The 57,671-nt window shown below is 34.1% G+C and carries 51 protein-coding genes and 4 tRNA genes (1 of these 55 only partly in view); 9 read left to right on the top strand and 46 right to left on the bottom strand.

Annotated features, from left to right (window positions below):
* Positions 1–87 precede the first annotated feature (87 nt).
* Positions 88–1,854 carry a sigma-54-dependent Fis family transcriptional regulator gene (locus CAB05_RS16010; RefSeq protein ID WP_088001585.1) on the bottom strand — a complete coding sequence of 589 codons (1,767 nt, stop codon included), beginning with the start codon at positions 1,852–1,854 and terminating at the stop codon, positions 88–90.
* A 233-nt stretch (positions 1,855–2,087) separates the two neighbouring features.
* Between CAB05_RS16010 and CAB05_RS16015 the strand changes: the two genes are divergently transcribed.
* The gene (locus tag CAB05_RS16015) at positions 2,088–2,756 is read left to right on the top strand and encodes a YdeI/OmpD-associated family protein (RefSeq protein WP_088001587.1); all 669 of its coding nucleotides are present in this window, start codon (positions 2,088–2,090) and stop codon (positions 2,754–2,756) included.
* 181 nt (positions 2,757–2,937) lie between these two features.
* On the opposite strand, the gene CAB05_RS16020 is transcribed toward CAB05_RS16015, so the two are convergent.
* Positions 2,938–3,834, bottom strand: a complete 897-nt coding sequence (locus CAB05_RS16020; RefSeq protein ID WP_088001589.1) for a TetR/AcrR family transcriptional regulator — start codon at positions 3,832–3,834, stop codon at positions 2,938–2,940.
* Positions 3,835–4,017: 183 nt separating this feature from the next.
* On the opposite strand from CAB05_RS16020, the gene CAB05_RS16025 reads away from it, so the two are divergent.
* A complete protein-coding gene (locus CAB05_RS16025; RefSeq protein WP_088001591.1) occupies positions 4,018–5,535 on the top strand; it encodes a DHA2 family efflux MFS transporter permease subunit in 1,518 nt (505 codons plus the stop codon).
* 76 nt (positions 5,536–5,611) lie between these two features.
* Here CAB05_RS16025 and hisD read toward each other — a convergent pair whose 3' ends face one another.
* Together hisD and CAB05_RS16035 are read right to left on the bottom strand one after the other, a co-directional pair.
* Complete coding sequence (gene hisD, locus CAB05_RS16030) at positions 5,612–6,898, bottom strand: histidinol dehydrogenase (protein WP_088001593.1); 1,287 nt, start codon at positions 6,896–6,898, stop codon at positions 5,612–5,614.
* Between the two features lie 130 nt (positions 6,899–7,028).
* Positions 7,029–8,015 carry a LacI family DNA-binding transcriptional regulator gene (locus tag CAB05_RS16035; protein WP_088001595.1) on the bottom strand — a complete coding sequence of 329 codons (987 nt, stop codon included), beginning with the start codon at positions 8,013–8,015 and terminating at the stop codon, positions 7,029–7,031.
* A gap of 166 nt (positions 8,016–8,181) precedes the next feature.
* Between CAB05_RS16035 and CAB05_RS16040 the strand changes: the two genes are divergently transcribed.
* Positions 8,182–9,090 carry a Gfo/Idh/MocA family protein gene (locus tag CAB05_RS16040; RefSeq protein ID WP_088001597.1) on the top strand — a complete coding sequence of 303 codons (909 nt, stop codon included), beginning with the start codon at positions 8,182–8,184 and terminating at the stop codon, positions 9,088–9,090.
* A gap of 151 nt (positions 9,091–9,241) precedes the next feature.
* Here the strand turns inward: CAB05_RS16040 and CAB05_RS22330 are convergent, their stop codons facing one another.
* Together CAB05_RS22330 and CAB05_RS16045 are read right to left on the bottom strand one after the other, a co-directional pair.
* Entirely contained in the window at positions 9,242–9,931 is a 690-nt protein-coding gene (locus CAB05_RS22330; protein ID WP_174567294.1) for a response regulator transcription factor, read from the bottom strand.
* A complete protein-coding gene (locus CAB05_RS16045; RefSeq protein WP_174567295.1) occupies positions 9,932–11,404 on the bottom strand; it encodes a sensor histidine kinase in 1,473 nt (490 codons plus the stop codon).
* A 344-nt stretch (positions 11,405–11,748) separates the two neighbouring features.
* On the opposite strand from CAB05_RS16045, the gene CAB05_RS16050 reads away from it, so the two are divergent.
* Positions 11,749–13,029 carry an MFS transporter gene (locus CAB05_RS16050; RefSeq protein WP_088001599.1) on the top strand — a complete coding sequence of 427 codons (1,281 nt, stop codon included), beginning with the start codon at positions 11,749–11,751 and terminating at the stop codon, positions 13,027–13,029.
* Positions 13,030–13,213: 184 nt separating this feature from the next.
* Here the strand turns inward: CAB05_RS16050 and CAB05_RS16055 are convergent, their stop codons facing one another.
* From CAB05_RS16055 to CAB05_RS16075, 5 genes are all read right to left on the bottom strand, one after another.
* Positions 13,214–14,659: a DEAD/DEAH box helicase gene (locus CAB05_RS16055; protein WP_088001601.1), complete on the bottom strand. Its 1,446-nt coding sequence runs from the start codon at positions 14,657–14,659 to the stop codon at positions 13,214–13,216.
* 401 nt (positions 14,660–15,060) lie between these two features.
* Positions 15,061–15,876, bottom strand: a complete 816-nt coding sequence (locus CAB05_RS16060; protein ID WP_088001603.1) for an ABC transporter permease — start codon at positions 15,874–15,876, stop codon at positions 15,061–15,063.
* Positions 15,873–16,904, bottom strand: a complete 1,032-nt coding sequence (locus CAB05_RS16065; protein ID WP_088001605.1) for an ATP-binding cassette domain-containing protein — start codon at positions 16,902–16,904, stop codon at positions 15,873–15,875. Before CAB05_RS16065 ends, CAB05_RS16060 begins: the two co-directional genes overlap by 4 nt.
* A 169-nt stretch (positions 16,905–17,073) precedes the next feature.
* Positions 17,074–19,410, bottom strand: coding sequence for an RNA polymerase recycling motor HelD (gene helD / locus CAB05_RS16070; protein WP_088001607.1), 2,337 nt, complete (start codon positions 19,408–19,410; stop codon positions 17,074–17,076).
* A gap of 344 nt (positions 19,411–19,754) precedes the next feature.
* Entirely contained in the window at positions 19,755–21,302 is a 1,548-nt protein-coding gene (locus CAB05_RS16075) for a bifunctional GNAT family N-acetyltransferase/carbon-nitrogen hydrolase family protein (protein ID WP_088001609.1), read from the bottom strand.
* Positions 21,303–21,652: 350 nt separating this feature from the next.
* Here CAB05_RS16075 and CAB05_RS16080 point away from each other — a divergent pair, with 350 nt between their 5' ends.
* Positions 21,653–22,999, top strand: a complete 1,347-nt coding sequence (locus CAB05_RS16080; protein WP_088001611.1) for a S8 family peptidase — start codon at positions 21,653–21,655, stop codon at positions 22,997–22,999.
* A gap of 99 nt (positions 23,000–23,098) precedes the next feature.
* Here CAB05_RS16080 and CAB05_RS16085 read toward each other — a convergent pair whose 3' ends face one another.
* The 25 genes from CAB05_RS16085 to CAB05_RS16205 form a co-directional block, all read right to left on the bottom strand.
* Positions 23,099–24,601 (bottom strand): malate:quinone oxidoreductase, encoded by a 1,503-nt coding sequence (locus tag CAB05_RS16085; RefSeq protein WP_088001747.1) that lies wholly within the window; start codon positions 24,599–24,601, stop codon positions 23,099–23,101.
* 514 nt (positions 24,602–25,115) lie between these two features.
* Positions 25,116–25,334: an ATP-binding protein gene (locus CAB05_RS16090; RefSeq protein WP_235821533.1), complete on the bottom strand. Its 219-nt coding sequence runs from the start codon at positions 25,332–25,334 to the stop codon at positions 25,116–25,118.
* Between the two features lie 238 nt (positions 25,335–25,572).
* Entirely contained in the window at positions 25,573–26,442 is an 870-nt protein-coding gene (locus CAB05_RS16095; protein ID WP_088001613.1) for an AraC family transcriptional regulator, read from the bottom strand.
* 205 nt (positions 26,443–26,647) lie between these two features.
* Positions 26,648–27,127, bottom strand: coding sequence for a 23S rRNA (pseudouridine(1915)-N(3))-methyltransferase RlmH (gene rlmH, locus CAB05_RS16100; RefSeq protein ID WP_088001614.1), 480 nt, complete (start codon positions 27,125–27,127; stop codon positions 26,648–26,650).
* A gap of 59 nt (positions 27,128–27,186) precedes the next feature.
* Complete coding sequence (locus tag CAB05_RS16105; protein ID WP_088001616.1) at positions 27,187–27,378, bottom strand: CxxH/CxxC protein; 192 nt, start codon at positions 27,376–27,378, stop codon at positions 27,187–27,189.
* A 74-nt stretch (positions 27,379–27,452) separates the two neighbouring features.
* A complete protein-coding gene (gene yycJ, locus CAB05_RS16110; protein WP_088001618.1) occupies positions 27,453–28,247 on the bottom strand; it encodes an exodeoxyribonuclease YycJ in 795 nt (264 codons plus the stop codon).
* A 23-nt stretch (positions 28,248–28,270) separates the two neighbouring features.
* Positions 28,271–29,050 carry a two-component system regulatory protein YycI gene (locus CAB05_RS16115; RefSeq protein WP_158093298.1) on the bottom strand — a complete coding sequence of 260 codons (780 nt, stop codon included), beginning with the start codon at positions 29,048–29,050 and terminating at the stop codon, positions 28,271–28,273.
* Entirely contained in the window at positions 29,037–30,395 is a 1,359-nt protein-coding gene (locus CAB05_RS16120; protein ID WP_088001622.1) for a YycH family regulatory protein, read from the bottom strand. Before CAB05_RS16120 ends, CAB05_RS16115 begins: the two co-directional genes overlap by 14 nt.
* Positions 30,392–32,227, bottom strand: coding sequence for a cell wall metabolism sensor histidine kinase WalK (gene walK / locus CAB05_RS16125; RefSeq protein ID WP_088001624.1), 1,836 nt, complete (start codon positions 32,225–32,227; stop codon positions 30,392–30,394). The genes CAB05_RS16120 and walK overlap by 4 nt, the downstream gene beginning before the upstream one ends.
* Positions 32,227–32,931, bottom strand: a complete 705-nt coding sequence (gene yycF / locus CAB05_RS16130; RefSeq protein WP_088001626.1) for a response regulator YycF — start codon at positions 32,929–32,931, stop codon at positions 32,227–32,229. The genes walK and yycF overlap by 1 nt, the downstream gene beginning before the upstream one ends.
* A gap of 373 nt (positions 32,932–33,304) precedes the next feature.
* Positions 33,305–33,377: transfer RNA gene (locus tag CAB05_RS16135), tRNA-Phe, on the bottom strand.
* Between the two features lie 7 nt (positions 33,378–33,384).
* Positions 33,385–33,460: transfer RNA gene (locus CAB05_RS16140), tRNA-Asp, on the bottom strand.
* Between the two features lie 23 nt (positions 33,461–33,483).
* A tRNA-Glu gene (locus tag CAB05_RS16145) sits at positions 33,484–33,555 on the bottom strand.
* Between the two features lie 19 nt (positions 33,556–33,574).
* Positions 33,575–33,647 (bottom strand) — tRNA-Lys (locus CAB05_RS16150).
* 171 nt (positions 33,648–33,818) lie between these two features.
* Complete coding sequence (locus CAB05_RS16155; protein WP_088001628.1) at positions 33,819–35,108, bottom strand: adenylosuccinate synthase; 1,290 nt, start codon at positions 35,106–35,108, stop codon at positions 33,819–33,821.
* A 202-nt stretch (positions 35,109–35,310) separates the two neighbouring features.
* Positions 35,311–36,672 carry a replicative DNA helicase gene (gene dnaB, locus CAB05_RS16160; RefSeq protein WP_088001630.1) on the bottom strand — a complete coding sequence of 454 codons (1,362 nt, stop codon included), beginning with the start codon at positions 36,670–36,672 and terminating at the stop codon, positions 35,311–35,313.
* A 27-nt stretch (positions 36,673–36,699) separates the two neighbouring features.
* Positions 36,700–37,146, bottom strand: a complete 447-nt coding sequence (rplI, locus tag CAB05_RS16165) for a 50S ribosomal protein L9 (protein ID WP_088001632.1) — start codon at positions 37,144–37,146, stop codon at positions 36,700–36,702.
* Positions 37,143–39,119 carry a DHH family phosphoesterase gene (locus CAB05_RS16170; RefSeq protein WP_088001634.1) on the bottom strand — a complete coding sequence of 659 codons (1,977 nt, stop codon included), beginning with the start codon at positions 39,117–39,119 and terminating at the stop codon, positions 37,143–37,145. Before CAB05_RS16170 ends, rplI begins: the two co-directional genes overlap by 4 nt.
* A gap of 90 nt (positions 39,120–39,209) precedes the next feature.
* Positions 39,210–40,136: a YybS family protein gene (locus CAB05_RS16175; RefSeq protein WP_088001636.1), complete on the bottom strand. Its 927-nt coding sequence runs from the start codon at positions 40,134–40,136 to the stop codon at positions 39,210–39,212.
* Positions 40,137–40,289: 153 nt separating this feature from the next.
* The gene (rpsR, locus tag CAB05_RS16180; RefSeq protein WP_088001749.1) at positions 40,290–40,523 is read right to left on the bottom strand and encodes a 30S ribosomal protein S18; all 234 of its coding nucleotides are present in this window, start codon (positions 40,521–40,523) and stop codon (positions 40,290–40,292) included.
* A gap of 76 nt (positions 40,524–40,599) precedes the next feature.
* On the bottom strand, positions 40,600–41,085 hold the full coding sequence (gene ssb, locus CAB05_RS16185; RefSeq protein WP_142283113.1) for a single-stranded DNA-binding protein: 486 nt from the start codon (positions 41,083–41,085) through the stop codon (positions 40,600–40,602).
* Positions 41,086–41,120: 35 nt separating this feature from the next.
* On the bottom strand, positions 41,121–41,411 hold the full coding sequence (gene rpsF / locus CAB05_RS16190; RefSeq protein WP_088001753.1) for a 30S ribosomal protein S6: 291 nt from the start codon (positions 41,409–41,411) through the stop codon (positions 41,121–41,123).
* A 128-nt stretch (positions 41,412–41,539) separates the two neighbouring features.
* On the bottom strand, positions 41,540–42,640 hold the full coding sequence (gene ychF / locus CAB05_RS16195; RefSeq protein WP_088001638.1) for a redox-regulated ATPase YchF: 1,101 nt from the start codon (positions 42,638–42,640) through the stop codon (positions 41,540–41,542).
* A 162-nt stretch (positions 42,641–42,802) separates the two neighbouring features.
* Complete coding sequence (locus tag CAB05_RS16200; RefSeq protein ID WP_088001640.1) at positions 42,803–43,000, bottom strand: DUF951 domain-containing protein; 198 nt, start codon at positions 42,998–43,000, stop codon at positions 42,803–42,805.
* 30 nt (positions 43,001–43,030) lie between these two features.
* On the bottom strand, positions 43,031–43,918 hold the full coding sequence (locus CAB05_RS16205; RefSeq protein ID WP_088001642.1) for a mechanosensitive ion channel family protein: 888 nt from the start codon (positions 43,916–43,918) through the stop codon (positions 43,031–43,033).
* A gap of 188 nt (positions 43,919–44,106) precedes the next feature.
* Here CAB05_RS16205 and yyaC point away from each other — a divergent pair, with 188 nt between their 5' ends.
* Entirely contained in the window at positions 44,107–44,694 is a 588-nt protein-coding gene (yyaC, locus tag CAB05_RS16210) for a spore protease YyaC (RefSeq protein WP_088001644.1), read from the top strand.
* 301 nt (positions 44,695–44,995) lie between these two features.
* On the opposite strand, the gene CAB05_RS16215 is transcribed toward yyaC, so the two are convergent.
* The 10 genes from CAB05_RS16215 to rpmH all read right to left on the bottom strand — a co-directional run bounded on the left by CAB05_RS16215 (position 44,996) and on the right by rpmH (position 53,966).
* Positions 44,996–45,835, bottom strand: coding sequence for a ParB/RepB/Spo0J family partition protein (locus CAB05_RS16215; RefSeq protein WP_088001646.1), 840 nt, complete (start codon positions 45,833–45,835; stop codon positions 44,996–44,998).
* Positions 45,828–46,589 carry a ParA family protein gene (locus CAB05_RS16220; RefSeq protein ID WP_088001648.1) on the bottom strand — a complete coding sequence of 254 codons (762 nt, stop codon included), beginning with the start codon at positions 46,587–46,589 and terminating at the stop codon, positions 45,828–45,830. Before CAB05_RS16220 ends, CAB05_RS16215 begins: the two co-directional genes overlap by 8 nt.
* Before the next feature lie 129 nt (positions 46,590–46,718).
* Positions 46,719–47,570, bottom strand: a complete 852-nt coding sequence (noc, locus tag CAB05_RS16225) for a nucleoid occlusion protein (protein ID WP_088001650.1) — start codon at positions 47,568–47,570, stop codon at positions 46,719–46,721.
* Between the two features lie 85 nt (positions 47,571–47,655).
* On the bottom strand, positions 47,656–48,375 hold the full coding sequence (rsmG, locus tag CAB05_RS16230) for a 16S rRNA (guanine(527)-N(7))-methyltransferase RsmG (protein WP_088001652.1): 720 nt from the start codon (positions 48,373–48,375) through the stop codon (positions 47,656–47,658).
* A gap of 20 nt (positions 48,376–48,395) precedes the next feature.
* Positions 48,396–50,282 carry a tRNA uridine-5-carboxymethylaminomethyl(34) synthesis enzyme MnmG gene (gene mnmG / locus CAB05_RS16235; protein WP_088001654.1) on the bottom strand — a complete coding sequence of 629 codons (1,887 nt, stop codon included), beginning with the start codon at positions 50,280–50,282 and terminating at the stop codon, positions 48,396–48,398.
* 19 nt (positions 50,283–50,301) lie between these two features.
* Positions 50,302–51,678: a tRNA uridine-5-carboxymethylaminomethyl(34) synthesis GTPase MnmE gene (gene mnmE, locus CAB05_RS16240; protein WP_088001656.1), complete on the bottom strand. Its 1,377-nt coding sequence runs from the start codon at positions 51,676–51,678 to the stop codon at positions 50,302–50,304.
* A 166-nt stretch (positions 51,679–51,844) separates the two neighbouring features.
* A complete protein-coding gene (gene jag, locus CAB05_RS16245) occupies positions 51,845–52,483 on the bottom strand; it encodes an RNA-binding cell elongation regulator Jag/EloR (protein ID WP_088001658.1) in 639 nt (212 codons plus the stop codon).
* Complete coding sequence (spoIIIJ, locus tag CAB05_RS16250) at positions 52,480–53,247, bottom strand: YidC family membrane integrase SpoIIIJ (protein ID WP_088001755.1); 768 nt, start codon at positions 53,245–53,247, stop codon at positions 52,480–52,482. The genes jag and spoIIIJ overlap by 4 nt, the downstream gene beginning before the upstream one ends.
* Before the next feature lie 60 nt (positions 53,248–53,307).
* Complete coding sequence (gene rnpA, locus CAB05_RS16255; RefSeq protein WP_088001660.1) at positions 53,308–53,688, bottom strand: ribonuclease P protein component; 381 nt, start codon at positions 53,686–53,688, stop codon at positions 53,308–53,310.
* Between the two features lie 143 nt (positions 53,689–53,831).
* On the bottom strand, positions 53,832–53,966 hold the full coding sequence (rpmH, locus tag CAB05_RS16260) for a 50S ribosomal protein L34 (protein ID WP_056467137.1): 135 nt from the start codon (positions 53,964–53,966) through the stop codon (positions 53,832–53,834).
* Between the two features lie 831 nt (positions 53,967–54,797).
* Here rpmH and dnaA point away from each other — a divergent pair.
* The 3 genes from dnaA to yaaA form a co-directional block, all read left to right on the top strand.
* Positions 54,798–56,144: a chromosomal replication initiator protein DnaA gene (gene dnaA, locus CAB05_RS16265; RefSeq protein ID WP_088001662.1), complete on the top strand. Its 1,347-nt coding sequence runs from the start codon at positions 54,798–54,800 to the stop codon at positions 56,142–56,144.
* 156 nt (positions 56,145–56,300) lie between these two features.
* Positions 56,301–57,446, top strand: coding sequence for a DNA polymerase III subunit beta (dnaN, locus tag CAB05_RS16270; protein ID WP_088001664.1), 1,146 nt, complete (start codon positions 56,301–56,303; stop codon positions 57,444–57,446).
* Between the two features lie 223 nt (positions 57,447–57,669).
* Positions 57,670–57,671, top strand: a 2-nt sliver of a protein-coding gene (gene yaaA / locus CAB05_RS16275; protein WP_088001666.1) for a S4 domain-containing protein YaaA. The gene runs 217 nt beyond the window's last position; just 2 of its 219 coding nucleotides fall inside the window; its start codon straddles the right edge of the window (only 2 of its three bases are visible, at positions 57,670–57,671); its stop codon lies off the right edge, out of view.

Genomic DNA, 57,671 nt, shown 5'->3' on the forward strand with positions numbered 1-57,671 from the left:
CATTAATTTTTGAAAAGCGTTTACAATTTTGATTATACTTCTAGAAAATTCTAAAAACAACACTGTTATTGTTTAAATATGAAACAATTATTGCATCTTTCTCCAAAGAGTTGCTCTGCTAATACCTAATCTTTTTGCAGCTTTTGATTGATTCATTCCCTCATCTTTTAATACTTCCTCTAATATTTGCCTTTCGATTTCTACCCACGTTTTATTTAAATCAATTCTTTGAGCCGAAGAATTAACTCCCGTAAAGCTATATCTTTCCCAAACAAGATCCCATTCTTCTATCCCAATATAATGTCCTTTTGCTAGTGCTAGTAATTCACTAATGATATTTTCTAATTCCTTTAAGTTACCTGGCCAATTGTACTCCATTAATCGATTTAGAACTTCTTCTCTTATTCCTACAAACTGTTTACCGTATATTGAATTATGATTTGCAATTAATACTCGAGCGATCTCCTCTATATCCTCAGTTCGATCACGAAGAGGTGGAATAACTAGTTGATACTCACCGAGTAAGTGGATTAGTTCTTGATGTATATTTGGATCTTTCAATAGTTGTTTAAATGTACTCTTAGAAGAACTAATCACTCTCAAGTTAGTTCCTTTTCTAAGTTCATTTGCCAATCGTTCCTGCATTTGAATTGAAAGATTTTCGATATACTCTAGATATAAAGTGTCATTAGATGGTATCTGAAGTAGACCTACCTTTGAATCAGTTCCAAATAGTTCTGTTGCTAATTTTGATTCATTAATCGAGTGACAAGCTACATGATAAAATCTCCCTCTATTACGTGAGCTAGCTGAATGAATGGCTTCTGCAAATACCGCTTTACCTGTCCCAACTTCTCCCGATAGCCATACATGATTATCTGTTTTTGCGTAGGCAATAGCCCGTTTAATTGTTTTCGTAATTACATAACTTGACCCAATAATTTGGGCGAACGAAGCAATTTGGGCAGGCATCTGAACCATATCTAACTCCGACATATAGGGTGTTTTATTAGGTTCGATATAAATGAAAACATCCTCACCATAAGGCACTGTTTTAAGATTGTATGATTTTTTCTGAATCAGTACATGTTCAAAATGAATTTTATCTGAATGAATCCCGGTAACTTTCAGTAAAAATGATAAATCCTGTGGCAACATCGTTACTTCGCCGAATAACTGCTGACATATGTCATTTAAATAAAGAACTTTCCCCTTTGGATCGCATACTAATGTTCCAGTTGGGAAGTTCTGAAGTATATGCTGGAAAAACAAAGCTTTTTCATGGCTCTTTAGATAAATATCATGTACAGATTTCACTTCTGATAACATATCCTGTATCGATTCAACACCTGATGTAATAAGGATTCCATGAAGTCCCATTTCTTGGGCCGTTTTAACTGTTACTACATCACCAAGAACGATTTGGGCTCCCTCTTTGACTGCCTTTTCAAGCTTTACTCTAACTTCCGCTTCATGGTTAATCGAGTAAATTGGAATTTCAAAATCTAATAAACTAGAAACCGTTAGAGCTCCCTGACAAATATTAGGGAAACCGATAATTGCCAACTTACTATTTGAATCCTTTATTAATGTTAAAACTCTTAGTATGTCATATCCCGAAACAGGTATATCTACAACAGGAATTGAAACATGTTTTCTAATAAAAGAGGCCGTACCACCTCGACTTATAATGACATCATAATTCTGTTCTTGAGCACTTAATACAATTGGGAGGGCAACTTCTAAATCTGCAACTTCCACATCTATTTCAAATCTATTATCTTCACCAACAACTTGTAATAAAAGATCACGAAGTCCAGGATAAGGCGCAATCCCTTTTACTTTAATTTTCATTCATTCTTCCTCCAAAAGTGTTTCTATTTGAAACAGTATGTGGAAATTATACAATAATCGTTATAAATTAACAAAATAACAGAGAATATTTGGCTAAAATTGAACCATTTCTAATTTTAAAATGATTTTTCTCTACAAAAAATTTAATTTACCGATACATTAATTCTAAGTGCAGCTTTATAATAGTTTTATGAAGAATGAAATTGATGCGGTCCAATACGAGGTGGATACTGATGAGTAAAACAATAGTAGAAAAACTAAACTTGCAAAAATATAATAAGATAGCTGTTTTACATTTACCAAGTGGTGCAAATTATTTCGAGCAATTAGCAAATTATGACACAAGCTTAGTAGAAGAATCTTATGACTTAATTTTTGCATTTGTATTTGATATGGAGTCTTTGAAGGCACTCGTAACAGAAGTCATTGAGCATAATTACTTACATAAAAATAGTTATTTATATTGTGCCTATCCTAAAAAAGATAACAAAGTATATTCAACTTATATACATCGAGACGATTTATTTGAAGGTTTGGGTGCAGATGAAGTTGGGTTTATTGGGGCAAGTAATATTAAGTTTGCTCGTATGGTAGGATTGGATGAGACCTTTACTGTTGTAGGTTTTAAAGAAGATTATCGTAGCAAAGTCCAGTCTTCTACTAAAGCAAGTCAATGTGTTGATGATTATATTGAAATGATCCCTTTCATTGAAAAGGATCTAGAAGCAAGACCAGATTTATTAACATTTTTCCAATCTCTTACTCCTGGTTATCAAAAAGATTGGGCTAGATATGTTTATAGTGCGAAACAAGAAAGCACTAAAACCAAAAGACGTGAAGAAATGAGAATGATTTTAGGTTTTGGTTTTAAAAGTGTGGATTTGTATAAACGAAATAAATAAAATAAAATCAACAAGAGTATTAGTTTTTTAAAAAATATAAAGGGTGTCTCTTGGTCAGCTTCATCGACCAAAGAGACACCCTCTATTTATGTTTCTTACCCATTATATTAAGCATATCCCTCTAAAGAGACAATATAGAAAGACAGTCTATTTTGTACCACATGTTCATTTCACAATAAGTCTACTCTATTGGATTTTTACTTTTTATATTTAATGCTACTAATTGATGCAATTTTTGTAATTCCTTTTCTTCAAAGAAAGGTTGCGCTTTATTTAAAGCAACTAGTGTACTTTCAATTAAAAATTTACGTGGAATTTTTGTATGGTTGCATTCATTATGAATAAATTCCAGTAACTCTTGGTATTTCGCCTGCTCCTCACATTGAGTGAGCTTCTTTTTCATTTTGCAAATACATTCGTTTAACTCCTGTTGAATTGTAACACTTGTCTTACAAGCAGGAATCCAATTTTTTAGTAATTCAGGCTTAATTAATTGCTCCCCAGCCAATGAAACCTCTTCAACGATTTTCACTAGTCGTTCTACACTATATTTTACTACTTGATGAACACTTAAATCTAATTCATCTGCTAGATCAGTGTACTTTATATTGTGATGTAAAATACCAATAAACATAATGGCACAATCTAATAAATAAGGCTCTTTACTTTCACCAAAAATATCTAAAAATCGAGCGTATAACCAGTTAAGCATTTTAAAATTACCTTGTTTGATAAAATGCTTTACATCTATATCGTTAATAAAGATTACTTCTTCGAAAAGAGTAAATAATTTATTATTTCTATTTGTCTGCAAGATCAATTCCATTTGTTTAATGAAAATATTTATATTTGAAGGCTCTTGACCAATAAGCAACTGATTTCGTTCTTGTTCAAGTTTTGAGTAAATCATCTGAAAAAGTGCGACTAACAAATCACTTTTGGATGAAAAATAGTTATAAAAAGTTCCTTTTGAGATACCACTGTATTCTAAAATGTCTTGTATTGATGTTGCTTGATATCCTTTTTCAATAAATAATTCATGGGCTATTTTTATGACACGCTGCTTTCTATCGTTCATTTAATCACCTTTAATTCCCAATAAATTTCTGTTTAAAACACATAGTACATTATTTTATCAAATTAAACTAGTAGAAACATTAGAGATTTTTAATTGAAACATTTGTAACAATGGTATATCATATAAACTTATATGGAAATACAGTTCAAAAAAATATACTACAGGTACAAAGGAGGGGGATTCATGGTACAGTCCATGGAAAAACGTCCACCATACGGGATTATTACAATCTTGATGATCGGGGCTTTTATTGCATTCTTAAATAATACTTTACTTAATATCGCATTACCTTCAATTATGAAGGATTTAGATGTAGAGCCTTCTACAGTTCAATGGTTATCTACTGGCTACATGTTAGTTAATGGTATCTTAATACCAACTACAGCGTTTTTAATCCAAAAATACTCAGTTAGACATTTATTCATTACGGCAATGCTTTTATTTAATATAGGTACACTTGCGGCAGGATTTGCTCATATTTTCCCTCTATTATTAACAGGACGTATGATTCAAGCTTCAGGATCAGCTATTTTAATGCCTTTGTTAATGAACGTTATGTTAACAAGTTTCCCTATCGAAAAAAGAGGAACGGCAATGGGATTCTTTGGACTTGTTATGATGGGTGCACCAGCAATTGGCCCAACATTATCGGGTTGGTTAATTGAGCATTACGATTGGAGAATGTTATTCCATTTCGTTACACCTATTGCTCTAGTCATTCTAATTATTGGCTTTTTCTTACTAAAAGATAAAAAAGAAAAAGTAGTTAGTAGCTTAGATCTTCTATCTGTATTGCTATCAAGTTTAGGGTTTGGTGGATTATTGTATGGATTTAGCTCAGCTGGAAGTAAAGGCTGGGATAGCCCGTATGTATATGTAACACTGATCGTCGGAGCAATTTCATTAGTTTTATTTATCCTTCGACAATTAAAACTTGATAAACCAATGTTAAACTTTAAAATTTATCGATATCCAATGTTTGCCTTATCTTCAGCGATTTCAATCGTTGTTACTATGGCAATGTTCTCTGCAATGATGCTTTTACCAATTTACACTCAAACACTTCGTGGAATTAAGCCATTTGATGCCGGTTTAATGCTTCTACCAGGTGCACTTTTAATGGCGATTATGTCACCAATTACAGGTAAATTATTTGATAAAATTGGTGGGAGAATACTTGCGGTCATTGGTCTAGCTATTATGACAGTAACAACTTACTTCTTAAGCAAATTAACTTTGGATACAACTTATACACACTTAATCATCTTATACTCATTACGTATGTTTGGTATGTCTATGGTAATGATGCCTGTTTCAACAAATGGATTAAATCAATTACCAAAACAATTCTATCCGCATGGTACTGCAATGAATAATACACTTCAGCAAGTATCTGGTGCGATTGGTACTGCGTTATTAGTTACAATCATGTCTAACCGTACGGAATCATATGCTAAGGATTTAGCAGCGGATGCAATGAAAAATGTAACAACTAAACCTTCACCTGAAATGTTAGCTCAAATTAAACAAGAAATTACAGCGAAAGCTATGTTAGAAGGAATTAACTTCTCGTTCTATGTAACAGTCTTCGTTGCGCTTGTGGCATTGGTCCTTGCGTTCTTTATTAAGCGAGCAACACCAGCTGAAGAAATAGTAGAACAACCAAATACAACATTAAATAAAAAACTAGCTGAAAATTAAAAAGAAAAAGTTCAACCTTTATATGGTTGAACTTTTTTGTTCTTTTACATAAGGAATCTGTCATTACTTTAAAGAATTACTTCTCCCCACCGTTTCCATATCTTCGTACGCGTAATAATGCTTGCTCTGCGTGACCTGCAAAGTTTTCAATCATGCATAGTCGTGCAGCATATTCTCCAATATAAGCTGTTGCTTCAGGGCTCACTTTTTGATAAGTTACTGTTTTAATAAATTTCCCTACCCAAAGTCCACCTGTATAACGAGCAGCGCCTTTTGTTGGAAGTGTATGGTTTGTTCCAATTACTTTATCTCCATATGCAACATTTGTTTCTGGACCTAAAAATAAGCAACCATAATTCGTCATATTTTCTAAGAAATAATTTGGATCTTCTGTTAATACCTCTACATGTTCAAATGCAAGTTTATCCGCTTCAATTACCGCCTCTTCAATGCTATCAACTAATAAGATTTGCCCATAATCTCTCCATGATACACTCGCTACATCGGCAGTTGGCAGTATTTTAAGCTGTCTTTCAATTTCTTCAAGTGTTTCATGTGCAATTCTTTCAGAAGTCGTAATTAATGCGCAAGGTGAAGTTGGACCATGCTCACCCTGACCAAGAAGATCAGTTGCAATCATCTCGCCATCTGAAGTTTCATCGGCAATCACTAATGTTTCAGTTGGACCCGTAAATAAATCAATTCCTACACGACCGTATAATTGTCGTTTAGCTTCTGCAACAAATACATTACCTGGCCCTACGATCATATCAACTGCATCTATTGTTTCAGTACCAATTGCCATAGCTGCCATAGCCTGAATTCCACCTAGTAAATAGATTTTATCTGCACCTGCCAAATACATTGCTGCAATTGTCGCATTTGGAATTTCCCCATTTATTGGTGGTGTACATGCAATCACTCGCTTCACACCGGCAACCTTTGCCGTTAGTACACTCATATGTGCAGATGCCACCATTGGGTAACGTCCACCTGGAATATAGCAACCAACACTATTCACAGGAATATTTTTATGTCCTAAAATAACCCCAGGAATATTCTCTACCTCAACGTCATGAAGCGATGCCAATTGTGCCTCAGCAAATTCACGAATATTTTTTTGTGCAAATTTTATATCTTCAATTACTTCTTTTGGTACTTCAGAGATGATTTCTTCAATTTGTTTACTCGATAAACGGAAGTATTCTGGTGACCAGTTATCAAATTTAATCGAAAACTTACGAACTGCTTCATCACCACGAGTTTCAATCTCTTTAATTGCTTCCGCTACTATTTTTGAAACTTCCAAATCATTTTTTGATACTTCCTCTTTCGATTTACCAGCTTTAATTACCTTTACCATTACAAATACCCCCTTTATTCTCTTTTGCATACGTATTTATTATTTGATAAAAGAAAACGCATTCACTTTTGAATACGTATGCAAAAACTATATGTAGAGAATATTCTAAAAATAACAAAAAGTCAACACTTTATGTTGTACTTCTTTCAATTAATTGACCTTCGATTTCTATATTTCCAGCTATGCCAGTATAATTATCAATTTCCTCCATCACATAATTTACGGTTTTTTCAACCATCTTAGATATTGGTTGTTCCCACGTTGTTAAATTATAAATTGGCCAATTCGTCATAGCTATATTATCAAAACCAACTACTTTCGTTGCTAAAGGAACTTCAATAGAATGTTTACGAAGCGCGTCTAATACACCCATAGCCATGATATCGTTCGCTACGAAAAATGCTGATGGAATCTCACCTTTTAGTACAATACTCTTTGCCGTTTGATAACCTCCTTCATAAGAATAATCAGATTCATATATTTTATATTCTACTTGGTGCTTATCTAATGTCTCAATAAAACCTTGTTCACGATCCCTACTCGTTGATGTGTTTCGATCACCTGAAATATACACCATATTTGAGCAGCCTTTTTGATGTAAAAAATTAGCTATTTGGCGACTCGCATCTAAATTATTAGTACAAACAGATAAGAAATCATTTTTTTCTGCTTTTCGATTAAACAAAACTAGTGGAATTTTACTTTTCTTAATATCATTAGTCACCTTTAAAGAAAGCATTGCATCTGTAATAATGATACCTGCAACATTATAGTTTAATAACATATCTATATCTTCTTTTTGAATCTCTTCATTATTCGTTTGAACAAATAGAATGCTATAACCTAGCTTTTTAAAAGCTGTCGTAAACTCTTTTAAAACCTGTGGATAGAAAGGATTTTCTACTCCCTTCATAACAAGCCCAATAATTCTAGTTTTTTTTGTGATTAAACTACGTGCAAATTCATTTGGATTATATCCTAATTCTTCTGCTGCAGATAAAACCTTATTACGTGTCTTCTCAGAAACAGGTGTCCCACCAAAAAACACTCTTGAAACAGAAGACTGTGAAACACCTGCAAGTTTAGCAACATCTTTTGCATTAACCCCATTTATCATGATTTATAACCAACCTTATCTTAAATTACGTATATAATGATTAATTATACTATCATTTAGGGCTAAAAAAATAGAGTGTTCAGACTACTTATTTGCATACTCTTTCTTCCTTTTAGTAAAGTAAACTTACTTATAGTAAAATAGTTTCATTACGTGGGGTGAAAAAATGAAAATTGGGATCATTGGGTTAGGCGATATTTCTAAGAAAGCTTACTTACCTGTTCTTTCAGAAAGAGAAGATCTAGAGTTGGTGCTTTGTACTAGAAATGCGAAAACGTTAAATCAATTAGCAAAAAAATACCGAATACATGAAACTGCACTGACTGTTGAAGAATTGCTTACAAAAAATATTAATGCTGCATTTATCAGCACCGCTACAGAGGCTCACTTTGGGATAGCCCAAACGCTACTTAAAAACGGAATTCATGTATACATAGATAAACCTATTTCAATGATTTATGCTGAAACAGCACAAATCGTCGAGCTTTCAAAAAAAGTAGATAAAATTGCAATGGTTGGTTTTAACCGAAGATTCATTCCAAGAGTCAAAGAGCTGAAGGAACATGGAAAACCAAGCTTAATGATTATGCAAAAAAATAGATTTGCATCACCTGACTATACTAGAAGATTTATTATAGAGGATTTTATTCATGTCGTGGACACACTTAGATATTTGATGGATACACCAGTGATTGATATAAAAATTGATTATCTAAAAAATGACGAAAAGCTTGACCATATCGTACTTCAATTAATTGGAGAACAATGTACTGCAATCGGAATTATGAATAGAAATAGCGGCGTAACAGAAGAAACAATTGAGTATATGGTCAATCAGCACAAGTTTGTAGTGAACAGTCTTGTGGAAACAACGCATTATCATAGTGATGAAGTTAATACAACCAAATTTGGCGACTGGGAGCCTACCCTATATAAGCGTGGATTTTATCAAATAGTTGACCATTTTATTGATTGTATAAGACATAATAAAACACCTAATCCTTCAATTGATGACTCATTGATTACACATGAGATATGTGAAAAAATTGTTGAGTATATTGAAAATCGTAATTAAGTTTTAGATTATAAAAGATCAATGCTTTCAATTATACGATGGTTTCTGTGGGGCTAAAGATGGTGAGTCACCGTTCGCGCAATTGCGCCTGTGGGGTCTTGCTTATCCCGCCCCACAAGAATTTCAATCAAGTCACTTCTCCGTTTATCATTTAAATAGTAAAACGATATCCTGCACCCCAAACTGTTTCAATATATTGTGGATTCGCAGGAGTTATTTCGATTTTCCCACGAATCTTTCGAATGTGTACTGTAACAGTAGAGATGTCTCCCGCTAAGTCGAATCCCCAAATCAGTTCAAACAGTTCTTCCTTACTAAAAACTCGATTAGGATGCTTTGCAAGAAAGGTTAATAGTTCAAACTCTTTTGCAGTTAGATTAACTTCCTTATTATTAACATAGACTCTCCGTGATGCTTCCTCTATAATTAACCCTCTAATTCGAATTTCTTTTTTTTCAACTGGTTTGTTGCCACTCAATCTTTCATAACGTGCTAGATGTGCCTTTGCCCTCGCTACAAGTTCACTCGGACTAAATGGTTTAATGATATAATCGTCCGCGCCAAGGCCTAGACCTCTAATTTTATCAATGTCTTCTTTTTTAGCTGATACGATTAATATTGGAATTTCTTTTACAGCGCGAACTTGACGACAAATTTCAAATCCATCTACGTGAGGTAACATTAAATCTAAAATGATTAAATCGTAATCAATTGAAAGAGCTTTGTTAAGCCCTTCCTTTCCAGATGCGACCAATTCTACGTTAAATCCATTGATCACAAGATAGTCTCTTTGAAGTTCGCCGATACTTGGATCGTCCTCAATTATTAATATCTTTTTCAATTAACTTCCCTCACTTTTTTTGGCATATTGAAGTGTGAAAAATATGCTCGTTCCTTTCCGTAATTCACTTTCTACCCAAATATCCCCACCATGTTCATGAATGATTTGTTTAGAAATAGCTAAACCAAGTCCACTTCCACCAGTTAAAGCATTTCTAGCATTATCTGCTCGATAGAATCGATCAAATATATGAGGTATAGAAGTAGGTTCTATTCCATTACCATTATCCCTTATTTCAATTTTAATAAATTCATTAGTATTTTCTATTGAGAACTCTATAATTTTCTCATGACTTTTCATATGTTTAATCGAATTCTGAATGATATTAACGAATACTCTCTTTAATTTCTCTCTATCTGCAATAACCAATTCGTGATTGTTTTCATTTATATGAAAGCGTACTTCGATACCCTGTTCTTCAAATTCCCAGCTTAGTTCCTCAATAAAATAGTTAATGTAACGTACCATATCTATTTCTTCAAAGTTAAACTGTATCTTCTTTAAATCTAATTTTGAAAATAGAAATAGATCATCAATCAAAGCGTCCATATCAGTTGCTCTATTATAAATTGTTGAAAGATAACTATCCATTTTTTGAGGAGAATCAGCGACTCCATCTTTGATGCCTTCTACATAACCTTTAATAGCTGTGATAGGCGTTCTTAAATCATGGGAAATGTTTGAAATAAGTTCTTTTCGATTTTCCTCATATTTTAACTGTAGATCTATTGATTCCTTTAGCCTCTGACGCATTTCTTCATAAGCTACACTTAGTTGTCCAATTTCATCATTTGATCTTGCTGTCACTTTGAAATTTAGGTTTCCATCTCTAATTTTTTGTGTAGCGAGCTTTAACGCAGACAAAGGTGTTACAATACTTCTCGTTACCAGGAAGTTTAATATGCCATTCGTTACAATTAATAATATAAGTAAAACACCAATTAAGATTGGAAATAAATTCTTAGATAAAGCCACGTATGGACTAACTTTCTTTATAACAAAAATGCTACCTAAATCTTTATCATTAAAATAAAAATCAAATTTTACATAAGAAAAATAATACTTACCGTAACTAATTGTATCTCTAATATGAATATTTGAAGGTTCAAATTTTGGAAGATTTTTCACACCATGGATAGATTTTAATTTATCTGTCTTATAAACAAATGAATCTCCCTTTCGAATAATAAGGGCTGACGATACGTCCTTTAACTGTTCATCATATGCCTTTAAAGTATCTTCATCTAAGAGTTGTTCAGGTTGTTTCAACGCTAAATATTTCAAATCTAAAAAAACACTTTCTTCTTGAGCCGTTATAGGTTTATGTGAATAATGATTTGCAAATAAGTGTTTGATACTACCCATATCTCCTGTTATAGCTAAAATCATTAATAACCCCGATATAATAAATAGTCCAATTGTTACGACTAACATAGCTGTATAAGATAATAACATTCTCAAACGGATTGACATGCAATCCCTCCTAAATAGATTAAACTTAAAAGAAAGGTTGTCCTTACATAGTATCATTTGTCGACTTAACTACATAGTAACCTCAAATCCTTAACTCAAGGAGAACAAGATATTAACAAATTATTAAAAGTTAATGAAATAAAAAATACAGCGCTTGTTTAGGTGAAATGGAGTTAGGCTTTACCCTATTCTGCTTCACTTAATTTACTACTTAACAATTCTCTCATTCACTAGGAATAATTAGTGTAAAACTGATGTAAAATTTTATAACAATTCATATTTATAGGCTTTATTTTTATGTACAATAATAATAGAAATTACTAGTTTACTAGGAGGAAAAACTCATGAAGAGTTTTACAAAGCAAGAGAATAGTTGGATGTTATATGATTGGGCCAATTCAGCTTATTCTATTATTATTACAACTGCTGTTTTCCCACTATTTTATAAGGCCGCAGCTACTAAAGCCGGAATGAGCGCTTCAGATTCTACTGCTTATTTAGGTTACACCATTGCAATTTCCACATTCATTTTGGCAATGTTAGGACCAATTCTTGGAACAATCGCTGATTATAAGGGCTTTAAAAAGAAGTTTTTCACCTTCTTTTTAACACTTGGTGTATCCTTTACGGCACTTCTTGCATTTATTCCTAGTGATAAATGGTTACTATTATTAATCTGCTATACGATTGCGGCAATTGGATCCGCTGGAGCAAATGTTTTCTATGATGCCTTTTTAGTAGATGTCACTACTGAGAAACGAATGAACCGAATATCGGCTCGCGGCTTTGGTTTAGGATATATTGGAAGTACAATTCCTTTTCTAATTAGCATTGCGATCATTATTTTAGCAAAACAGGAAATTCTTCCGATCACTACAACTACAGCAAGTCAAATTGCATTCTTGATTACAGCAATTTGGTGGGGGGTATTTTCAATTCCCATTTTACGAAATGTTCATCAAAATTATTTCATTGAACCCGAACAAAAACCAATTATAAATAGCTTTAAAAGGCTCGGAAAAACCTTTAAAAATATCCGACAATATCGTGCCTTATTTTTATTTTTACTTGCTTATTTCTTTTATATTGATGGTGTTGGAACCATTATTACGATGTCTACAGCTTATGGCTCTGACCTTGGAATAAGCTCAACAAATCTATTGATTATTTTATTTGTTACACAAGCTGTAGCTGCTCCATTTTCAATCCTTTTTGGAAGATTATCAGAAAAATTTTCTGGTAAAAAAATGCTTTATGTTGGAATAATCGTTTATATTATCATATGTATCTATGCATTCTTCTTAAAAACAACTATAGACTTTTGGATTTTAGCAATGCTTGTTGCAACCTCCCAAGGTGGCATTCAATCGTTGAGTCGATCCTTTTATGCAAAGCTTGTACCGAAAGAAAAATCAAATGAGTTTTTTGGTTTTTACAATATATTTGGTAAATTCGCTTCGATTATGGGGCCTTTATTAGTCGGTTTAACTGCACAAATGACAGGACGTTCAAATATGGGCGTATTTAGTTTGATTATATTATTTGTTATTGGCATCATTATTTTAACAAAGGTTTCAGAACCAAAAATTGAATTAAGCTCTTCAGAATCAATTGACCATGTTTAAAAGACTCTGATAAAAGAGTTCAGCTCAGTATGCTTACTTTTAAGTAGGGTACAGGCGGTGAGCCTCCTTGTCACTACGCGTCTGTGAGGTAAAAGTTATAATTGTTTATCAGAACATAACCAATTAAAAAAGTCTCCCAAATAGTAAATACTTATCTGGGAGACTTCTTTGCCTTATACGGGCTTTATTTTTTTGCTTCATGTACCTTTAATAACTTGCCTTTTATTGTAGTATTCTTCATCTTTTTCAACACAATTGGACCTTTATCATTTAATATTTCAACATAAGAAACAGTATCTAATATCGTGATAATACCTATATCTTGCACTGTTACACCTTCGATTTTTGCAATCGTTCCAACAAAGTCAACCGCTCTAAGCTTCTTCTTCTTACCACCATTAAAATACAATTTCATAATTTTCTTATTTAACTTTTCACTTTTAGCTTGTTTAATAGTCGGTTCGACATTCATTTTCGTTTCAAAAGCAGCAATGTTATTTTCTACTTCATCTTTTGTAGGGGCGGTCATCCTCGGAATTTCAAAACCGATATATTCTTCAATTGATGCTAAGAATCGATCTTCAAAAGGTGTAACAAACGTAATGGCTTTTCCTTTTTGTCCTGCTCGTCCAGTTCGACCAGTTCGGTGAACATAGCTTTCTTTTTCTAATGGAAGGTCATAGTTAACTACATGAGTAATATTATCAATGTCAATACCTCTTGCAGCAACATCCGTCGCTACTAGATAACGGAAGTCTCCCCTTTTAAAATCATTCATTACATGCAGTCTGTCATCTTGTTCCATTCCGCCATGAATCTTATCACAGCTATAACCTAAATCTGCTAGATGATCATACAAACTATCCACTCTATCCTTTGTTCTGCAAAAGATGATACAACTATCAGGATTTTGTACAATCATTAAATCTTTCAGCAAGGATAATTTTTGCTCTTCTTCAACTTCAAATAGTGAATGATCAATTTTATCTGTTGTAAGTCCCGTTGCTTTAATTTCAATGTTCGTAGGAGCTTTCATATACTGATTTGCGAGATTTTTTATCTCATCTGGTATAGTCGCCGAAAATAACATAGTAATCCTATTTCTAGGCATCTCGTCGATAATAGCTCCAACTTGATCAATAAATCCCATGTTTAACATTTCATCTGCTTCATCAATAACAAGATATTTAATTTGTTCTAGGCTTAATGTACCTCTTTCAATATGATCTAACACTCGACCAGGTGTGCCTACAACAACATGAGTTTTTTGCTTTAATTCTGTTTTTTGGATGGCGATCGGTTGTTTTCCATAGACTGCGACAGCTTTAATCCTCTTAAATCGACCAATATTAGTAAAATCTTCTTTTACTTGAACTGCAAGTTCTCTAGTTGGTGTTAAAATAAGTGCTTGTGGCTTATTTTCTTCCCATTTTATTAGTTCACAGATTGGTATACCATATGACGCTGTCTTACCACTACCTGTTTGCGATTTTACTACTAGATCCGTTTTATTTAACACAAGAGGTATAACCTTACTCTGAACTTCCGTAGGATTTTTAAAACCTAATTGTTCCAGAGCATTTACGATTTCATTACTTAGTTGATAATCTATAAAGCTTTTTTTCCCCATAATCTGGCCTCATTTATTTTAGAATTTATTCTTATTATTTCTGTTAAATTAGTTTATAATCTATTTTCTTTTCGTTAGGCTCGTTAAAAAAGAATTTTGATTTCCATTCCAATTACTCTCGAACAGGCTATTTTCTTTTCACTCTTCATGTATTTAGCTAAAATCAACATTTAATAATAGCAGAGCCTTTCGTTATGATGTAGTTTTAAAACAACAACCTTTTGAAAAGAACCGTAAGAGAGCTTTATCATACCATACATCAATCTATAAAATTCTAATGAAAGGCTGACTTCAAAAAAAATAAGGTTCTCCACAAGTTAGTAAACTCATGGAAAACCTATAATTTTATGAACTAGATTTTTAGTTAATTTTTAATTGTTAGCATCGAATTAAAAGCTGAACTACGTTCGTCGCATATAAGCACTAACAGTAAGAGGGGCAAAGATTATTACAATAACAGCAGCCCCAATAAGTGAGATAGATAAGTCCCAACCGGCAGTTCCAGTATTAGCAAGTTCCCTAACTGCTGTTACTAGATGAGAGATTGGGTTTATTTTTACAAACCATTGAAGCCAGTTTGGCATTGTATCAACTGGTACAAATGCATTAGACAGAAAAGTCATAGGAAAAAGAACTAGCATCGAAATACCTTGAACGCTTGAAGCTGTTCGAGCAATCACGCCAAAGAATGCGAAGATCCAGCTAATTGCCCAAGAACAAACAATTACAATAAGTCCCGCAATGATAACAGAGCCTAGACCACCTTCTGGACGATAGCCCATGATATATCCCATTGTAAACGTTAGGACAGTCGCTATTGTATAACGGATTGTATCGGCCAACAAAGCTCCTGCTAAAGGAGCAATTCTTGCAATAGGGAGTGATTTGAACCGATCAAACACTCCCTTATCCATGTCTTCTCGCAGCTGAACACCGGTTACAATGGAGGTAGTAATGACTGTTTGTACAAGTATTCCAGGGATAATGACTGGTAAATAGCTTTTTACATCACCAGAAATTGCTCCACCAAAAATATAAGTAAACATAAGAGTGAAGATGATTGGTTGAAGTGTAACATCGAATAATTGCTCGGGTGTGCGTTTAATCTTTAGCAGTCCACGGTAAGCCATTGTAAGCGAGTTCCTTACTGACTGACGAAAGCTAGTTCTGTTTTTTAGTTGACGATTGTTAACGGTACTTTGATAAGTTCGACTCATACTCTTACCTCCCCCACCTTGATTGATTCGTGGGACATCTCATAATTTTCCTTCTCAATATCATTACCAGTAATCGTTAAGAAGACCTCATCCAGTGTTGGTTTCTGAACACTTAATTCAGCCAGTTGAATATCTGTTTCACGAAGAGCAATCAGTAAATCAGTTACTTTATCAGCGTCTGCCATAGGCGCAGTAATCTTCCCGTCTTCTCGTGATATTTTAGACTGGACATTCAGCAGTCTTTCCACCGTCAGACGTGCTGTTTCGATTTCTCCAGGGTTTTGAATTGTTAAATGTAATGAAGAACTTCCAACTGACGCTTTTAGCTCATCAACAGTACCTTCTGCAACAACTCGGCCGTGATCAATAACTGCAATACGGTCAGCAAGTTCATCTGCCTCTTGTAAGTATTGTGTCGTTAATAACACTGTTGACCCATTCTTTACCAATCTGCGGATGGTATCCCACATTTGATTACGAGTACGAGGATCTAACCCTGTTGTCGGTTCATCAAGAAAAATGAGCGGTGGTTGCGCTATTAGACTAGCGGCTAAATCTAACCTACGACGCATTCCGCCTGAGAAATTTTTTAAAGGACGCTTAGCAGCTTCAGTTAATCCAAATTCCTCTAATAATTCTGCAGCCTTACGCTTTGACTCTCTACGCCCTAACCCTAGTAGTCGTGAGAAAATAACTAGATTCTCAGTAGCACTAAGTGACTCATCAACCGAAGCATACTGACCTGTCACGCCAATCAATTGCCTTACGATCTGAGCCTCTTTGATCACATCGTGCCCAAATATTTTTGCCGAGCCAGCGTCCGCACGTAATAAAGTTGCAAGCATCCTAATTGTCGTAGTCTTACCGGCCCCATTTGGACCAAGCACACCATAGATCGAACCAGCACGCACATTTAGATCTACTCCGTCTACCGCGCGATTATCACCAAATACTTTGACTAGTCCACGTGCCTCAACAGCCCAATCACCACTGTCTGGTGTGATTACTTTTTTATTTAAAAATTCCATTTTATACCTCCTCTACTTTTAAATACATAGTGATGGTATCAGTGATTTATGAATAAATTATGAACTTCAAGATACAAAGTAAAAAAGAACTCATTACTTTAATAATGAGTTCTCTTTTGAATTTTTCAGCTCTATGGAATATAGAGATTGCTAGTACTGTACTTATTTTCTAGTTTAGAACTAAGCTTTTCGTTGTACTATGTTTTAAAATTGGACTTGGTTCTCCCATACTGTATAGCTGTAAAAGGTGCATAGCTCGCGTACATGCAGTGTAAAATAATCTACGTAAACTTTCCTCACCATATACATCCTTGGAAGCGTCATAAATGATCACAGCATCAAATTCGATACCTTTAGCTAAATATGCAGGTATTATCACAATGCCTTGCTCATACTCAACCGATCCGCTCTTAACAAGCTTAATTCCCTCAATATCTTTTAAAGCCTCGAAGGCAGCCGCACTCTCCGCAGCTGATTTACATATAACTGCTATTGTATTGTAATTACGTTTCTTCAATTCTATGATCTTAGAAGTTATTTGGCGATGCAGTTCATCTCGATTTAACACTTGTGTTAATACAGGCACTTCACCGTCTCGTTCAAAAGCCGTAATCTGTTCACCACCAGGAACAAGATTCTTCGTAAATTCAACGATTGGTTTAGTTGATCGATAACTGCGAGTTAAGTTTATTGCATGTGTTTCTTCTGGCCCATATAAGCCTTTAAGTACGTGAAAATTAACCATTTCACTGGCATGGGCAAATATTGCTTGATTAAAATCACCAAGTACTGTCATCCTTGCAGCAGGAAACAGACGTTTTAAAAATTCGAATTGGAACGGTGAGTAATCTTGTGCTTCATCAACTAGTACCTGTTTAATTGATGCATTTGTCTGAAAGCCTTGAATCAACTCTTTTAAAAGTAGAAATGGAGTAGCATCTTCATAATACAATTTACCTTCATCTAGCATGTTAAACGTCAGTTGACATATATCTTCCCAGTGCTTAGGTTTATCTCCCTCTATTAACTGTTCAATCTTTGTTGAGTTTGCAAATAACTGCTTATAAACGCCCTTCATGTCAACAAAATGGAGCATTTGAACCCATTTACGCAATGGCTTTAACTTTCTTCGAACAACCATTTTGCCGAGCACCTTGTACTCTTTCTCATAATCGTCAAATGAATTATCTGCATAGCCTTCTTTTTTCTGTAAGAACTTATAGGCCTTCTGATAATCATCTTTGCTAAGAAGCTCGATTTCTTCTTCTACCCATGGCTTTTTCAGTTCATTTTTCTCTGTTTCATCTATTCGTTTATTCAACCATTCTGTCAACTTCTCAATTCTGTTGTAAAAGCGAAGTGATGTGTCGCTACTATAAAATCTTTCTTTCATTTCTTTAGCAGAGACCAACGTTTTTCCTCTAAACTTAATTCCTTTAAAGATCATTCCAGATAATTCAAGTGACTGTCTGTACGCTTTAATAAGCTCAAAAAAGCGTGTTGAAGCTTTAAACTGGATATTTGAAGTCCTAGCTTGGTAGGAAGGATCACTTGTTTTTGTTAAAACATATTCTAATTGGCTATAATTATCCTCGACTTGAAATTGATCGCTTAATCGATGGCTTAAGTATTCTTGAAATGTAACTTGCTGCATATTTTCTTCACCTAGCTCAGGTAACACTCTTGAGACATAACTGTTAAACATAGCATTTGGTGAAAATAATATGATTTGATCAGCTTTTAACCATTCTCTATATTTGTAGAGTAAGTACGCAATTCGCTGCAAGGCCGCTGATGTCTTTCCACTGCCCGCCGCTCCTTGAACTATGAGCAATCTTCCTTGATCATGTCGAATGATTTGGTTTTGCTCTTGTTGAATACTGGCAACGATACTGTGTAAATGTTTATCAGTACCCTTACCTAGTACATGTTGTAAAATCTCATCACCAATTGTAAGACTCGTATCAAACATCGATTCAATTACACCATCACGGATGATGTACTGCCACTTTTGATCCAACTCACCACGAATAGTACCCCCTGGCGTTACATATTCGGCTGGACCTGGTGGATAATCATAGTAAACACTCGAAATTGGTGCTCGCCAATCATAAATTAAAAAGTTGTCTCCACTCTCATCTGTTAGCGTAGAGACTCCAATATAGACGCGTTCTAATTCAGAATTTCCTTCTTCAGTAAAGTCAATTCGGCCGAAATACGGTACATCCTTCATTCTTCTCAGAGCTGATAACCGCTTAGATGCTTGCTTATGAGTGCTTTGGCTCACAGACAAAACTTGTGCCTGTTGTCTTAGACTGAGTATTGTCTCTAAATAATCATCAAAATTATCAGTATTAACCTTAACTTCATCCCAAAAGTTTTTGCGAATACCAACTACTTCATTTTGACGTTGGTTAGTTTCTCCTTCCATCTTGACGATTTGATCCGCAATTATATCCATGATTGTGTCGACACGATTTTGTTCCTGACGAAGTTCTTTGTTCATTCCATGCACTCCTTTAAAAAATAGAAAATGAGGGTTGACTTAAGCTTAATTATGTTGTAAACTTATAATAGGGAAACTTTACCCTACAAATAAATAATATAGTATAATCTCTATTACTCTACCACGTTTCTTCTTTTTAATCAATGCATTTTCATACTTCAAATTTAAATATCCTTTTAGTTCTTATGACTCCAAATTCTATTATTAGCCCCATACTCATTCATTATGTAAGTAGATCCTTTTTAAATTCGCATCAAAAAAAGTCCAACTAAATAAGTCAGACTTCACTACTTCATTCCTACTCTATCATTGTCAAAGCTCTCTTTTCTATCCTAAAAAACATCTTACTCTAATTTTAAATTTCTATATTCTATTCTGGACAATTCACGTCGTCGATCACGTAATTGTCTTACTGATTCAGCATTTCTTGAACGTCTTAACTTCTCAATATCAACGTCCCCTACAACAACTGTATCAATATTCGCATCACACTCTCCGACGATCCCATCTTTTGCGAACCCAATATCTGATGGAGAAAAAATGCCAGATTGAGCATACTGAATGTCTACGTTTTCTACGTGTGTTAAATTGCCCACTGTACCTGCAATACAAGTATATACCTGGTTCTCAATTGCGCGTGCTTGTGCACAGTATCGAACACGGAGATATCCTTGACGATCCTCTGTACAGAATGGGACAAAAATAATATTTGCACCTTGATCTACCGCAATCCGTGCTAGCTCTGGAAATTCGATGTCGTAGCTAATTTGAATCGCAATTTTTCCACAGTCCGTGTCAAATACTCGGATTTCATTACCTTCTGCAATCCCCCACCACTTGCGCTCGTTAGGCGTTGCGTGGAGCTTTGACTGTTTCTCAATCGTACCATCGCGTCGAAATAGATACGCCACGTTATAAATATTTTCATTTTCTTCTACGAAATGCGATCCACCAACAATGTTGACGTTATACCTTACAGCAAGTTCGGTAAAAAGTTCAATGTATTTTTCCGTGTATGTTGCAAGACGACGAACTGCTTGATCAGGGCGTTTTTCTTCAAGAAATGACATCAGCTGGGTTGTAAATAGTTCAGGAAATACTGCAAAGTCTGAACCAAAATCAGCGGCAACGTCTACATAGTACTCTATCTGTCGAGTAAAATCATTGAACGATTCAATTTTTTTCATCATGTATTGTATGGCGCATATTCTTACCGGGAAAGATGCTCGATAAACTCTTCTTGATTTAGGTAAGTAATCAATGTTATTCCATTCCATCAAAGTAGCGAAAGAATCGGATGCCTTATCGTCTGGAAGATAGCTTGTGTTAATTCGTTTTGTTGTAAACCCCTCTAATAATTGGAAGGATAAAACTGGATCATAAATGCTATGCTTCTCTACCGCTGCAACATATTCACGCGGTGTCATCTCTTTCTTATACTTATGATAATTAGGGATTCTACCACCTATGATGATGCTCTGGAGATTTAATTGGCGGGTAAGTTCCTTTCGAGCTTCATAAAGACGGTGTCCAATTTTCATACGGCGGTATTCTGGGTCTACCATTACTTCAATACCATATAAATTAGATCCATTTGGGTCATGATTTGTAATATAGCCATTGTCTGTAATGACATTCCACGTATGCTGATCATTATATTCATCAAATTCAACCATGAGACTTGAACATGAACCTACAATTTTATCTTCATATTCTACACAGAATTGACCTTCTGGAAAGATTCGTATATGACTTTCTAACTGTTCCCTTTTCCATCCCTCCATACCTGGAAAGCAGCGGCTTGATAACTTCATAATATCTGCTATATCTTCCATCCGTATGTTCCGTACAATGATTTTCTTCTCATATTTTGATATATCTGTCTCAGACATATTTTCACGTCCTTTCGTTGAAGGTGACGCTTGCTATTTTTTCAAAATAGAAGTCGCTCGAATTTACTTATACAACCGTTATGTTACCCATAAATTCCCTTTTAACATGCAACGAATCATCTTTTAACACAAAAATGACCACTCCTTTTGAGCCCTTGAACCCCGCAGTTAATATAGAGTTAGCTTGGATATAGTTTGGACTTCACCTGTAAGGAGAATCTGTCGAAAGATTTTTAGAGATAAGCTAAGTAAAGACAAGATTAAACAAAATCCCCCCGTTGTGGAAAGAATAAGTAAATTTTATAATTTAATTGTTAGAAAATTCTTAACAAAGAAGCCGGAGGGTTATTATGAAAAATAAATTTATTGCAGGTACTTTAACAGCCGCTTTGAGTGCTGTCACGATCTTTAGTAGTTTAAATATTGGACAAGCTCAGGAGTTGGACAAAAACTATGTAGTTGTCTTTAAGTCAGATACGAATCTTCCTTCTAACTATTTGGAAGTAGTTAAGGGTGCTGGTGGAAAAGTAACAAAGTCATTAGCAAAACTAGGGGTTATTGAAGTTAAATCAGATAACCCAAATTTCTTGGCTGAAATTCAAAAAAACTCAACTGTTTTAAATGCTGGTGTTGAAAATACCATATATCCTGAAGCACCAGTAGATGTTGATGTTCTTCACGAAGATTTTACTAGCAATTCTACAAACGATTTATATAACAAATATCAATGGGACATTAAACAAGTAACTAATAGCGGTGCCTCCTGGAATTTGACAGGTGGGACAGGAAAATCAACAAATGGTAAAGATATTGTAGTAGCCGTAGTAGATACAGGTATCGATTATACTCATCCTGATATCAAAAATAACTACGCTTACGGAAAGTCATTCGTTCCTGGTATAACAAGTGCAATGGATGAAGATGGACATGGAACTCATGTTGCAGGTTCTATCGCGGGCAATGGAAGAGTACTGGGTATCGGGCCTCAATTAAAGGTCGCTGCATATCGTGTATTTGGTCCAGATGGTGGAGCAGCAACATCTGATATTGCTAATGCTTTAATGACAGCAGCAGATGACAATGTTGATGTTGTCAACATGTCACTTGGGGGATACGATTGGTTCCAAAATCCTGAATATGCGACAAAAGACATCGTTGCCGATGTTCGTCTATTCAACCGTGCTATTCAATATGCAATTAAGAATGGGGTAACTGTAGTTGGTTCTGCAGGAAATGCTGGTGTGGATTTATCTAGCCCTGGCAAACTTTCTGGAGATGATAATGGAGCTACACATAGAAGCCCTAGTAGCCAAACATTAATTCGTGTAGCTGCTGGCGGACAAGAGAAAAATTTAACTTATTATTCGAATTATGGAGTAGGAAAAATTGATGTTATCGCTCCAGGTGGTGATTATGGTACAGCTTGGTTAGCTACTGGCGACAAATCACTTAGAGATCCTAATAAATTGTGTTTATCAACTGTTCCTGGTGGATATGCTTTTTATGCAGGTACATCAATGGCTGCCCCTAAAACTGCTGGTCTTGCTGGTGTAATTATTGCTAAATATGGTAAGGATGTTCTCTCTCCTTCACAAGTAAAACATATTATTCAAAGCTCAGCAGATGACTGGTTTAAACCGGGCTATGATGGTGAATCTGGATTTGGGTCGATTAATGCTGTAAGTGCTTTAAAATAATGGTTTAGTCACTAAATAGTAAAAAGGATCTGGGCTTCAGATCCTTTTTACTTAACTTAAACTTTTTGATTATTGAACTTTGTCTTTATATCCAAAGAATTAACTATATACAAGTTCTTTTTCAGTTAGACCAAGCGTCTCAGCAGTTGACGTATGAATTTCTTGTATTAGCTCTGGATGATCCATTAGTGAAATTCCATAAGAAGGAATCATTTCCTTTATTTTAGCTTCCCACTCTTTAATTTGTTCCGGGAAACATTTTTCTAATACCTCAAGCATTACATGAACAGCAGTAGATGCACCTGGTGAAGCACCAAGTAATGCAGCTATTGATCCATCAGCAGCGCTAATCACTTCCGTACCAAATTGAAGTGTTCCCTTACCGCCAGTCTCAGTATCCTTAATAACTTGTACACGTTGCCCCGCTACTACTATATCCCAATCTTCAAGTTGGGCATTTGGAATAAACTCTCGTAATTCTTCCAAACGCTTTTCGTTCGATAGCAATACTTGTTGAATCAAATATTTCGTCAATGACATTTCTTTTACACCAGCTGCTAACATAGTGAAAAGATTATTCGGTTTAACTGAACCGATTAAGTCTAGATTTGAACCAGTTTTTAAAAACTTTGGTGAGAAGCCTGCAAAAGGACCAAACAGCAATGTTTTTTTATTGTCGATGTATCTAGTATCAAGATGTGGAACAGACATTGGAGGTGCGCCAACTTTTGCTTTACCGTACACTTTAGCATGGTGTTGCTCCACAACCTCTGGATTGTTACATACCATAAATAATCCGCTTACTGGAAAGCCCCCAACCTGTTTTGACTCAGGAATACCAGTTTTTTGAAGTAAAGGTAGACTTCCGCCCCCACCACCAATAAAGACGAACTTTGCAGTATGGTAGACAATATTTCCAGTCTCCATATCCAGTACTTTTAATTCCCATGAACCGTCCTTAGTTCTTTTCAGATCTCTAACTTCATGCTGATAATTTATCTCGACGTTTTTACTTTCTAAGTGATCAAATAACATACGAGTTAATGCACCAAAGTTAACATCCGTCCCAGAGTCGATTTTTGTAGCCGCAATCGGTTCATTTGAAATGCGACCTTCCATAATCAATGGAATCCATTCTTTCAGCTTTTCAGGGTCGTCGGAAAATTCCATTCCTTGAAACAAAGGATTGTTTGATAGCGCTTTAAAACGTTTTTTCAAAAACGAAACATTTTCTTCTCCATGAACTAGACTCATGTGAGGTATTGGCATGATAAAGTCCTGCGGATTGCTGATTAGATTACTGTTTACTAGATAAGACCAAAATTGTCTTGAAAGTTGAAACTGTTCATTTATTTGTAAGGCTTTGCTAATATCTATAGACCCGTCAGATTTCTCGGATGTATAGTTAAGCTCGCACAGTGCAGCATGGCCCGTCCCCGCATTATTCCATTCGTTAGAGCTTTCTTCTCCAGCGTTTGCCAGTTTCTCAAACACTTTGATTTCCCATTCCGGTACTAGCTCTTTCAGTAATGAACCTAATGTCGCGCTCATAACTCCTGCACCAATTAAGATAACGTCAGTTTTTTCCTGTCTGTTTATCATTTTACCCACCCTTATCCCCCTATATTTGAAATAAAGAGTAGATGCACCTACCATGATGTCACAAAAATCAAGATGCCATCAATGAACGCACCATTTCCTATTTCAATTATAACTTATTAAATAGTATAACACTATTAAAATAAAACTCATAATAGTATAACACTATTAAATTAAATACTTATTATCCATTTATTACGATTATCCTTATACTAAAATATCTACTATTATCAGATAATTATATACTATTTAAAGCCGGTAAAAAAGTGAGAATCTTTTAATAGCCCTTAGAATAAACAAAAATATCCTAAATTTAGGATTTTTCATGGGAATAAGGCTTTAATTGTCATTTATCATTTATTTGATACCTTATTTTTTTGCTATATTTTTTGTACATTTACTCACTTGTTAATCTGCAGTAATTATTTTTTACTAAAAAAACCATATCAAAAAAGATATGGTTAACTTTATATATTTAATTTTAGTTTTAGGATACGACTAATCATTTGTTTTTGCATTAGTTCTCATTATCTTGATATTTAGGCATACAAATCATTGCTTTAAATAAATCTCCATCAACTTGTATGATAAACTGCCCTTTTTGTATATCAATCAGACTTTTAGCAATAGAAAGACCTAGTCCACTTCCTTGACTATTTCTTGATTCGTCTCCTCTTTTAAAACGTTCCATTAATTCATCCGCCGAAATATCATCATCACAAGCTAAAATGTTCACTTAAATTCTCTCCTATGTATGTATTTCAACATGAAACCACCCCTTTATTTTTGATGTTAACAGGATGATATCAGGAAAATATTAAGAACCACCTAATACAAATCTTAAGATTTTCTTAGGATCAATAAAAACAGCCAGCTTTTTAGGCTGGCTTGTTTAAGGTCATTCTATTTTATTGGTATAGAAGATGCAATAATATATTAGGTCGAAATCAACTCTTATACCTTTAGTCTTCTAACTAACGCTTACTTTTTTCCTTTATTGGCACCCAAACTTCGCTATATACATTTTCATAAGTACCATCATGCTTTGTAAAAGAAATTCCAGGTAGGTCGGCTATCTCATAACCTGAAGATGGCAACCATTCCGAATAAATTTTTGCGGTCGTTTCTTGAAGTGTAGCAGGGAATGGTCCTTGATTAGGGAAAATTGCCCATAAACTTTCTTCAATAGAAAGTTGTTCTAAATCAGCTAATTGATTTACCTTTGTTGTTGCAAAACCAATCATATGAGTTAAGTAACCTTTTTCTTCTAAATAATCATCATCAAAATCATAAGATACATTCAAAACTTGATGTGGATATAAATCAGCTAATTGACGCATCTCATTTCTTTGTTGTTCGGTAATCGACTGAGCTAGTTCTAGAATTGCATTATTGACACCTTCAAATTGTATTGGTACCCTTTTTGATACTCCAACTATATTAAATTTCTCTTTCTTTTCAATTTTGAATTCCATGGATATTCCTCCCCTTATATCGATAAAGAATGAAAATTTGGGAAATGATTTTTGAATTTTATTTTTTGTTACTTCTGAAGGTAAGAAGCCACACCATTCACGAAATGCTCTTGAAAATCCCTCGATTGAATGATAGCCATATTTATAGGCAACATCTGTAACCTTCGCACCGTTTATTAATTCAACATTCGCTACCGATAATCTCCTGTTTTTGATATACTCACTCAATGACATTCCTGCCATATACGAAAACATTCTTTTAAAATGATAATCAGATAGCCCAACTATTTTTGATATTTCTTTTCCGGATATTTCTTCCGTTAAATTTTTTTCGATGTAATCCATTAATTGATTGAATTCTTGTAACATTTCATTTCCCTCCTTTACAGTTACATCATATTGTAACCATTGATTTTTCACTCGATATTTTTTATACGGATTTTATCGGATTAAGATGAAAAACAGCTTAGAAATACTCTAAGCTGCTTTCGTGTTCATTTTTATCCTTTTTAAAATAACCTATGGATTAGACTAACATCTAACTTCTTAGCGGTTGATATATTTAAGAAATCATTTACTTGTGATACGGTTCATTCCGATTAATTCGATAAGCTCTATAAACCTGTTCCACCAAAATTAACTTCATTAATTGATGTGGGAATGTCATTTTTGAAAACGAAAGTGTATCATCCGCTCTTTTCATGACTGCGTCGCTTAAGCCTAGCGATCCCCCAATGACAAATGCTACCTTGCTGTTTCCGTATGTCGCTAATTGATCTATTTTTTTCGCTAGTGATTCTGATGTATGCTCTTTCCCCTTTATCGCAAGTGCAATTACATATGAATCATCAGATATTTTGTTTAGTATTCTTTCGCCTTCTTTTTCTTTCACAATTAACATGTCTGCATCACTTAAGTTCTCTGGTGCTTTTTCATCTGGAACTTCGATTATGTCCATTTTTGCATAACTTGATAATCGTTTTATGTATTCATCTATCCCCATTTTTAAATATTTCTCTTTTAGTTTTCCAACACTGATAATTGAGATATTCACATTATATCCTCACTTTACAAACAAGTTATACACAAAAGTTATCCACATACCCACAATTTCTATCCACATTTAGTGGGGGAATCTATGTTCGATACAATATATATGGCATCATTTTGACAATATTCACAGGTTGTGGATATATTTTGCGTTTTTTCGACTTTATTCAACAATGGCGTTTCACTATACTTATCCACAAAATCATCAAGTGCCCACTCAACATGTTCATCACAACTTACTATTACTTTTTCCATTTATGTTCATCTCCTTAATTTTTCACAAAAAAAATAAGGGAAAGTAAACTCTCCCCTAAAGTATACGTTCATTATTATACATACACTATATCTGTTGGTTTTTGAGGGTCTGTATGATGAAGTGCAAACTGCGTTCCAACTTCAAATCCTTTTCCCTCTAATGTTTGTGTAACAGACATTTTGGCAAGTTCTTTCATGTTATTATCTTGGCTTAAATGTGCAAGATAAATACGTTGTGTTTTATCTCCAATAACATCAGCCATTGCTAATGCTGCATCCTCGTTAGATACATGCCCCACATCGCTTAAAATACGTCTTTTAATACTCCAAGGATATTTACCCATACGTAACATTTCTACATCATGATTGCTCTCAAAAATGTACATATCAGCATTCGAAATAATGCCTTTCATACGATCACTAACATACCCTGTATCCGTTATTGTTACAAATTTTTTCCCATTATGATGAAATACGTAAAACATTGGTTCGGCAGCATCATGTGATACGCCAAATGATTCGACTTCTAAATCCCCAAATTGATGCGTCGTTTCCATATTAAAAATGAACTTTTGCTCCGTTGGAATATCTCCAATTAGATGGTTCATTGCTTTCCATGTTTTTTCATTTGCATAAATTGGGACTTGGTATCTTCTTGCGAGTACACCAAGCCCTTTAATATGATCACTATGCTCATGAGTAACAAGTATGCCAGAGACTTCTTTAATATCCCTATTAATATCCTTAAACAACGACTCCATCGCCTTACCGCTTAGCCCGGCATCAACTAAAAGCTTTGTTTGCTCCGTCCCAACGTACAACGCATTTCCGGTACTCCCACTTGCAAGTACACTAAAATGCAAACTCATACTTACTCACCACTCCACTGTAATTATTCTATCTTATTAACTTGTCCTTCTATAGCGTTCACGAAATAATCCCGTTCTTCATTTACTACCAAATGCCAAGCCGGTGCAATTACCTTAACGCCAGTCGATAACGGAATTAATGTGTAATATCCGAAATCAACTTTTGTCACTCGATCGTCTGGCTTTAACTCGTCTTTTACATAAAGATTTTCGATTGCTTTAATTGCAGGAAGAACTTCTTGTACATCTTTTTTATCTACCATGTCTTTTAAATCTTCAATATATCGTTGTCGATAAGAAACAATTTCATCATTATCATTATACTTAATTTCTACAACAGAGCTATCAATATTATAAATGAGTCGATCTTTATAACTTTGACAGAAATAGAAAGTTTTTGTACTAACATCCCTCTTGCAGAAACGATAACTATTGCCATTCCAAACATACTCTTTGACAAAATTCTCTAAGAAGAAAATTCTATTGGTTTCAGGGAGCTTTACTACGTCTTTTAATCGACTTTGAAGCACATCTTTATAAATATCGATGTCCTGTCCTTTTTGCTTTGTAATTGTTTTATCAGTGAAAATTTTGCTATTACCTACGATATATGTCTCTTTTAAGGATTCTTTAGGTAAAGCAACATATGTGATGTCATTCGCCTTTAACTGGTCTTCAATCGTAGATTCTGCGATAACATCAATTTGGTAATTGCTCTTTTTTTGATAGTATTGAATCGCTAAAAACAAGTCTAACACTAAGAATGTTAAAATAAATATTGTTTTGATTCTACTCCAATCCAACAATATTCACCCCAATTCTGCTTAGCATATCTTGATCAATCTTCTTATAGGTGTCTCCATAATGGATAATCCACACAGGCTTTAATTCTACTGCCCGACTGTAATAAGGTTGACTCATTGTTGTTTCTTTTTCACTATTAAAGATAGTTTCATATCCAATACTAATATCTTTAATTAATGATTCATTTATCGTTTTATTTTTCTTAATGACTTCCATGATTTGTGGACCAGACATTAATTCTACTTCACTTTCGTTTTTCTCCATACGATACTCAAATTTGTATAATGGACGTTTAAATGTTTGTACGTCATCTGTTCCCAACTTTGTTGATATCGTAGCATTTTTATAAACAGGTAGATTGTTTACATAAAATCTAAAGGATACTTCACTTTTATCTGGTTCAATACTCGTTAATACATAATGATCAGTCCAACCGCCATGTTGATTTATAAATCCGAAGCTTCTTTCAACTAATGAACTCGAGCTTTGGCTGTTGTCCTCTGCAGTAGTCGGATTAACAAATGTAAGCGAACGGTTTAATTGTGATACTGTCATTAATCTTGTACCATCTGTAAATGTATCGCCAGAGCTACTGCTCTCTTTTCTAACTTTTGATGGATCGTAAAAAATTGCATCCTTTAGCTTATCAATTGCAATGTCAGAAGTTAAATATTCAATCGTTTTTAATTTCACAGTTTTCTTAGGTAAATAAATAAATTTTCCAGAATCTAGCTCGAATTTCGAGCATTCAATATAATGGTCATAGTTATTTTTTACTTTTTCAACCGCTGATATTACTTCTGAATTATCAAAGATCGCTTCGTATAATACATTTAGTGACTCATTTGCAAAATAAATCTTTGTAGAATCATCTTGTTTAGTTGAAAGGCTAATAATCATTCGGTCAAAAAGAACATTTTGTAATCTTTTTGAATCTATGTTTAGCACCTTATTCAACGTTTCAATTGGAATTAAAGTTGGAAAAATAATTTCAACCTTATTTTTTCCTTTTGTAATCCCCTGATAATTTTCTAGAGACGTTTTACTCGTTATATTACTAAAACTAGATATTTCTGTTTTTTGTAATGCTCTATATAACGGTAAAATATTGTTTTGCTTCGTTGTTAAATAATGATTATTTGTTTCATGCACAATTAATTCAGTAGGCACTACTACATCCTTATATTGTTTCTTTGCACCAATCGAAACATTTTGTACATAATCATAATTGGAATTTTGCATAACATCGTATGCTGGTTGGTACGATAATAAGCTATAAGAAAGAACCAAACTGATTGCAACTAAAGTAGATAATATAATTGATTTTATATGTTCACTTTTCATTCCCACTCATCCTCTTGGTCATCAGCTACCGGAAGCGTGAAATAAACTGTTGTACCCTTTCCTTCTTCACTTTTAGCCCAAATATGACCATCATGCGCATAAATCATCTCTTTTGCGATTGCTAGTCCAAGTCCTGTGCCTCCAACTTGTCTTGAACGAGCTTTATCTACTCGATAAAAACGATCAAATATTTTTGCTAAATTATCTTTCGGAATTCCCATACCTTCATCTGTAATGCTGACAAGTATTTGATCCCTTGATTCTTTAATTCTAAAGGTAACTTTACCACCTTCTGGCGAATACTTTAATGCATTTGAAATAATATTATCTAAAACCTGCGTGATCTTATCTTCATCGATAAAAACAAATCTTGTTTTATTTAAAAACTCTCGTTTAAATGTAACTTCTTGAGATTTACTCATTTCGTGACGATCTATGATTCGATTAAATAGCTCAGTAAAGTTCACCCAATCCTTTAACAAGCGATACTCTGTACTATCTAATTTAGAAAGCTGTAATAAATCGTTAACTAATCGAATCATTCTTTCCGTTTCATCCTGGGTGACTTGTAAGAATTTAGGTGCTATATCTTTGTTCTCCCAAGCTCCATCAGAAAGTGCTTCTAAGTAACTTCTCATTGTTGTTAATGGTGTTCTTAATTCATGCGATACATTCGCTACGAATTCTCTACGTTCTTGCTCTATTTTTTCTTGCTCTGTTACATCATAAAGTACAGCAATTAAACCATTTACTTTTCCTGTATCCTTTTGGATTGTTGAAAAGCTTGAACGGATAATCATTGGACGCTTATTTTCACTATAATCAAGCATAATTGAATCTGGCTCTTCATATAAGTCGTCTAATGTATGAACCTTTTCAATGCCAAGCACTTCTAAAATAGACTGATTTAATACTGTTTCACGTGAAACATTCAACATCGCTTCAGCTGGATCATTTAATAGAATAATTTTGCCTCGACGGTCTGTTGCGATAACACCATCAGTCATATGTTCTAGTACAGATTGAAGTTTTCTTCTTTCACCCTCAGTAGACGCTCTTGCTTGTTGTAGGTTCCGTGATAGATTATTAAATGATATCGTAAGTTCACCAATCTCATCTTCGCTATAAGCCCTTAGCTTACGAGAAAAATTACCTTTTGCCATTTCTTGAGCCTGTCTTCTTATCTCTGAAATTGGCTTAGTAATTGCTTTCGCTAAAAGTATTCCTAGAATTGACGTAATAGCAACTGCAATCAGTGTTCCCGTAGAAAAAATACGATTAATTAATTCCATCCTATCGTACGTACTTTCCATTGAAGCACTTGTGTAAATGGCAGCAACTGTTTCGTCATTTTCAAATACTGGAATAACGATGATTCTCATTCGATGGCCATTCTTACGATCTAATAAAACTTTTTCGGTATTCGTACCTGCTAAGAGAGCCCTCTTAATTAGTATATCAGTCGTTCGTTTTCCGATAATTGTCCGATTGTTGGAATCTGATGTGGCAATTACCTCACTGTTTTGGTTTACAACCCTTACATCAGATATACCGATGTTTTCCCCAAAGTCTGAAACAATCTTTTGAATTTTTTCTTTTACTTCTGGATCATCAAGGGTTTTCTTTTTTTCGTACTCTATTTTAATATTATAGGCTAGCATATTTGCGCGTTCATTTATTGAATCTGAAAAGTTATTTACTAATTGTTTTTCAAGTTCTCTAGAAAAATAAACGCTGATTACTTGCATCGCAACTAATATAAGCAATATATATACAAGCACAAATTTAAATACGATTGATTGAAATAAACCTACTTTATTTTTGGCTGCCATTAATCTTGCTCCGGATCACGTAAGTAGTAGCCTACTCCTCTTCTAGTTACAATAAATAATGGATAACTTGGATTATCCTCAATTTTTTCACGTAGTCTTCTGATTGTTACGTCTACAGTTCGTACATCTCCGAAATAGTCGTATCCCCAAACTGTTTGAAGCAAGTGTTCTCGTGTCATAACTTGACCGATATGCTTCGCTAAATAGTACAGTAATTCAAATTCACGATGAGTTAATTCTATTTTTTCTCCCCGTTTTGTTACGATATACGCATTCGGATTGATGACTAGCGAGCCAATCACAACCTCAACTGACTCTTCTTTTTCAGACGATGCACCAGTCTGATGTCTTCTTAAGTTAGCTTTTACTCTGGCAAGCAATTCTCTTGTACTAAATGGTTTCGTTACATAGTCATCTGCTCCCATTTCTAAACCTAATACTTTATCTAATTCAGAGTCTTTTGCTGTAATCATAATGATCGGCATTTCATGGTTTTTACGGATTTCTCTACATACCTCTAGACCATCTCTAATTGGTAACATAATATCTAATAAAACTAAATCAGGTAGAAACTCATCTACTTTTTGTAATGCTTCATCTCCGTCGTACGCACAAACAATTTCAAAACCTTCTTTTTCAAGGTTAAATTTTAATATATCTGCAATTGGTTTTTCATCATCCACTATTAGTATTTTCTTATTCATTCCCCGCACTCCTTTTCTAGTAAGTTTAGCTGCATGCCATTTCTATTCATAGCTTTAGCAATTTCATAATAAATTAGGCAACAATTAAACGTATCTTAGCAATTTCGTTTTGTAGGATTGTCTCTATATATACAATACGACTAATAAGTTATGTGTCCTTTTTAATACACTATATTCATGTTTCATCTTAGAAAAAAAGCCCTAGCTTGTTGCTAGAGGCTTAATCTACTACTTCTATTTTAAATTAAGTAGGTTTTTTTGTAAAATCCTACCCATTTTTCATTACTATTTATTTGAAATAAATCATAAATATCCTCTATTATATGTTGGTTTAAATAAATAAAAACTACTGTAATAACAGTAGTTTTTATGATGGCTCGGGACGGAATCGAACCGCCGACACGAGGATTTTCAGTCCTCTGCTCTACCGACTGAGCTACCGAGCCAAATATATGGCGGTCCCGACCGGGATCGAACCGGCGATCTCCTGCGTGACAGGCAGGCATGTTAACCGCTACACCACGGGACCAATACAATATTTATAAATGAAAGTGACCCGTACGGGATTCGAACCCGTGTTACCGCCGTGAAAGGGCGGTGTCTTAACCGCTTGACCAACGGGCCATAATTTATGTATAAAAGATGAGCCATGAAGGATTCGAACCTTCGACCCTCTGATTAAAAGTCAGATGCTCTACCTACTGAGCTAATGGCTCGTATTAAAAATACTAAATTAAATATAGGTCATAAAATCTAATTACTAGTTATGACGACAAGATTCATTGTAACACGTAAATTAACAGTAGCGCAATACTTTTTTTAATATTTATCCAATAAAAGTAAATAAAAGCCCTTAAAAAATCAATTTTAAGGGCTTAATTATTTAATTACGCGCCGAAAACATTACGAACAATATTCGTTTGATTACGGTCAGGTCCTACTGAAAATACAGATAACGGTATTCCAACTAATTGAGACACACGTTCAACATAATGTCTTGCATTGACTGGAAGTTCGTTCAGATCTTTTACTCCAGTAATATCTTCGTTCCAACCTGGAAGCTCTTCATAAACAGGCTCACACTCTGAAAGCTGTTTTAAGCTAGCAGGGAACTCATTAATCGTTTCCCCACGGTATTTGTATGCTACACAGATTTTCACTGTTTCTAGGCCAGTTAATACATCAATAGAATTAAGTGAAAGATCTGTAATACCACTTACACGTCGAGCATGACGAACTACAACACTATCAAACCAACCAACACGTCTTGGTCTTCCAGTTGTTGTACCATATTCACGACCTACTTCACGAATCGTGTTTCCAATTTCATCATGTAACTCAGTTGGGAATGCCCCTTCTCCAACACGAGTTGTATAAGCTTTACATACACCTACAACATGATTAATTTTTGTTGGTCCTACTCCAGATCCGATTGTTACTCCACCCGCTACAGGGTTTGAAGAAGTAACAAATGGGTAAGTACCTTGGTCAATGTCTAACATTACACCTTGAGCACCTTCGAATAAAACGCGTTTTCCACCATCAATTGCATCATTTAAAACAACTGAAGTATCGCAAACATATTTTTTAATTTGTTGACCAAATTCATAATATTGTTCAAAGATATCATTAATATCAAGACTATTTGAATCATACATCTTTTCGAATAAATTATTTTTTTCTTCAAGATTACGTTTTAATTTAACATAGAACTCTTCTTTATCAAGTAGATCCGCCATACGTATACCAACACGAGCAGCTTTATCCATGTAAGCTGGGCCAATCCCTTTTTTAGTTGTTCCGATTTTATTATCACCTTTACGCTCTTCTTCAAGCTCATCTTGCTTTAAGTGATAAGGTAAGATAACATGTGCACGGTTACTGATACGTAAATTATCAGTAGAAACACCTTTATCATGTAAATACGCTAGCTCTTGAACTAACGCTTTAGGATCTACAACCATTCCGTTTCCAATAACACAAATTTTTTCCGAGAAGAAAATACCTGATGGAATTAAGTGGAGTTTGTATTTTACGCCATTAAAAACAATTGTATGACCTGCATTATTACCACCTTGATATCTAGCAACTACTTCTGCCTGCTGAGATAAAAAGTCTGTAATTTTTCCTTTTCCTTCGTCTCCCCATTGAGAACCAACTACTACTACTGATGACAATGTATTGCACCTCCGAATAAAATTCGCTATTTCCGAACTAAAACCAAAACTAGTATATCAAACTTACGTTATTTGTCAATGATTCTATTCGTATTTTTCGGTTTTCACTTTTCTTCGTTCGTATTTACATGAATAAAAACTCATGTTTTTAGTTTACCCTAACAAAAAAAAATAATCACATAGAATATCTATGTGATCAAATTTAACCTGTAGGAGCATGCTCGTCGAATCTTCGCTCTAGGTTAACGAATTTATTATATTCTTTTACGAATGCCAATTGAACTGTACCTACTGGACCATTCCTTTGCTTAGCGATAATAATTTCGATAATATTTTTATTCTCAGATTCTTTATCATAGTAGTCATCACGATACAAGAAAGCAACAATATCGGCATCTTGCTCAATACTTCCAGATTCACGAATATCAGACATCATTGGACGTTTGTCTTGTCTTGATTCAACGCTACGTGAAAGCTGAGAAAGTGCGATTACAGGAACTTTTAACTCCCTCGCTAGCGCTTTAAGTGAACGTGAAATCTCAGAAACTTCTTGCTGACGATTCTCTCCGCCACCTCTACCACTACCTTGAATCAGTTGAAGATAATCAATTAAGATCATTCCCAACCCATGCTCTTGCTTCAATCTTCTACATTTAGCACGAATATCATTTACACGAATACCAGGTGTATCGTCTATGTAGATCCCTGTATTCGCCAAACTACTAGCAGCCATCGTAAGCTTATTCCAGTCTTCTTGTTCAAGATTACCAGTACGTAGTGCTTGAGCGTTTATATTTCCCTCCGCACAAAGCATACGCATTACTAATTGATCTGAACCCATCTCAAGACTAAATATAGCTACATTTTCATCTGTTTTTGTAGCAACATTCTGTGCAATATTTAAGGCAAAAGCTGTTTTACCAACCGAAGGACGGGCTGCCACAATAATTAAATCATTGGGCTGAAAACCAGCCGTCATTCGATCTAGATCTGTAAAACCAGTAGGAATCCCAGTAATTTCTCCCCGCTGATTAAATAACGTTTCTATCTTACTGAATGTATGGAAAACAACATCCTTAATATTTTGAAATCCGGATACATTTGTACGTTGGGATACTTGTAATATGTTTTTTTCAGCTTCATTCAAAATAACATCTACGGGATGTTCAGATGCATAACCTTCATTTGCGATATTTGTGGCCGTTCTAATTAATCTTCTTAATGTTGATTTTTCCTCAACCATCTTTGCATAATAATCAACATTCGAAGCTGTCGGAACAGACGCTAATAAATCATTTAAATATGACACGCCTCCTACCTCTTCTAGCAATCCTTGATTAGCTAGCTCAGAAGTTAGAGTGATGACATCTAGAGGCTCATTTCTCGAAGAAATATTTAACATTGCTTCAAATAACTTTTGATGAGCAGCTCGATAAAAATCATCTGGTAAAAGCCGTTCTGACGTTGGTATTAAAGCATCTGAATCTAACAAGACTGCTCCTAATACTGCTTGTTCAGCTTCTATATTCTGTGGCGGAGTACGATCGTTTAACAAATCACTCATTTTTTGTCCTCCAGATGCTTAAATTACTTATTGTTCCTTCACGTGTACTTTTAATGTTGCAGTCACTTCTTGATGAAGTTTAACTTTAATATTTGTCACACCAAGTCCACGAATTGCATCATTCATTTCAAATTTACGTTTATCTAGTTTAATTCCATGAACTTTCTGTAGCTCTTCAACAATTTGTTTACTAGAAATTGAACCAAAAAGACGGCCACCTTCTCCAGATTTCGCTTTTAGTTCAACAGTAATACCTTCAATTGTTTCTTTTAGTTTTTTACAATTTTCTAATTCTAAAGCAGCATCTTTTGCTTCTTTATTTTTTTGCGCATCAAGTGTTTTTACGTTACCGCCTGTTGCTTCAACTGCATAACCATTCTTAATTAAAAAGTTATGCGCGTATCCATCTGCTACATTTTTTATTTCGCCTTTTTTACCTTTACCTTTTACATCTTTTAAGAAAATTACTTTCATTTGTTTGTTCTCCCTTCGATATATTGATCAATTATTTTCAATAATTTTATTTCTACTTCTCGAATTGAAGAAGATTCTAGTTGTGCGGCTGCATTTGTTAAATGTCCACCACCGCCAAGCTCTTCCATGATGAGTTGAACATTTATATCCCCTAATGATCGGCTACTTATGCTGACAAGATTATCGTTACGCTTTGCAATAACAAAAGATGCTATTACATCCGTCATCGTTAATAAAGTATCTGCAGCTTTAGCAATTAACACCTGATCATAGTTTATATTTTCTTTACCATAACTGATCGCAAAGCCGTTCTTGTACATGTATGCCTCTTCAATCAGCTCTGATTTGCGGATATATTCATTCATATCTTGTTTTAATAAATTTTGAACAAGGATCGTATCAGCACCATTTGAGCGCAAATAAGATGCTGCATCAAACGTTCTTGCACCTGTACGGAATGTAAAACTTTTCGTATCGACAATAATACCTGCCAGTAAGGCCGTTGCTTCAAGTATGCTAAGCTTAATCTTTTTCGGTTGATATTCTAATAACTCTGTAACTAATTCAGCTGTAGAGGACGCATAAGGCTCCATGTACACAAGAATGGCATCTTTTATGAAGTCTTCCCCTCTTCGATGATGGTCAATAACAACAATTTTATCAGTTGCATCTAGTAATGACTCCACTTCTACCATCGTCGGTCTATGCGTATCAACAACTATAATTAATGTGTCCTCAGTTACTAACTCTTTAGCTTTCTCAGGCGATATGAAGCATGTCATATATTGTTCGTTTTTTGTCATTTCTTTCATCAAACGATTTACACTTCTATCTACTTCATCTTTTTTAATGACAACATAACCATTGACCTCATTATGAGTAACCATTTTTAAAATACCAACAGCTGAGCCTAACGCATCCATATCTGGTAACTTATGGCCCATAATCATTACATTCGAGCTGCTCTTCATTAAGTCTCTTAATGCATGAGAAATTACACGTGCTCTAACCCTGGTTCGTTTCTCAACTGGATTTGTTTTACCACCAAAGAACTTTACTTTCCCGTTAAGATTCTTCACTGTTACCTGGTCGCCACCACGCCCTAACGCCAGATCTAATCCAGACTGTGCAAGTTGACCAAGTTCAGGTAGATTCTCACTACCAATTCCAACCCCTACGCTTAAAGTGATTGGTAAATTTCGTTTTGTTGTTTCATCTCTGACATGATCAAGAATAGCAAACTTATTGCTTTCTAATACATTTAAGATTCCTTCATTTAATACAGCGTACAAACGATCTGAAGATACTCTTCGTAAAAATATGCCATGTTTATTGGCCCAACTATTTAATATCGTTGTCACTGTTCCATTGATAGTAGAACGTTCTTGATCATCTAAACCTTGAGTCATTTCATCGTAATTATCAAGTAGAATAACCGCGATAACTGTTCTTTGATCCTCAAACAATTTCTCCATTTGTGCTTGTTCAGTGACATCAAATAAATAAATATATCGTTCTTCTCTCTTAATAACGACTCGGTACGTTCTCTTATTAATCGTTATAACATCTTCTTTTTTCTCTTTCTTTGAAATCAAAGACATTAGACCATCTGACAAGTCATAAATATGTTTTCCGATTAACGATTGGTCGTCCAAAATATGTGTAATATATTGATTGCCCCATTCGATGTGGTACTCTTTATCATAAAGTAACACACCAATTGGCATTTTTGTAATTGCTTCATTACTTAAATTTTTCACTCTCGACATAACTGATTCAATATACATATCTAAAATGTGTCGATACTTTATTTCAATCTTTACAACTAAAAAGATAACGAATAGAAAGATGATAATAAAGATAATACCTAGCTGTGGACGTATATAAACTACAGTTCCTATTAGAAATATCGCAAGAGCAGTTAATAGATAGACGGGAATAAGAAACACCTGTTTCTTATGAAAATCTTGCATAAGTTCAGCCCCTAAATCAAATAAAATCTAACTTCTATACAAAATAAGATTATTTTTACCTATTCTGCCAATATAAAACCACAAAATAGCTTATTTCTTCATTCTATTAAAAATTCCAATTGAAATAATCCCAATTAATAAAACAAAAATCATTAACCCGTTAATCAGTAGACCTGCAATTAATATTAGAATTGGTACTGCTTTAGATAGTTTTCTAATATGACTAAAATAAAATATCGCTGCAAATCCTTGCGTAATCACTAAGATGTGTAATACATAAGATATGTTCATAATAGCTGTATAAAAGAATCCATTTGGTTTTGATCCAAAATAAGAAAGGATCGTAATAATCAAATACAACCACATAAATCCTAATGGTAACCTGAATTCTCTAAACGGCTTAAATTTAGGCGTTTTAAAACTTAATCTTCTTACGATAGGGAATGTTAATAGCTGTGTTAAAAATGCCATAGTAAAACCTAACATTAACATAATAGATGGTACTAAAACAGGCAATAACTTCAATGCTTCGGTTATAGCTTTAGCATTCTTTTCATTATAAGAAACACCTAAATCCGAAGATAAATTCTTACTTGCTTCAAGTAACTCAGTCATTCTCGTTGTAGCAATGTTTGAAATATTAATATCAAACATAAGTTGTACTATTAAGTATATTAGTACTATATGTATGAAATATAAAAATGTACTAGTTAATAAAATTTCTCCTTTACTTCTTTCCTTCCCAAGTTGATAGCCTATTGCAATACCAACTGTCGAAAACATTAATGTTCCCAAGATAAAAGAAGCTTGAGTGATGACGAGTGTAAGCCCTAATGCAACACAAATCAATAAAAGAGATTCCTTAATAGAATATTTCAAGCTAAATATGATAAATGGTAGGGGCATTAAATAAGTTAGTACAATTGAGAGAAATGGTACATATGTAATCAGTAATAGCATAATTGAATATAATGCTAATAGCACTGCCCCCTCGGTTATAAAGCGAGTTGATTTCAAAATATGGCTCCTTTCAACTAAACCAATAAAATATCGGTAAGCATACTAATACTTATTTTACCATAAATTATTAAAAAAAATGAAAAGTTCATTAGATCCCTTAAAATACAAAAAAAGTACAGCACGAGAATGCTGTACTTTTTATTATTCAGCTTATTCAGCCACGTATGGTAATAATGCCATTTGACGAGAGCGTTTAATTGCAATCGTTAATTTACGTTGGTATCTTGCTGAAGTACCAGTTACACGACGAGGTAAAATTTTACCACGCTCTGATACGAAACGTTTTAATAACTCAGTATCTTTATAGTCGATGTGTGTAATGCCGTTAGCTGTAAAGTAACAAACTTTACGACGCTTAGCACGTCCACCTTTACGTCCACCCATTGCCATCTTATTTCCCTCCTTCTTTTTGAAGAATTGTTTTTAGTAATGTTTACCGTTCAACATTACGCTATTTTTATCAAAAAGGAAGATCGTCATCAGTGATATCAATTGTTTTGCTTGTCCCACCAAATGGATCATCATTAAAGCTAGGCTTTTGTGATGGTGCTTCAAAAGGATTTCCAGCGTTAAAACCTTGGTTTTGTTGGTTCCCATTAAAAGAACCACCTTGATTGCCTGATGCATTTCTTGGCTCTAAGAATTGAACTGAGTCAGCAACAACTTCTGTTACATAAACTTTTTTACCATCTTGGCCATCATAACTTCTAGTTTGAATACGTCCTTCAACGCCAGCTAAGCTTCCTTTTTTCAAGAAGTTCGCAACGTTTTCAGCCGGTTTTCTCCAGATAACGCAGTTAATAAAATCTGCCTCTCGGTCTCCTTGCTGATTTGAGAAGGCACGATTTACCGCTAGAGTAAATGTAGCTACAGCAACCCCACTTGGTGTATAACGTAAGTCTGGATCCTTTGTTAGACGACCTACAAGCACAACACGATTGATCATCTGATTCTTACCTCCCTAAGGCATTTCAAAAATTATTATTTGTCATTTTCACGGATAACGATATGGCGAATGATATCTTCGCTGATTTTCGCTAAACGATCGAATTCTTGTACTGCTTCTGGTTGAGCAGAAACATTTACAAGCATGTAGTGTCCATCACGGAAATCGTTAATTTCATAAGCTAAACGACGTTTACCCCACTCTTTAACGTTTGTGATTTCTGCACCTTGTTCAGTTAAAACGTTGTTAAAACGCTCTACTAAAGCTTTTTGCGCTTCGTCTTCCATGTTTGGTCGAACGATGTACATGATTTCGTATTTATTCATCACAATGTCACCTCCTTTTGGTCTAACGGCCCAGTTAAGGGCAAGGAGCAATTTATATAATCACTCACGAAATAAAATTATAGCATAAAAAATCTTAGATAGCAAACCAATAAAATATTTGCTACTTTTTACACATTAAAGCGGAAATGCATTACATCTCCGTCTTGAACGATATATTCTTTTCCTTCAAGACGCACTTTTCCAGCTTCTTTCGCTAATGGCATTGAACCATAAGTTGCTAAATCTTCATATGATACAGTTTCTGCACGAATAAATCCACGTTCAAAATCAGTGTGAATTACGCCTGCACATTGAGGTGCTTTCATACCCTTTTTAAATGTCCATGCACGTACTTCTTGTACACCAGCTGTGAAATATGTCGCTAATCCTAATAAGTGATAAGCAGCTCTAATTAATTGGTCAAGACCTGATTCTTCAATACCAATTTCTTGTAAGAATGAACGCTTTTCCTCATCATCTAACTCAGAAATTTCTTCCTCAATTTTTGCACTAATTACAATAACTTGAGAACCTTCTTCCGCTGCAAAAGCTCTTACTTTTTCAACAAATTCATTTGATGATGGATCAACAATGTCATCTTCACCAACGTTAGCAATATAAAGCATTGGCTTCGTCGTTAATAAATGTAATCCCTTAACAACCTTCATTTGTTCTTCAGTAAATTCTACTGAACGAGCAGGCTTGTCACTTTCAAATGCATCTCTTAATTTTACTAAAATTTCATGTTCATAAGATGCATCTTTATCTTTTTGTTTCGCTAACTTAGCAACACGGTCAATTCTTTTTTCTACTGATTCTAAATCAGCAAGAATTAACTCTAAGTTAATCGTTTCAATATCTGAAATTGGATCTACTTTACCTGAAACGTGTGTAATATTGTCATCTGCAAAGCATCGTACTACCTGACAAATTGCATCTACTTGACGAATATGTGATAAAAACTTATTTCCTAAACCTTCACCCTTACTTGCACCTTTTACGATTCCTGCAATATCAGTAAATTCAAAAGTTGTTGGAACAGTTTTTTTCGGTTGAACTAATTCAGTTAATTTTTCTAAACGATAATCTGGTACTTCTACTACACCTACGTTAGGGTCAATTGTACAAAACGGATAGTTTGCTGATTCAGCACCAGCTTGCGTAATTGCATTAAATAATGTTGACTTTCCTACGTTTGGTAAACCTACGATACCTGCTGTTAATGCCATAGTTTCCACTCCTATACGAACTTAGTTAATCTTTCACAATTATATTGATTTCAAAAAAAAATAACAAGAAAATCCGAATATTATTTCTTACATACGAAAGGCATCTAATAAGAGCGGTAAAAAGTTCGCTCTTACTAGATACCTTTTTAATAATTTTTTTACCTATTCTTCAGCTTTAGTTAATACCTTTTTTAATTTACGAGAAAACTCTCTGCGCGGAATTAAAACACTATGTCCGCAACCTTCACATTTCAAACGGATATCCATACCCATACGGATAATTTTCCATTTATTCACACCACATGGATGTGCCTTTTTCATTTCTACTATATCATTTAAATCAAAAACCTTCTCTTCCATGCGACTATTTCACTTCCTTAAATAGTAGAATTAAGACTGTGCCTTTTCATTATTAGGTTCTGGTTGTCTATATAATACCATTTTTGGATATGGAATTTCTATGTTATTTCTTTCAAGTACCTCTTTAATCTCTTTTCGAATTGCTCTTGATATTTTAAATTGAGCCATCGGTTTTACTTCTGACGCGATTCGAATAACTACTTCAGAAGGACCAAAGCTTTGAATACCAAGATATTCTGGCGCTTTTACCATTTCTTCATATCGTTCAGGCATTTCCACTAAGTGCTCTTCAATAACTGATTGAGCATGTTCAATATCACCTTCGTATGAAATACTGATATCGACCAATGCAACTGAGTTATGCAAAGAAAAGTTAGTTACTTCAGTAATCATACCATTTTGAATGATATGCAGCTCACCTGTCGCACTTCTAATTTTTGTTGTTTTTAGACCAATCGATTGTACCGTTCCTTCGAAGGTTTGAACTCTAATATAATCGCCAACCGAAAACTGATCCTCAAATAAAATAAAGAAACCTGAAATGATATCTTTCACTAAGCTTTGTGCACCAAAACCTAATGCAACACCACCAACTCCGGCCCCTACAATTAATCCTCTAGTTTCAACTCCAAAGATAGGTAAAATCGTAAGTACTGCAATAAAAAACACAACATATGCAATGACATTTTCTAACAATCTAACTAACGTAACTGATCGCCTTTCTGATACTTGTAAAGGTCCTCTTGCTTGTACTTTTAAAAGTCGGCGAATTAATTTTCTTCCAAATTTAATCGCTAAGATAGAAACGATTATTATAACAGCTATTTTTATCGAAGAAGTCCAAAGCGTGTCCCATTGACTCTCAGTCAACATACTTTCCTTTATCTTTGCTTCTGCATCATTTAATGTATTTTTCATTTTATCCCCCTAACGCACTTTCTATTTCTTCAAAAGTTATACTAAACGAATTATGAATTTAAAACCATAAATAACTACAAATGTAATCATATAGTAATTTTATGATAAAGAAAGGTAGAATATAGTATAAATTGTTTAAATATTGCATAAACTATTACTACTCTTTTAAATGAAAAGTGGGCGATAGTATGCAATTTCCGGCAAATCCTTTTCGTAGTTTATTTAAGGATGATTATTCTGTATTTTTGGATGATGACAATGCAGTTAACCAATTTGCAGATCATTTAAGCAAATCTCTTCCTAGTATCTACACTAATGACATTGTATTTGTATGTATTGGTACTGATCGTTCAACAGGTGATTCTTTAGGTCCACTAGTCGGTACTTTATTAGGAGAATTAAATGTAAGTAGATTCCATTATTATGGTACTCTTGATGAACCAATTCATGCGTTAAATCTTTCTGAACAACTTGAAACAATAAAAAACAAGTATAAAAATCCGTTTATTATCGCTGTTGATGCATGTTTAGGCAGAGTTAAAAGCATAGGAAGTGTGCGATTATCAAATGGACCATTAAAGCCAGGAGCCGCAATGAAGAAGGATTTACCTTTGGTCGGTGAAATTAATTTAACTGGTGTCGTCAATGTAAGTGGTTTTATGGAGTTTTATGTTTTACAAAATACTAGATTAAGTCTAGTCATGAAAATGGCAAAATTTATTGCGAGATCTATCAAAGAAACAGAAAGTAAATTGACTGGCCAAACTGCACTATAATAATACTAGTTTCATAATGTAATAAATGAATTTGCACTTATTATATTTCGTTTTTCCTATGAAGAACTTTTTAGATGATGACAACTCTGGAATGTACCCCTTTCAGTGAGGAGTGAGCTAAGCCTTCTCGGATTTCCAAGCTTTCCGCGACTCAGACTCATATAGGGTAAAACTAATTCAATTGTAATCAACTTCTGTTTTTATCGTTTAAATTCCAACCATTTTAGATAATAAAATTAACTTCAAAAAAAATGGACTATAGTTTGAATGTTAAATACAAACTATAGTCCAAATATATTATTTATTTAATGATAGAAAGGATTCTTTCCAAATCTTCTTTATTAAAGAATTGGATTTCGATTTTCCCTTTATCTTTGGTTGATTTAATTTTTACAGATGTTCCAAATTTCTCTTGTAAAACATCCTCGTACTCACTGAAGAATATATTCTTATTAGGAATTTTCTTTTGTGTTTCACGTGAAACATTATCGTTTAATTCATTAACTAATGTTTCTACTTCTCTTACACTAAGATTCTTTTCAACAACCTTTAAAGCAGTTCCCTCAATTAAACCTTTACGTTTCAGGCCCAATAAAGCTCTGCCGTGTCCCATAGAGAGTGTACCAGACTCAACCATTTTTTGAACAGAGTTAGGTAAAGTCAGGATTCTAAGATAGTTTGCTATATGTGGTCTACTTTTACCTAGTTTTTTCGCAAGTTGTTCTTGTGTTAAATGTAATTGTTCAATTAAGGATTGATAAGCCTCAGCTTCCTCCAAAGGATTTAAATCATCTCTTTGTAAGTTTTCGAGTACTGCTAGTTCCATCATTTGTTCTTCAGTCAATTCTCTTACAATGACTGGAACAGTATTTAATCCCGCATTTTTCGCAGCACGATAACGTCTTTCACCAGCAACGATTTGATAGCCTTTAATACTTTTCCTAGCAATAATAGGTTGTAAAATCCCATGTTCTAAAACTGATTGCGTTAATTCTTGCATTGCATTTTCATCAAATATTTTTCGAGGTTGGTAAGGATTTGGTCTAAGTTCTTTTAGTGATATTTCTTGAACGATTTCTTCATTTTGATTATCGATATCTTGAAAAAATGCTCCGATGCCTTTGCCTAACCCTTTAGCCATTATCAATCACTTCCTTTGCTAGTTCGAGATATACTTCTGCACCTCTAGACTTTGGATCATATGTAATGATCGGCTTGCCATGACTTGGCGCTTCACTTAAACGGACATTTCTTGGAATAATTGATTTATAAACTCTATCTTGAAAATACTTTTTCACTTCTTCAATAACTTGGATACCCAAATTTGTACGAGCATCCAACATAGTAAGCAATACACCTTCAATGGCTAAATTCTTATTTAAATGTTTTTGTACTAATCGTACAGTACTTAATAATTGACTTAATCCTTCCAAAGCATAGTACTCACATTGTACTGGAATAATAATTGAGTCAGAGGCTGTCAGTGAATTTAGTGTTAATAAGCCTAGAGATGGAGGACAATCTATTAATATATAATCATAGTTTCCTTTTACAGTATCTAATGCACGTTTTAATCGTACTTCTCTAGAGATAGTAGGGACTAATTCGATTTCCGCTCCAGCAAGTTGAATTGTTGCTGGAATTATATCAAAATTAGGGATTGCGGTGCTTATAATTACACTTTTTGCTTCGACATCATCAACTAATACATTGTACACACACTGATTTACATCTGCTTTTTCAATACCAATTCCACTAGTAGCATTACCTTGAGGATCTATATCAACTAATAATACTTTTTTTCCTAAATGCGCTAAACAAGCACTTAAATTAACTGATGTTGTTGTCTTACCAACACCACCTTTTTGATTTGCAATAGAGATTACCTTAACCACTACGTAATCTACTCCTTCCACAACAAACAATTCTTATTTTCTATTCTATCACGAATACAATCATCATTGTGTTTAGATTTAAAAATGAACAAAAAAAATTCACCACTTTAGAAGAGGTGAATTTAATCATTATTTTTTAGGGATTTTAATTGTAATTTGATAGTAATCATCATGTTCTTCTTCCTGACTATCAATATCCATACCCGTTTTCGTCACCATTTGTAATGATTCACGAATCGTATTCATTGCAATTCTAACATCCTTGCTAACTGCTTTTATTTTAGGACGAGGTTTTGGTTTTTTCTCTGTAAGTAAAGCAACTACACGGTCTTCAGTTTGCTTAACATTCAATTGTTTCTCTACAATTTCTTGTAATAAACTAACTTGAAGTTGAGGTAGTTTTAAAGGAATAAGAGCCCTAGCATGACGCTCTGTAATCGTCTTATCTAACAGAGCTTGTTGAATCTCTTTAGGTAATTTTAACAGTCTTAACTTATTTGCAACTGTTGATTGCCCTTTACCTAAACGTTGAGCCAACGCCTCTTGAGTAAGATTATGTAAATCAATTAATTTTTGATATGCAACAGCTTCTTCAAATGGAGATAATTCTTCACGTTGCAAGTTTTCAATAAGTGCAACAGAAGCAGTTTCAGTATCATTAAAGGTTTTTACAATTGCAGGGATAGTGTCCCAACCTAATGATGATACCGCTCTAAAACGGCGTTCACCAGCAATAATTTCATAAAAATTAGGCTGAATCTCTCTAACAACGATCGGTTGAATAATACCATGCGTTCTAATTGTTAATGCCAATTCCTTTATTTTTTCATCATCAAAAAAGGTCCTTGGCTGGTACTGATTTGGAACAATGTCAGACACCGGAATTTGACGTATTACTTCATTACTTGAAACTGAGTCTTGGACATCATCACTTATTTCTTTTTCGGACAAGCCAAATAACTTGGATAAAGTGCTTTTCAATGTGATTCCCACCCTTTTAGAATTTCGTTCACAACAAATTAAATCTAACAAATGTTTCACGTGAAACATTTGTTAGTTTATAAAATTATTTTTCTAATGGTTCTTTACCAGGAGTACCAGGCTTACGTGGGTACTTGTTTGGCGTTTTACGTTTCTTTTCTACTATAACAATATTTCGTTCACTATCTTCTCCTGGAAGAACAAAATGATTGATTGCTTTTACTTCTCCACCAAGAGTTTTGATTGCATAATCTGCTTTATCTAACTCATCTTGACCCGCAGCACCCTTTAGGGCTACAAAATGTCCATTTGGTTTAACAAGTGGTAAACATAATTCACTTAATACTGACATTCTAGCAACAGCTCTTGCTGTAACAACGTCAAAAGATTCTCTCATACCGTCTTTTTTAGCGAATGTTTCTGCACGGTCATGATGGAATGCAACATTTTCCAATTTTAATTCCGAAGCTAAATGATTTAGAAATGAAATTCTCTTTTGTAGAGAGTCTACTATTGTTAATCGGATAGATGGGAAACATATTTTAATGGGAATAGAAGGAAATCCTGCTCCGGCACCAATATCACATAATGTCATCTCATTTGAAAAATCAAAGTAGAAGGAGGCACTAATTGAATCATAAAAATGTTTCAAATATACTTCTTCTTCTTCAGTAATAGCTGTTAAATTCATTTTATTATTCCACTCAACTAGCGTGTGAAAATATATATCAAATTGTTTTAATTGAAAATCAGTTAAATGAATGTTTTTTTCTTTTAGTGCAGCAATAAATTGTTCTTTGTTCACTAGTAATTCCCCTATCTATATTAGTTCGATATTCTTGCAATTTTTCCTTGTTCTAAATAAACAAGTAGAATTGAAATATCTGCTGGGTTTACTCCGGATATACGTGATGCTTGCCCAACTGATAGTGGACGTACTTGTTCAAGTTTTTGTCTAGCTTCTGTTGCGAGACCATTAATTGCTTGATAATCAATATTTTCAGGGATTCTCTTTAAATCCATTTTTTTCATACGTTCTACTTGATTTAATGATTTTTCAATATAACCTTCATACTTAATTTGAATTTCAACCTGTTCTTTTACATCTGGATGTAATTCCTTTTCAGAAGGAGAAAGGACGTGAATGTGTTCATAGTTCATTTCTGGTCGACGTAATAAATCTGCCGCTTTGATTCCATCTTTTAATTCACTACCGCCTACTTCTGCGATCAAACCTTGAACTTGCTCGGTTGGTCTTAACTGAGTTGTTTTTAAACGACTAATTTCTTCTTCAATATGCGCTTTCTTTTGTTCGAAATCTGCAAATCTGTCATCAGAAATTAAGCCTAACTCATGACCTATTTTAGTTAATCTTAAATCAGCATTATCATGGCGAAGTAATAGTCTGTATTCCGCTCTAGATGTAAGTAAACGATAAGGTTCATTCGTACCCTTCGTTACTAAATCATCGATTAGAACACCAATATATGCTTCAGAACGATCTAAAATCAGTTCCTTTTTATTTAAAGAACGACAAGCTGCATTAATTCCTGCAATTAGTCCTTGGCCTGCAGCTTCCTCATATCCTGAAGTACCATTAATTTGACCAGCTGTATAAAGATTTTTAATATGTTTAATTTCTAATGTTGGCCATAATTGAGTGGGTACAATCGCATCATACTCAATTGCATATCCTGTTCTCATCATTTGAACATTTTCTAATCCTGCAATTGAACGAAGCATTTTCTCTTGTACATCCTCTGGTAAGCTTGTAGAAAGTCCTTGAACATATACTTCCTGAGTGTTTCTTCCTTCAGGTTCTAAGAAGATTTGATGTCTTGGTTTATCGTTAAAACGAACTACTTTATCTTCAATTGATGGACAGTAACGTGGTCCAGTTCCCTTAATCATACCAGAGTACATTGGTGAACGGTGAAGGTTATCATCAATAATTTGATGAGTGTTTTCACTTGTATATGTTAACCAGCAAGGAATTTGATCTGTTTCAACTGCTTCCGTCTCATATGAAAATGCACGTGGAACGTCATCACCAGGTTGTATTTCAGTTTTAGAATAATCAATACTATGGCTATTTACACGTGGAGGTGTCCCTGTTTTAAAACGCACAAGCTCAATACCTAATTCCTCTAAGTGCTCAGATAGCTTAATAGCTGGTTGCTGATTATTAGGTCCACTAGAATATTTTAATTCACCAACTATGATTTCACCACGTAAAAAAGTACCAGTCGTAATAACAACTGTTTTTGATCGATAAATAGCACCTGTTTGCGTAATGACACCTGTGCATTCACCGTCTTCGATAATCAGTCTTTCAACTAATCCTTGTTTTAAAGTAAGGTTTTCAGTATCCTCAATCGTTTTTTTCAATTCGTGCTGATATGCGAATTTATCCGCTTGAGCACGTAATGCACGTACTGCAGGGCCTTTCCCTGTGTTTAACATTCTCATTTGGATATGAGTTTTATCAATATTTCTACCCATTTCCCCACCAAGTGCATCAATTTCACGTACAACAATCCCTTTAGCAGGTCCACCTACTGAAGGGTTACACGGCATAAATGCTACCATATCTAAATTAATCGTCAGCATTAATGTTTTTGCACCCATACGAGCAGCAGCAAGTCCTGCCTCACAACCAGCATGACCAGCGCCAATAACAATTACATCATAATTGCCTGCTTCAAAACTCATGTAACTTCCTCCTAACCCTTTATTTTCCTAAACAGAATTGAGAAAACAATTGGTTTATTAAACTTTCCTGTACTGTATCTCCAATAATTTCGCCTAACAATTCCCACGCTCTTGTTAAGTCAATTTGAACTAAATCGATCGGCATTCCATTTCTCATTGCTTCAGTTGCATCATTAATTGTCGATTCCGCTTGCTTTAATAATGCGATATGTCTAGCATTTGATAAATATGTTAAATCTTGCGACTCGATTTGCCCTTCAAAATATAAATCAGCAATCGCTTTCTCAAGATCTTCAATACCTTGTTCTTCTTTTAAAGATGTCGTTACAATTGTAGCATTACCAACTAATTGCTTCACTTCTTCAATATCAAGATTTTGTGGTAAATCTGTTTTATTTATGATGACAATTACATCTTTTCCGCTCATTTGATTATATAAAACACGATCCTCTTCAGTAAGTTGCTCATTATTATTTAAAACAAACAATACTAGATCGGCCAAGTTTAATACTTTTTTCGAACGCTCTACCCCAATCGCTTCAACAACGTCCTTCGTTTCTCGAATACCAGCTGTATCAATTAAACGGAGAGGAACACCCTTAACATTTACATATTCCTCTATTACATCCCTTGTTGTACCAGGAATATCAGTAACAATCGCCTTACTTTCTTGCACAAGTGTGTTTAATAGAGAGGACTTACCAACATTCGGTCTACCGATAATGACCGTAGATAGTCCTTCACGTAAGATTTTACCTTGCTTTGATGTTTCAAGAAGTCTTTGAATTTCGTTTTGAACTGTTTTTGCTTTTTCAATTAGTACTGTATTCGTCATTTCTTCAACATCATCATATTCAGGATAATCAATATTCACTTCAATATGAGCAAGAATTTCTAAGAGTGTTTGTCGTAGTCCGCTAACCATCTTAGATAATCGACCCTCGACTTGATTCATAGCAATTGCCATCGCTCGATCCGTTTTAGAACGAATTAAATCCATCACTGCTTCAGCCTGTGATAAATCAATACGTCCATTTAAAAATGCCCTTTTCGTAAATTCACCAGGTTCAGCTAGTCTGGCACCTGATGAAAGAACTAATTCTAGCACTTTATTAACAGAATAGATTCCGCCATGACAATTAATCTCTACTACATCCTCGCGTGTAAATGTTTTAGGAGCTCTTAATACTGAAACCATTACCTCTTCGACAATCGTTTCAGTACTAGGATCTACTAAATGGCCATAATGAATGGTATGAGAATCTACTATATTTAAATCTTTTTCTTTAAACAGTTTATTAGCTATTTGAACAGCCTGATCACCACTTAATCGTACGATGGCAATTGCACCTTCGCCTTTTGGTGTTGATATCGCTGTAATTGTATCAAATTCCATTAGAATATCACCTCTAGAGCATGTTATGTAATAGATAACATGTTACTTCTAAACCTATAGCATAGCATAAAGATTTTTATAATTGAATGTTTTTATATTATAACCCTACGAAAGTACAAGTAAACTTAAATGCCTAAAGAGTAAGCATCAAAAAAACCAACTAAGGTTAGCCCTTAATTGGTTTTTTGATATCAATAACTAATTGACGATATGGATCTTGACCTACTGACTTAGTAGAAATATTCGGCATGTCAGTTAGTATGTGATGTATTATTTTTCTTTCAAAAGAAGGCATTGGCTCTAACGAAACAGCCTTCCTTGTTTTTAAAACTGTCTGTGCAGCTTTTTTGGCTAATATTTCTAGTGATTCTTTACGCTTTAAACGATAATTCTCAGCATCAACTACAACATGAATTAATTGCTTTGAATGACGATTTACATAAGTTTGCACTAAAAACTGAAGTGCATTTAAAGTATTACCTCTTTTCCCGATAATAAGAGCTACTTTATCACCTTTTATAGTAAATAAAAGAGATGGCTCTTTTTTATCTTGAAAATCGTAATCAATTTGGGCTGTTTCATCTAAACATGTAACGATATTCGAAATATAGTCAAAAGCTTTTTCTACTAAAGTTTTCTTTTTTACAACTAAAACTTTAGCTGGCTTTGAACCAAATCCCAAAAATCCTTTTTTCCCATCTTCTAATACTTCAATTTCTACTTCTTCTTTTGTTGAACTAAGTTGCTGAAGTGCATTTTGAACTGCTTGTTCGATTGTTTGACCAGTAGCAGTTACTTCTCTCACTTACTAGCCCCTCCTACATTGTTTTTTTGATCTGGTGTATTACCAGTTCTATTTACAAGTAATGTTTGAACGATCATAAATGTATTACCAACTACCCAATAAAGCGCTAATGCTGATGGTAAGTTAATTGCAAATACTAAGATCATGATTGGCATAACATAAAGCATGATTTTCATTTGTTGTGCCGCAGGACCAGCCATTGTAGTAGTATTCATTGATACTTTTTGTTGAATAAATGTAGTGATCCCAGCAATAATTGGTAAAGCATAGATTGGATCCGGGTGACCTAATTGGAACCATAAGAAATCATGTGCTTTAATTTCCATTGTTCTCATAATTGCATGGTAGAAAGCAATTAAGATCGGCATTTGAATGAAAATTGGTAAACAACCAGATAGTGGGTTAACACCATGCTGTTGATATAATTTCATTGTTTCTTCATTTAATTTTTGAACTGTTTTTTGATCTTTAGAAGAATATTTTTCTCTAAGTTTTAACATTTCAGGTTGAATTGCTTGCATTGCTTTCGTACTTCTAATTTGTTTGATCATTAATGGTAATAATGCTAAACGAATTAAAATTGTTACGATAATAATTGCCATACCGTAGCTGCCACCGAAAATATTAGCTACCGTTGTAATTAGCCAAGATAATGGATAAACGAAATATTGATTCCATATCCCAGTACTTTCAGGCGTGATTGCTTGGTTTGTTTGTGAACATCCAGCTAACACTACTACTAAGAAAAGAATTGCAACTAGCATTTGATACTTCTTAGTCTTCAAACTAGTTCCTCCTTTAAGTTGTTACAATTAAATATGTAATTACTTAATTTGTTTTTTATCTGTTTTATGTTTTGAATCACGAATTTTCAGCGCTTCTGCCCTTTTTAATACGTGAATTAAACTTTTTTTAAATTCATTAAAAGGTAGTTCAGTACATGGTTTTCTTGCGATCACTACATAATCCATTTCTATTTGAAGATCATCGCTAAGTTCATGAAGAGCTTGTCTAATATAGCGCTTAATATGATTTCTTACTACAGCATTACCTAACTTCTTACTTACAGATAATCCGATTCGATATTGCTGTTGATCTTCTTTCCTTAATGTATAGATTACGAATTGTCGGTTCGCAGTAGATGTACCTTCTCGAAAAACGCGACTAAAATCTTCGTTCTTTTTTATTCTGTTTTTCTTGTTCATGTTTTACTGACACCTCTAAAGATTCCTTCAATTATCATACCAATATTTTCATAAAAAATGAGGCCTTTTTTACTTACAAAATGTGACATTTAAAGCAAAAAAAGGCCTTCTAATTAGCGAAAAAGACCACTGTTGACAGTGGCCTACGCAGATAATACTTTTCTACCTTTACGACGACGAGCAGCTAGAACTTTACGTCCATTGGCAGTGCTCATACGGCTACGGAAACCATGTACTTTACTGCGTTTACGCTTGTTTGGTTGAAATGTTCTTTTCATTATATGACACCTCCCTGAGGAATTACTGTAATAGACAGTCCTATAAATTATAAAGAATAAATGGTCAATATGTCAATGTAAGATATTAAATCATCTTTATTTTTTACAATTATATATAGAAGAATGACTGATCCCATACGTTTTCATGTTTAAAAATTTTCTTTCTTTATTTAAGTACTTTAAAAAGTTTGTCGTTTCTGTTTTAGGAGGACTAACTTTTTATCTCCAATTAACTTCTTCATTAATGATCTAGTAACAGATTACTTGATAAAAAAACTTTTACTTATATCTTTTCCCCTCCGCTCATTTATAAACAAAATAATCATCTAAAAACGAGGGTGTCGAAAGATTTTTTTCCCCTAAATTTATATGTATAAAAAAATAGCCAAAAATGAATTACTTCACCTTTTCATAAAATTGTTAAATACGCTGTGGATAAGATTTATCAACAAAATTTTTACTCACAACACTTATTGACAAGTTTTGCACAACTTACTTTTCTGTGGACAATTTTCCTAAACAAGTGGATTAGCATGTGGATAACATGAACTACTCATTGAAATACCTAAAGTTTTTTGATATCATTAATTTGTTTTCCTCTTATGGACAAGTCAATTTTAATATTTAATTGTCCACAGCTGTTAATAACTTGTGGACAGGTTTTACACTTATGCTTATTTAAAGTTATCCACATAGGTGAATACTGTCAAATAAAGTGGAATTTTGCAGATAATTGATTTAAGGCATATACAACGAAATGTATAAAAATTACAGATTGAATATAGTGCTTGTACAAAACTTATACACTGTCTTATAAGGAGGGATTATTCTTTGGAGAATATAGGGGATCTTTGGTCCAGGGTTCTATCAGAAATAGAGAAAAAGATAAGCAAGCCAAGCTTCGAAACATGGCTCAAATCAACAAAAGCATTCTCATTAAAAAACGATACTTTAACCATTATTGCGCCTAATGAGTTTGCACGTGATTGGCTAGAATCAAAGTATTCTTCTTTAATCATGGATACAGTTTTAGAAATTACTGGAGCAGAATTAGAAATTAAGTTCATCCTTCCTCAAAACCATATTGAAGAAATAGAAATGAATATTCCTGCTGTTAAAGAAAAGGTTAAATATGATGAGCCAGTTGAATTCGGACAAAGTATGTTAAATCCAAAATATACTTTTGATACGTTCGTAATCGGATCTGGAAATCGTTTTGCTCACGCGGCTTCATTAGCAGTTGCTGAAGCGCCAGCAAAAGCATATAACCCTTTATTTATTTATGGGGGTGTAGGATTAGGTAAAACCCACTTAATGCATGCGATTGGACACTATGTACTTGAACATAATCCAAATGCAAAGGTAGTTTATCTATCTTCCGAAAAATTTACGAATGAATTTATTAACTCAATTCGTGATAACAAAGCAATTGAATTTAGAAATAAATACCGCAATGTAGATGTACTACTTATTGATGATATTCAATTTTTAGCGGGAAAAGAACAAACACAAGAAGAATTTTTCCATACTTTTAATACTCTACATGAAGAAAGTAAGCAAATTGTCATTTCAAGTGACCGACCACCTAAAGAAATTCCTACACTAGAAGATCGTCTTCGCTCACGATTTGAATGGGGCTTAATTACAGATATTACACCGCCTGACCTAGAGACAAGGATCGCCATTTTACGCAAAAAGGCGAAAGCAGAGGGCTTAGATATTCCAAATGAAGTCATGTTATATATTGCAAATCAAATTGATACGAATATACGAGAATTAGAAGGTGCTCTAATACGTGTTGTAGCTTATTCTTCATTAATCAATAAAGATATTAATGCTAGTGTTGCTGCTGAGGCATTAAAGAATTTAATTACGGCTTCAAGACCGAAAACTTTATCAATTCTTGATATTCAACGTACTGTGGGTGAGTTTTTTAATATTAAATTAGAAGACTTTAAAGCTAAGAAGCGTACTAAATCAGTGGCCTTTCCTAGGCAGGTAGCAATGTATCTTTCGAGGGAGCTTACAGACCATTCTTTACCTAAAATAGGAGAAGAGTTTGGTGGTAGAGATCATACAACAGTTATTCATGCACATGAAAAGATATCAAAATTGGTTGAAACTGACTCACAACTTCAATCTCAAATTAAAGAGATCAATGAAAAATTAAATCAGTAGATACTTAAAACTGTGCATAACTTTCTAGTTTTTTTACACAGTCTATCCACATGTTGATAGACTTATTTTTCTTTACTAAATTAGGGTTATCCACAAATTAACAGGCCCTACTACTATTACTATATTATTTTATAAAATATATAAGGAGTACAAAAAATGAAATTTACAGTACAAAAAGATCATCTTGTTAAAGCTGTACAAGATGTAATGAGAGCTGTTTCATCTAGAACAACAATTCCAATTTTAACTGGTATAAAATTAGTTGTTACAAACGAAGGTTTAACTTTAACTGGTAGTGATTCAGATATTTCTATTGAATCTTATTTACCAACTATTGTAGATGATCAACAATTAGTAGATGTAAAACAACCAGGGAGTATCGTACTTAATGCTAGATACTTTAGTGACATTGTAAAAAAGTTACCTGCTGACTTTGTAGAATTAGAATCAGATAGTCATTATGTAACAACAATAAGAGCTGGAAAAACAGAATTTAGTTTAAATGGCTTTGATGCAGAAGAGTATCCATTACTTCCTCAAATTGAAGAACATGAAACAATTTCTATTTCTGCTGATCTACTTAAATTTATGATCCGTCAAACTGTGTTCGCGGTATCTACATCCGAAACACGACCAATTTTAACGGGTGTAAATTGGAAAATAGAAAATGGTGAACTGACTTGTATTGCTACTGACAGTCACCGCTTAGCTTTAAGACAAGCTAAAATTGACAATAATGCATTAACAAATGAGTTTAAAGCAAGTGTCGTAATCCCAGGCAAAAGCTTAAATGAATTAAGTAAAATTCTTGATGATAACAATGAAAAAGTTGATATCGTATTAACAGAACACCAAGCACTATTTAAAACAAAGCATATTTTATTCTTTACTCGATTACTTGAAGGAAATTATCCTGATACTTCAAAATTGATTCCAAGTGAAAGCAAAACAGAACTAACTGTAATGACAAAAGAGTTTTTACAAGCGATTGATCGTGCTTCTCTACTTGCAAGAGAAGGTAGAAACAATGTTGTCCACTTAGAAACAAAAGGTAATACACTTGTAAATATTTCTTCTTATTCTCCGGAAATCGGTAAAGTAGTAGATGAGATTGCTTGTGAAGATATAAAAGGTGAAGAGTTAAAAATATCATTTAGTGCGAAATATGTAATGGATGCATTAAAGGCTATCGAAAGTCCTGAAATCTATATTCAGTTTACAGGAGCGATGAGACCATTTTTAATCCGTACAGTTAATGATTCAAGAACATTGCAATTAATTTTACCTGTTCGCACATACTAGTTAGTAAATTCTACCTAAAAGGGGCTGACCTACAGAATGTACTAGCAACCTCCACTGTTTTGTAGAATAATTTATATTTTTTCTACTAAAGGTCTTTTGGAGAGTGCAAAGTACAAGTGGATCAGTCTTTTTTTACTGTTACAATAGAAAATATGGGATTCCTATTTTTTTTCTGTTAGAAGTTTAGTACAATTAAGAAATGGATATTTGAGGGTGATGAAAAAT

It is taken from the genome of Gottfriedia solisilvae, from assembly GCF_002128405.1.
GTDB lineage: Bacteria > Bacillota > Bacilli > Bacillales > Bacillaceae_G > Gottfriedia > Gottfriedia solisilvae.

Bases quoted from the DNA above. Each gene is read 5' to 3' on its own strand.
- CAB05_RS16060 (WP_088001603.1), bottom strand. From the start codon at position 15,876: ATGAGTCGAACTTATCAAAGTACCGTTAACAATCGTCAACTAAAAAAC.
- CAB05_RS16120 (WP_088001622.1), bottom strand. From the start codon at position 30,395: ATGAAAAGTGAACATATAAAATCAATTATATTATCTACTTTAGTTGCA.
- CAB05_RS16065 (WP_088001605.1), bottom strand. From the start codon at position 16,904: ATGGAATTTTTAAATAAAAAAGTAATCACACCAGACAGTGGTGATTGG.
- yyaC (WP_088001644.1), top strand. From the start codon at position 44,107: ATGCAATTTCCGGCAAATCCTTTTCGTAGTTTATTTAAGGATGATTAT.
- rnpA (WP_088001660.1), bottom strand. From the start codon at position 53,688: ATGAACAAGAAAAACAGAATAAAAAAGAACGAAGATTTTAGTCGCGTT.
- ssb (WP_142283113.1), bottom strand. From the start codon at position 41,085: ATGATCAATCGTGTTGTGCTTGTAGGTCGTCTAACAAAGGATCCAGAC.
- mnmG (WP_088001654.1), bottom strand. From the start codon at position 50,282: ATGAGTTTTGAAGCAGGCAATTATGATGTAATTGTTATTGGCGCTGGT.
- CAB05_RS16105 (WP_088001616.1), bottom strand. From the start codon at position 27,378: ATGGAAAAAGTAATAGTAAGTTGTGATGAACATGTTGAGTGGGCACTT.
- hisD (WP_088001593.1), bottom strand. From the start codon at position 6,898: ATGGTAAAGGTAATTAAAGCTGGTAAATCGAAAGAGGAAGTATCAAAA.
- CAB05_RS16075 (WP_088001609.1), bottom strand. From the start codon at position 21,302: ATGTCTGAGACAGATATATCAAAATATGAGAAGAAAATCATTGTACGG.
- dnaN (WP_088001664.1), top strand. From the start codon at position 56,301: ATGAAATTTACAGTACAAAAAGATCATCTTGTTAAAGCTGTACAAGAT.
- yycF (WP_088001626.1), bottom strand. From the start codon at position 32,931: ATGAATAAGAAAATACTAATAGTGGATGATGAAAAACCAATTGCAGAT.
- walK (WP_088001624.1), bottom strand. From the start codon at position 32,227: ATGGCAGCCAAAAATAAAGTAGGTTTATTTCAATCAATCGTATTTAAA.
- CAB05_RS16040 (WP_088001597.1), top strand. From the start codon at position 8,182: ATGAAAATTGGGATCATTGGGTTAGGCGATATTTCTAAGAAAGCTTAC.
- yycJ (WP_088001618.1), bottom strand. From the start codon at position 28,247: ATGAGTTTGCATTTTAGTGTACTTGCAAGTGGGAGTACCGGAAATGCG.
- CAB05_RS16215 (WP_088001646.1), bottom strand. From the start codon at position 45,835: ATGGCTAAAGGGTTAGGCAAAGGCATCGGAGCATTTTTTCAAGATATC.
- mnmE (WP_088001656.1), bottom strand. From the start codon at position 51,678: ATGGAATTTGATACAATTACAGCGATATCAACACCAAAAGGCGAAGGT.
- CAB05_RS16080 (WP_088001611.1), top strand. From the start codon at position 21,653: ATGAAAAATAAATTTATTGCAGGTACTTTAACAGCCGCTTTGAGTGCT.
- CAB05_RS16050 (WP_088001599.1), top strand. From the start codon at position 11,749: ATGAAGAGTTTTACAAAGCAAGAGAATAGTTGGATGTTATATGATTGG.
- CAB05_RS16045 (WP_174567295.1), bottom strand. From the start codon at position 11,404: ATGTCAATCCGTTTGAGAATGTTATTATCTTATACAGCTATGTTAGTC.
- dnaB (WP_088001630.1), bottom strand. From the start codon at position 36,672: ATGAGTGATTTGTTAAACGATCGTACTCCGCCACAGAATATAGAAGCT.
- CAB05_RS16015 (WP_088001587.1), top strand. From the start codon at position 2,088: ATGAGTAAAACAATAGTAGAAAAACTAAACTTGCAAAAATATAATAAG.
- rpsF (WP_088001753.1), bottom strand. From the start codon at position 41,411: ATGAATAAATACGAAATCATGTACATCGTTCGACCAAACATGGAAGAC.
- CAB05_RS16020 (WP_088001589.1), bottom strand. From the start codon at position 3,834: ATGAACGATAGAAAGCAGCGTGTCATAAAAATAGCCCATGAATTATTT.
- CAB05_RS16200 (WP_088001640.1), bottom strand. From the start codon at position 43,000: ATGGAAGAGAAGGTTTTTGATTTAAATGATATAGTAGAAATGAAAAAG.
- rpsR (WP_088001749.1), bottom strand. From the start codon at position 40,523: ATGGGTGGACGTAAAGGTGGACGTGCTAAGCGTCGTAAAGTTTGTTAC.
- rplI (WP_088001632.1), bottom strand. From the start codon at position 37,146: ATGAAAGTAATTTTCTTAAAAGATGTAAAAGGTAAAGGTAAAAAAGGC.
- helD (WP_088001607.1), bottom strand. From the start codon at position 19,410: ATGAACAAAGAACTTCGTCAGGAACAAAATCGTGTCGACACAATCATG.
- CAB05_RS16170 (WP_088001634.1), bottom strand. From the start codon at position 39,119: ATGCAAGATTTTCATAAGAAACAGGTGTTTCTTATTCCCGTCTATCTA.
- CAB05_RS16010 (WP_088001585.1), bottom strand. From the start codon at position 1,854: ATGAAAATTAAAGTAAAAGGGATTGCGCCTTATCCTGGACTTCGTGAT.
- rpmH (WP_056467137.1), bottom strand. From the start codon at position 53,966: ATGAAAAGAACATTTCAACCAAACAAGCGTAAACGCAGTAAAGTACAT.
- CAB05_RS16055 (WP_088001601.1), bottom strand. From the start codon at position 14,659: ATGGGGAAAAAAAGCTTTATAGATTATCAACTAAGTAATGAAATCGTA.
- ychF (WP_088001638.1), bottom strand. From the start codon at position 42,640: ATGGCATTAACAGCAGGTATCGTAGGTTTACCAAACGTAGGAAAGTCA.
- CAB05_RS16095 (WP_088001613.1), bottom strand. From the start codon at position 26,442: ATGTTACAAGAATTCAATCAATTAATGGATTACATCGAAAAAAATTTA.
- CAB05_RS16205 (WP_088001642.1), bottom strand. From the start codon at position 43,918: ATGAAAAATACATTAAATGATGCAGAAGCAAAGATAAAGGAAAGTATG.
- CAB05_RS16035 (WP_088001595.1), bottom strand. From the start codon at position 8,015: ATGATAAATGGGGTTAATGCAAAAGATGTTGCTAAACTTGCAGGTGTT.
- CAB05_RS16025 (WP_088001591.1), top strand. From the start codon at position 4,018: ATGGTACAGTCCATGGAAAAACGTCCACCATACGGGATTATTACAATC.
- CAB05_RS16085 (WP_088001747.1), bottom strand. From the start codon at position 24,601: ATGATAAACAGACAGGAAAAAACTGACGTTATCTTAATTGGTGCAGGA.
- spoIIIJ (WP_088001755.1), bottom strand. From the start codon at position 53,247: ATGCTAGTTGCAATTCTTTTCTTAGTAGTAGTGTTAGCTGGATGTTCA.